The organism is Saccharospirillum sp., from assembly GCF_040881935.1.
Classification (GTDB): domain Bacteria; phylum Pseudomonadota; class Gammaproteobacteria; order Pseudomonadales; family Natronospirillaceae; genus Saccharospirillum.
In genome coordinates, this window is sequence record NZ_JBBECH010000093.1 from 1 (window position 1) to 51559 (window position 51559).

49 protein-coding genes and 2 pseudogenes are annotated in these 51559 nt (G+C 55.9%); 23 read left to right on the plus strand and 28 right to left on the minus strand.

All coding sequences use genetic code 11. From position 1 onward, the window contains the following. Positions 1–11 precede the first annotated feature (11 nt). A pseudogene (locus WEB54_RS17070) lies at positions 12–545 on the minus strand (transposase); the annotation flags it as partial. Positions 546–793: 248 nt separating this feature from the next. On the opposite strand from WEB54_RS17070, the gene WEB54_RS17075 reads away from it, so the two are divergent. The 3 genes from WEB54_RS17075 to WEB54_RS17085 all read left to right on the plus strand — a co-directional run bounded on the left by WEB54_RS17075 (position 794) and on the right by WEB54_RS17085 (position 4155). Beyond that, positions 794–1240 carry a hypothetical protein gene (locus WEB54_RS17075; protein WP_368056795.1) on the plus strand — a complete coding sequence of 149 codons (447 nt, stop codon included), beginning with the start codon at positions 794–796 and terminating at the stop codon, positions 1238–1240. Continuing rightward, positions 1221–1751: a hypothetical protein gene (locus WEB54_RS17080; protein ID WP_368056796.1), complete on the plus strand. Its 531-nt coding sequence runs from the start codon at positions 1221–1223 to the stop codon at positions 1749–1751. The genes WEB54_RS17075 and WEB54_RS17080 overlap by 20 nt, the downstream gene beginning before the upstream one ends. A gap of 1000 nt (positions 1752–2751) precedes the next feature. Further along, the gene (locus WEB54_RS17085) at positions 2752–4155 is read left to right on the plus strand and encodes an NAD(P)-binding protein (protein ID WP_368056797.1); all 1404 of its coding nucleotides are present in this window, start codon (positions 2752–2754) and stop codon (positions 4153–4155) included. 16 nt (positions 4156–4171) lie between these two features. On the opposite strand, the pseudogene WEB54_RS17090 reads toward WEB54_RS17085, so the two are convergent. Further along, positions 4172–4390: pseudogene (locus WEB54_RS17090) on the minus strand (integrase core domain-containing protein); the annotation flags it as partial. 218 nt (positions 4391–4608) lie between these two features. Beyond that, positions 4609–5598, minus strand: a complete 990-nt coding sequence (locus tag WEB54_RS17095) for a transposase (RefSeq protein ID WP_368056798.1) — start codon at positions 5596–5598, stop codon at positions 4609–4611. 159 nt (positions 5599–5757) lie between these two features. Between WEB54_RS17095 and WEB54_RS17100 the strand changes: the two genes are divergently transcribed. Both WEB54_RS17100 and WEB54_RS17105 read left to right on the plus strand, forming a co-directional pair. Then, positions 5758–6204: a hypothetical protein gene (locus WEB54_RS17100; protein WP_368056799.1), complete on the plus strand. Its 447-nt coding sequence runs from the start codon at positions 5758–5760 to the stop codon at positions 6202–6204. Further along, a complete protein-coding gene (locus WEB54_RS17105; protein WP_368056800.1) occupies positions 6185–6715 on the plus strand; it encodes a hypothetical protein in 531 nt (176 codons plus the stop codon). Before WEB54_RS17100 ends, WEB54_RS17105 begins: the two co-directional genes overlap by 20 nt. Before the next feature lie 442 nt (positions 6716–7157). On the opposite strand, the gene WEB54_RS17110 is transcribed toward WEB54_RS17105, so the two are convergent. After that, on the minus strand, positions 7158–7769 hold the full coding sequence (locus WEB54_RS17110; protein ID WP_368056801.1) for a hypothetical protein: 612 nt from the start codon (positions 7767–7769) through the stop codon (positions 7158–7160). 422 nt (positions 7770–8191) lie between these two features. Here WEB54_RS17110 and WEB54_RS17115 point away from each other — a divergent pair, with 422 nt between their 5' ends. Further along, complete coding sequence (locus tag WEB54_RS17115; protein ID WP_368055335.1) at positions 8192–8332, plus strand: hypothetical protein; 141 nt, start codon at positions 8192–8194, stop codon at positions 8330–8332. On the opposite strand, the gene map is transcribed toward WEB54_RS17115, so the two are convergent. Together map and WEB54_RS17125 are read right to left on the minus strand one after the other, a co-directional pair. Beyond that, positions 8329–9111, minus strand: coding sequence for a type I methionyl aminopeptidase (gene map, locus WEB54_RS17120; RefSeq protein ID WP_368056802.1), 783 nt, complete (start codon positions 9109–9111; stop codon positions 8329–8331). The genes WEB54_RS17115 and map overlap by 4 nt on opposite strands. Further along, positions 9104–9310 carry a ParD-like family protein gene (locus tag WEB54_RS17125; RefSeq protein WP_368055331.1) on the minus strand — a complete coding sequence of 69 codons (207 nt, stop codon included), beginning with the start codon at positions 9308–9310 and terminating at the stop codon, positions 9104–9106. Before WEB54_RS17125 ends, map begins: the two co-directional genes overlap by 8 nt. 142 nt (positions 9311–9452) lie before the next feature. Here WEB54_RS17125 and WEB54_RS17130 point away from each other — a divergent pair, with 142 nt between their 5' ends. Then, entirely contained in the window at positions 9453–9884 is a 432-nt protein-coding gene (locus WEB54_RS17130; protein ID WP_368056819.1) for a GH116 family glycosyl-hydrolase, read from the plus strand. Between the two features lie 173 nt (positions 9885–10057). Here the strand turns inward: WEB54_RS17130 and WEB54_RS17135 are convergent, their stop codons facing one another. Then, positions 10058–10543: a hypothetical protein gene (locus WEB54_RS17135; protein ID WP_368056803.1), complete on the minus strand. Its 486-nt coding sequence runs from the start codon at positions 10541–10543 to the stop codon at positions 10058–10060. A 1053-nt stretch (positions 10544–11596) separates the two neighbouring features. Continuing rightward, a complete protein-coding gene (locus WEB54_RS17140; RefSeq protein WP_368053278.1) occupies positions 11597–11812 on the minus strand; it encodes a hypothetical protein in 216 nt (71 codons plus the stop codon). Positions 11813–11929: 117 nt separating this feature from the next. On the opposite strand from WEB54_RS17140, the gene WEB54_RS17145 reads away from it, so the two are divergent. Genes WEB54_RS17145 through WEB54_RS17160 form a run of 4 tightly spaced genes read left to right on the plus strand, consistent with a single transcriptional unit; the run spans position 11930 to position 15657 of the window. Beyond that, entirely contained in the window at positions 11930–12826 is an 897-nt protein-coding gene (locus WEB54_RS17145; RefSeq protein ID WP_368053276.1) for a Fe(3+) dicitrate ABC transporter substrate-binding protein, read from the plus strand. Between the two features lie 35 nt (positions 12827–12861). Continuing rightward, positions 12862–13854: a FecCD family ABC transporter permease gene (locus tag WEB54_RS17150; RefSeq protein ID WP_368053274.1), complete on the plus strand. Its 993-nt coding sequence runs from the start codon at positions 12862–12864 to the stop codon at positions 13852–13854. Beyond that, complete coding sequence (locus WEB54_RS17155; protein ID WP_368053272.1) at positions 13851–14828, plus strand: FecCD family ABC transporter permease; 978 nt, start codon at positions 13851–13853, stop codon at positions 14826–14828. Before WEB54_RS17150 ends, WEB54_RS17155 begins: the two co-directional genes overlap by 4 nt. A 4-nt stretch (positions 14829–14832) precedes the next feature. Next, positions 14833–15657, plus strand: a complete 825-nt coding sequence (locus WEB54_RS17160) for an ATP-binding cassette domain-containing protein (RefSeq protein WP_368053270.1) — start codon at positions 14833–14835, stop codon at positions 15655–15657. Positions 15658–15807: 150 nt separating this feature from the next. Here the strand turns inward: WEB54_RS17160 and oadA are convergent, their stop codons facing one another. Then, positions 15808–17607 carry a sodium-extruding oxaloacetate decarboxylase subunit alpha gene (gene oadA / locus WEB54_RS17165; protein WP_368053268.1) on the minus strand — a complete coding sequence of 600 codons (1800 nt, stop codon included), beginning with the start codon at positions 17605–17607 and terminating at the stop codon, positions 15808–15810. 26 nt (positions 17608–17633) lie between these two features. Then, positions 17634–19049, minus strand: coding sequence for an acetyl-CoA carboxylase biotin carboxylase subunit (locus tag WEB54_RS17170; protein WP_368053266.1), 1416 nt, complete (start codon positions 19047–19049; stop codon positions 17634–17636). Between the two features lie 125 nt (positions 19050–19174). On the opposite strand from WEB54_RS17170, the gene WEB54_RS17175 reads away from it, so the two are divergent. The 3 genes from WEB54_RS17175 to ilvD all read left to right on the plus strand — a co-directional run bounded on the left by WEB54_RS17175 (position 19175) and on the right by ilvD (position 22604). Continuing rightward, on the plus strand, positions 19175–20137 hold the full coding sequence (locus WEB54_RS17175) for a LysR family transcriptional regulator (RefSeq protein WP_368056804.1): 963 nt from the start codon (positions 19175–19177) through the stop codon (positions 20135–20137). Positions 20138–20302: 165 nt separating this feature from the next. Next, positions 20303–20794 carry an NYN domain-containing protein gene (locus tag WEB54_RS17180; RefSeq protein ID WP_368056805.1) on the plus strand — a complete coding sequence of 164 codons (492 nt, stop codon included), beginning with the start codon at positions 20303–20305 and terminating at the stop codon, positions 20792–20794. A 133-nt stretch (positions 20795–20927) separates the two neighbouring features. Continuing rightward, the gene (gene ilvD, locus WEB54_RS17185) at positions 20928–22604 is read left to right on the plus strand and encodes a dihydroxy-acid dehydratase (RefSeq protein ID WP_368056806.1); all 1677 of its coding nucleotides are present in this window, start codon (positions 20928–20930) and stop codon (positions 22602–22604) included. Positions 22605–22631: 27 nt separating this feature from the next. Here ilvD and WEB54_RS17190 read toward each other — a convergent pair whose 3' ends face one another. The 15 genes from WEB54_RS17190 to WEB54_RS17260 all read right to left on the minus strand — a co-directional run bounded on the left by WEB54_RS17190 (position 22632) and on the right by WEB54_RS17260 (position 38570). After that, positions 22632–24419 (minus strand): diguanylate cyclase, encoded by a 1788-nt coding sequence (locus WEB54_RS17190; RefSeq protein WP_368056807.1) that lies wholly within the window; start codon positions 24417–24419, stop codon positions 22632–22634. Positions 24420–24621: 202 nt separating this feature from the next. After that, positions 24622–25428, minus strand: coding sequence for a formate dehydrogenase accessory sulfurtransferase FdhD (gene fdhD / locus WEB54_RS17195; protein ID WP_368056808.1), 807 nt, complete (start codon positions 25426–25428; stop codon positions 24622–24624). A 262-nt stretch (positions 25429–25690) separates the two neighbouring features. Beyond that, positions 25691–26101 carry a RidA family protein gene (locus tag WEB54_RS17200; RefSeq protein WP_368056809.1) on the minus strand — a complete coding sequence of 137 codons (411 nt, stop codon included), beginning with the start codon at positions 26099–26101 and terminating at the stop codon, positions 25691–25693. Next, complete coding sequence (locus WEB54_RS17205) at positions 26101–26292, minus strand: hypothetical protein (RefSeq protein ID WP_368053792.1); 192 nt, start codon at positions 26290–26292, stop codon at positions 26101–26103. Before WEB54_RS17205 ends, WEB54_RS17200 begins: the two co-directional genes overlap by 1 nt. Positions 26293–26294: 2 nt before the next feature. After that, the gene (locus WEB54_RS17210) at positions 26295–26975 is read right to left on the minus strand and encodes an ABC transporter ATP-binding protein (protein ID WP_368056810.1); all 681 of its coding nucleotides are present in this window, start codon (positions 26973–26975) and stop codon (positions 26295–26297) included. Then, positions 26968–27720: an ABC transporter ATP-binding protein gene (locus tag WEB54_RS17215; RefSeq protein ID WP_368053796.1), complete on the minus strand. Its 753-nt coding sequence runs from the start codon at positions 27718–27720 to the stop codon at positions 26968–26970. The genes WEB54_RS17210 and WEB54_RS17215 overlap by 8 nt, the downstream gene beginning before the upstream one ends. Continuing rightward, a complete protein-coding gene (locus WEB54_RS17220) occupies positions 27713–28750 on the minus strand; it encodes a branched-chain amino acid ABC transporter permease (protein WP_368053798.1) in 1038 nt (345 codons plus the stop codon). Before WEB54_RS17220 ends, WEB54_RS17215 begins: the two co-directional genes overlap by 8 nt. 11 nt (positions 28751–28761) lie before the next feature. After that, on the minus strand, positions 28762–29682 hold the full coding sequence (locus WEB54_RS17225) for a branched-chain amino acid ABC transporter permease (RefSeq protein ID WP_368053800.1): 921 nt from the start codon (positions 29680–29682) through the stop codon (positions 28762–28764). Between the two features lie 49 nt (positions 29683–29731). Then, positions 29732–30874 carry an ABC transporter substrate-binding protein gene (locus WEB54_RS17230; protein ID WP_368053802.1) on the minus strand — a complete coding sequence of 381 codons (1143 nt, stop codon included), beginning with the start codon at positions 30872–30874 and terminating at the stop codon, positions 29732–29734. Positions 30875–31228: 354 nt separating this feature from the next. After that, complete coding sequence (locus WEB54_RS17235; RefSeq protein WP_368056811.1) at positions 31229–32851, minus strand: benzoate-CoA ligase family protein; 1623 nt, start codon at positions 32849–32851, stop codon at positions 31229–31231. A 220-nt stretch (positions 32852–33071) separates the two neighbouring features. Beyond that, entirely contained in the window at positions 33072–34211 is a 1140-nt protein-coding gene (locus tag WEB54_RS17240) for an acyl-CoA dehydrogenase family protein (RefSeq protein ID WP_368056812.1), read from the minus strand. Further along, entirely contained in the window at positions 34211–35020 is an 810-nt protein-coding gene (locus WEB54_RS17245) for an enoyl-CoA hydratase family protein (RefSeq protein WP_368056813.1), read from the minus strand. Before WEB54_RS17245 ends, WEB54_RS17240 begins: the two co-directional genes overlap by 1 nt. Next, positions 35017–35529 (minus strand): MarR family winged helix-turn-helix transcriptional regulator, encoded by a 513-nt coding sequence (locus WEB54_RS17250; RefSeq protein WP_368053416.1) that lies wholly within the window; start codon positions 35527–35529, stop codon positions 35017–35019. Before WEB54_RS17250 ends, WEB54_RS17245 begins: the two co-directional genes overlap by 4 nt. Continuing rightward, a complete protein-coding gene (locus WEB54_RS17255) occupies positions 35529–36290 on the minus strand; it encodes an SDR family NAD(P)-dependent oxidoreductase (protein WP_368053418.1) in 762 nt (253 codons plus the stop codon). The genes WEB54_RS17250 and WEB54_RS17255 overlap by 1 nt, the downstream gene beginning before the upstream one ends. A gap of 3 nt (positions 36291–36293) precedes the next feature. Then, on the minus strand, positions 36294–38570 hold the full coding sequence (locus WEB54_RS17260; protein ID WP_368053420.1) for a bifunctional salicylyl-CoA 5-hydroxylase/oxidoreductase: 2277 nt from the start codon (positions 38568–38570) through the stop codon (positions 36294–36296). A gap of 395 nt (positions 38571–38965) precedes the next feature. Between WEB54_RS17260 and WEB54_RS17265 the strand changes: the two genes are divergently transcribed. Beyond that, positions 38966–39823 carry an alpha/beta hydrolase gene (locus WEB54_RS17265; RefSeq protein WP_368053422.1) on the plus strand — a complete coding sequence of 286 codons (858 nt, stop codon included), beginning with the start codon at positions 38966–38968 and terminating at the stop codon, positions 39821–39823. A gap of 132 nt (positions 39824–39955) precedes the next feature. After that, a complete protein-coding gene (locus WEB54_RS17270) occupies positions 39956–40741 on the plus strand; it encodes a transporter substrate-binding domain-containing protein (protein ID WP_368056814.1) in 786 nt (261 codons plus the stop codon). Between the two features lie 136 nt (positions 40742–40877). Here WEB54_RS17270 and WEB54_RS17275 read toward each other — a convergent pair whose 3' ends face one another. Continuing rightward, a complete protein-coding gene (locus WEB54_RS17275; RefSeq protein ID WP_368056815.1) occupies positions 40878–41957 on the minus strand; it encodes a PQQ-dependent sugar dehydrogenase in 1080 nt (359 codons plus the stop codon). 338 nt (positions 41958–42295) lie between these two features. Between WEB54_RS17275 and WEB54_RS17280 the strand changes: the two genes are divergently transcribed. The 3 genes from WEB54_RS17280 to WEB54_RS17290 are packed head-to-tail and all read left to right on the plus strand — an operon-like array spanning position 42296 to position 44465. Next, on the plus strand, positions 42296–43669 hold the full coding sequence (locus WEB54_RS17280) for a hypothetical protein (RefSeq protein ID WP_368056816.1): 1374 nt from the start codon (positions 42296–42298) through the stop codon (positions 43667–43669). 52 nt (positions 43670–43721) lie between these two features. Continuing rightward, a complete protein-coding gene (locus WEB54_RS17285) occupies positions 43722–44153 on the plus strand; it encodes a type II toxin-antitoxin system RatA family toxin (RefSeq protein ID WP_368056012.1) in 432 nt (143 codons plus the stop codon). A gap of 9 nt (positions 44154–44162) precedes the next feature. Next, a complete protein-coding gene (locus WEB54_RS17290; protein WP_368056010.1) occupies positions 44163–44465 on the plus strand; it encodes an RnfH family protein in 303 nt (100 codons plus the stop codon). Between the two features lie 57 nt (positions 44466–44522). On the opposite strand, the gene WEB54_RS17295 is transcribed toward WEB54_RS17290, so the two are convergent. Then, positions 44523–44843 (minus strand): outer membrane protein assembly factor BamE, encoded by a 321-nt coding sequence (locus WEB54_RS17295; protein WP_368056008.1) that lies wholly within the window; start codon positions 44841–44843, stop codon positions 44523–44525. 170 nt (positions 44844–45013) lie between these two features. Here WEB54_RS17295 and fur point away from each other — a divergent pair, with 170 nt between their 5' ends. Continuing rightward, positions 45014–45424, plus strand: a complete 411-nt coding sequence (fur, locus tag WEB54_RS17300) for a ferric iron uptake transcriptional regulator (protein WP_368056006.1) — start codon at positions 45014–45016, stop codon at positions 45422–45424. Positions 45425–45465: 41 nt separating this feature from the next. Here fur and recN read toward each other — a convergent pair whose 3' ends face one another. Then, complete coding sequence (gene recN / locus WEB54_RS17305; RefSeq protein ID WP_368056817.1) at positions 45466–47142, minus strand: DNA repair protein RecN; 1677 nt, start codon at positions 47140–47142, stop codon at positions 45466–45468. A gap of 317 nt (positions 47143–47459) precedes the next feature. On the opposite strand from recN, the gene grpE reads away from it, so the two are divergent. The 3 genes from grpE (at position 47460) to dnaJ (ending at position 51478) form a co-directional block, all read left to right on the plus strand. Continuing rightward, positions 47460–48071 (plus strand): nucleotide exchange factor GrpE, encoded by a 612-nt coding sequence (grpE, locus tag WEB54_RS17310; protein WP_368056002.1) that lies wholly within the window; start codon positions 47460–47462, stop codon positions 48069–48071. Positions 48072–48262: 191 nt separating this feature from the next. Further along, complete coding sequence (gene dnaK / locus WEB54_RS17315) at positions 48263–50179, plus strand: molecular chaperone DnaK (protein WP_368056818.1); 1917 nt, start codon at positions 48263–48265, stop codon at positions 50177–50179. Positions 50180–50353: 174 nt separating this feature from the next. Beyond that, positions 50354–51478: a molecular chaperone DnaJ gene (dnaJ, locus tag WEB54_RS17320; protein ID WP_368055999.1), complete on the plus strand. Its 1125-nt coding sequence runs from the start codon at positions 50354–50356 to the stop codon at positions 51476–51478. The last annotated feature ends 81 nt before the right edge of the window (positions 51479–51559 follow it).

Here is a 51559-nt window from a genome sequence, read left to right on the forward strand (position 1 = left end):
GAAAATCGACATTAACTTGTTAAAGAGCTGTCTAAAACAGGTTGACAGGTTCCGAACTTTTCCTTCCACACCCTTGGTGTTAGCTCAGCCACATCACTGGCCGGATGCTCACTGATTCTCTGCAAGACATCCGTCAGATAAGTGTACGGATGGATATCATGCAGTTTGCAGGTGGTGATCAGGCTTTGGATGATGCCAACGTGTTCGGCACCCAACTCAGTCCAGCAGAAGAGCCATGTTTTGCGACCCATTGGGATGGGTCTGAGTGCTCGCTCCAGATGGTTGGTGTCCATCGGCACCTCCGGATCTTCCAGAAAGACACGCAGGGCGTGTTCCCGACTGATCACATAGCCCAAGGCCTTGGTGAACGGGTCCTTGGGCAGCAGGTCCGATCGGCGCAACTGGTCTTCGCACCATTCAAAGAAGGCATCGACCACCGGCTTGCTGTGCTCCAGTCGAACCTGGTGTTTCTTGTCACCGGCGAGATCACGCGCTTTGATCTCGGTTTCGATCTGATAGAGTCGACCGATCCAGTCCAGCGCCTCGGCCAAGTGCAAACAGGACATCCACGTTAGTCGCCTATTGAGGCGTTGGTTTTAATAGCTTATATCTATTGATTGATGTCATTCGGATGGTCGGCCTTCAATACAGTCACCTTAGTGGACACGGCAACTGCTGGGGTAACGCACCAATGGAAAGATTGTTCCGAAGGTTGAAAATTGAATGAAAATCTTCAGGTGGGTGTCCCAACTAGGTACTGCAGATGGGGTATGGGTATGTGAGTGGGAATCCGTTGAAGTGGACGGATATACTAGGGTTGGTGACTTTTAAGCCAGGACCCAGTGGCGCAGACGTCACTGGGTTGCAAGAAGAAATTACTAAGTTGTACCCAACTATAGACAGCACGTATGAAGATTTGGGTCATGACGAGCCAGTCATTACATCCGGTACTGATAGCCATGAGGATAAACCTGGTTCTTTGCATAACGATGGCCTGGCAATCGACATCCGTGGCAATGACAAAGACGAATCGGATAATAAAAAATTGGCTGATGAGCTTCAATCTAGGCTGGATACGCAGTATGGTGACGGGGACTACGATGTTATTTTTGAGGATAAGCCTGAAGAATATGATATGTTAGATCACATCCATATTGAGTATGATCCAGATGTTCCTCCAACAATGAGAGAAGATATGAACAACGTTAAAGGAGATGCTTATGGTTATTGTCCGGCATAGCCTTGGCGTATTGTTCACATTATTTTCTGCCTCTGGTTTTGCTTTTGATCAATACCTGCTTAAAAGTATTGAGCAATTTGATGAGTTTAGTCATGTTGCCGTTGAGAGGGGGTCCATATTCAGCTGTCCAAGCCGCACTGAGGAATGCTTAATACAGCAGTTGAATGAAAATGTACCGCTGGATAATGTGGACCTTTTTTTAAAGGTGTCTCCAGGTTTGATTAAGCCTCGTTTTTCCACTGAAATTGATGGTGTCAGACTGGACCCAGATGATGAGCTGATTCTATTGGATTATTTAATGGAAGGTCGTAGCAGAATTCTCTTTGAGGGAAAGTATTATCGTTGGAAGGTGCCAAGGAGCTTTGAAAAATGTGCTGAACCTGACAATGACCTTCGGTATTGTTGGGCGGAACTTATTCGTCCCGCCAGTATTGAAAGGTGGATGTACGTTGAACAAAATCACTACGGAGCCTATTGGGTGCCATGGGAATACATTGAAGTATTAGACTAACGCTTGGAGGCGGCTAATTTGTGCCTATCCAAAAACACGGCTATATAGGACACCCAGAGCGCCGGGCTAAGCCGGTAAAAGATTGGAGGTGAAAGTCCTCTGCCTGGTAAGGGCTAGCAACCCGCCAGGACCTCGAGTCATGGGCCACTGCTCGTAAGGGTAGGGGTTAAGCGTTGACAGAGGAATGTGCAGGCTCAGTATTGAGCTCCGAGATCACATCCCGAGAATGCCGACCTTGTTGGGTGAAGAGGAAGGCAACATGGTTGTGTTGCGATAAAGCGAGTGACGCAGCCGATTCTCCGGAGTCGTTAGACCTGATACATGTACGGATGTCTTTTACGCGGAACCCGGGAGGTCCTGCGTTGGGTGATTGGTCTCCAGTCACCGGGTCGGGGAAGCCTAAGAAGCGTAGCCCGAACCTCTTGCAATGCAGGAAGTCGGATGGTGACTCTTGAGACACCCACATTAGTCGGCTATCAGTGTTTGGTTTTTGATAGCTTTGATTAATGAAGGTAGAGCCATCTATCGTTCGGGTGAGTGTTCATGTAAAAAGTGGTGAGCAAAGCTTCTTGAGTGATGTCGAGACCGCGCATTGAGCTGAGTAGTTTCTGACGGGTTTAGCTGCGAATATAATATCAAAGTCAGAAATCACGCGGAATTAGTTCAACAGCCTGTTAAAGGTCAGTAGAGTAAACTCTAATATTTTTCCGGATAGTTCACGTTGTGTTTATTTAACTGAAGAATTGAAATAGTCATATCATAGGCTATTGAGTAATCTGGACATCCAAACCAAGAGGCTATCAAATACTTAATTTCTATAGGTTTAACTAATATTGTGATGGGTATCCAGATAAGTCATTACTCGAAGTCAATATGACAACAAGTCGGCATTAATGAGTGAGACTTGAGCTAAACTGAATGAGTAACGTGGCCGCAAACTAAACAGTGAAGCCATCGAGCAGTGAAGCGATGAAAAAGGTTGCGTCGTTCTTGGGAGTTCATGATGAACGAAGAACTTGAAACGGACTATCTCATCGTGGGTGCTGGGGCTGCGGGTATGGCTTTCGCGGACTCGCTGCTCACCCATTCCGACGCGACTGTCACCATCGTTGATCGACGCCACGCACCTGGCGGGCACTGGGTCGATGCCTATCCCTACGTCCGCCTGCACCAGCCTTCGTCCCTTTATGGGGTCAGTTCGGTACCCCTTGGTCAAAATACTATCGATGGTACGGGTACGAACGCCGGCTTCTACGAACTCGCCGGTGCAGACGAAATCCGGGCCTATTACACGCACGTGATGCAGCGCCACTTTCTCCCTGGTGGCCGTGTCCGCTACTTTCCAAACTGTGACTATCTGGGTGATGGCCACTTTGTCTCACGGCTTGGGCAGAAATCCTGGATGGTGAACGTCCGGCGCAAGGTGGTCGACACCACCTATACTGAAGGCGCCGTTCCCGGTGCCAGTGCGCCGCCGTTTGAGGTGGCCGATGGAGTTCGCTGCATGCCCGCAGGCGGAATTGCCAGTATCACGGACCGTCCGGAACGTTTCGTTATCATCGGTGCGGGCAAGACTGCGCTGGATGCCTGTGTCTGGCTGCTGGAACAGGGCGTTCCGGCCGAGGCGATCCAGTGGATCAGACCGCGAGAAGCATGGTGGTTGAACCGCCGCTACCATCAGCCGAATGAACTGCTGCCGGATTTTTATCAGGGCATGGCCATTCAGTTTGAAGCCATGGCACAGGCAACCTCGATTGAGGATCTGGTGTCGAGGCTGGAAGCTGACGAATTCTTTCTTCGCATTGACCCCGACATTGTTCCAACCATGTTCCGGGGTGCGGTGATCAGCGAAGGAGAACTGGAGCTTCTGCGTCAGATCAAGGACGTTATCCGTCTTGGACATGTGCAGCGAATAGAGCGAGATTATATCATCCTTGAAGAGGGTAGCGTGCCCACAGGCGAGGGGACGATACACGTCCACTGTGCATCGAAAGGGCTGTCGCGCCCGTCTCTTCGTCCGATTTTCGAGCCCGGCCTGGTGACCGTTCAACCATTCCTCTGGGGGTTCGCGTGCTACCAGTTCGCCATGCTGGGCGTGGTCGAGGCAACCCTGGACAGCGACGAAAAGAAAAATCGACTGTGCCCGCCGATCACATACTGGGATGTAAATACAGACTATCTGTCGGCATTCTTGAGTGGCCTTGCAAACGAACATGCCCGAGCGGCCTACCCCGAGCTGGCAAAGTGGGCCAAGAATACAAGGCTGAATCCGCTATGCGGAATCAAGCAATACCGCGATGTGCCGAGCGTGGTTGATGCCCATGAACGCATCAATCGCTCCGGGATGGCGGCGGTGGACAATCTGGTGAAGCTAGTCCGGACAAAAGCCACCAACCCAAGCTAATATGGACATGTAGTGGTCAACTAATACCGGACAGTATTTTAAGTTTTTCTTCGGCTACTACGGGAGACATGCCACCATTGAACGAATGAGGCCTTTGCCAGTTGTAGTAGTCCATCAGATAGTAGGCAATGTCTTTCTTTGCTTCAGGTAAATTACGGTAGCCCATCGCAGGCACCCATTCAGTTTTCAAGCTGCGGAACAACCTTTCCATTGGTGCGTTATCCCAGCAGTTACCAATAACTAAGACACCCAGCGTTACAGTTTGTAAGTGTGGTGGATGTCCATACAAGCTCGTGAACTGAAAACAGACGGACATACCAAATGAAAGTCAGGCTTTGCTAGTCAACAGAAGTAAGATAATCCGGAAATAGTGAAGCACTGGGCGTGAAAACACGTTTTCCAGGCACAGAAAACCATCAGACTGACCTGTGAATCGTTTTTTGTAGAGGAAAGTCAGGTTAGCAGTGTTGCTGATGCCAACCCGGGAGTTCGCTGATAACCAAATCGCTGACAGTGGGCTCTGATGGATTGGACGGTACCTACCAAGCCCTTGAACTGGCTTTCAAAATATTGAGTGCTGTAGACCCAGTGCTCAGCGTCAATGCCGAGGCGTTCGAGAATAGGCGGGGTGTTGTTGTTAATGTTCCCGCGCTTGTCATTTCTGATGTGTCTGCCAGTCCAGTCGACCAGTTCCAGATAATCCTGCAGCCGAAAAGGAAGCCCGGCGGGCATGTCCTGGCGGGGGTACCCTGCAAAAGGAAACAGACTTTTTGGTTGTTTTGGTTCTGATGAGGCCTGATCTTCCTTAGCGGATAATATTCGTTCACTTATGGACGTAAAGTCGGAAGTCTCTGGCGTTTCGGCCATCTGTGCGCGGATGGGGTTTAAATCCACATAGGCCATGCAGGCTGCCAGGGCTTTTTCATCAAGCAATGCTTGGGATTTAAAGCGACCCTCCCAGAAGCGGCCAGTGCATATGTCCTCTGCGTTGGCCTGGCGTGCGATGTCTTCATTCAATGCGCGCATGAACCAACTGATCGACATTAAGCGTTCGCGCCATTCTGTTACCAGCTCTGACACGACCTTGAGCTGTTCGTCATACAGGTCTTTACCCGCCAAATACTCATGGCTGAGGAGATTGCCGGCATACAGGGCGTGCCAGCGTTGAATCACTTCGGTATCCGACCAGGCGTTGGCTTTCTCGGCGTTGATGTGCAGCACGATGTGGTAATGGTTGGACATGACGGCATAGGCGCAGATATCGAGTGCATACACCTTGGCCAACGTCAGCATACGTTGCTCAATCCAGCCACGGCGGTGTTCGTAGTCATTACCGGAATGCTCATCACGGCCACACAGAAAGGCGCGACGCACGCACCGGGAAGTGCAGTGGTAGTAAGGCGTCGCCTCCGGGGCGATCTGGCTTTTCCTTGAACGTGGCATAGTGTCCAACCCTGGCGGCCCGTTTTAGTAATGCTGTATAAAGTACTGTATATAATTTTTGGGGTCAAGTCTTCATGTGGGTGTCCGGGTTAAGCTGCCGATCAACTGCTCAGGGACCCGGGTCAGCAGATGGGGTATGGGTATGTGAGTGGGAGTCCGTTGAAGTGGACGGATATACTAGGGTTGGTGACTTTTAAGCCAGGACCCAGTGGCGCAGACGTCACTGGGTTGCAAGAAGAAATTACTAAGTTGTACCCAACTATAGACAGCACGTATGAAGATTTGGGTCATGACGAGCCAGTCATTACATCCGGTACTGATAGCCATGAGGATAAACCTGGTTCTTTGCATAACGATGGCCTGGCAATCGACATCCGTGGCAATGACAAAGACGAATCGGATAATGAAAAATTGGCTGATGAGCTTCAATCTAGGCTGGATGCGCAGTATGGTGATGGTGATTATGAGGTGGTTTTTGAAGACTACCATGGGCCAGACGATGCAAGAGATCATATCCATTTGGAGTACGATCCAGATGTTCCTCCAACAGTTAGAGAAGATATGAATAACGTTAAAGGAGATGCTTATGGTTATTGTCCGGCATAGTCTAATGGCAGTGGCTGTAGTGTTGGCCTCTCCATTATTTGCTTTTGATCAATATTTGCTGAAGAGCTACGAGCAATTTGATGAGACTGTGTATGGTGTTGTACAAGGTGGATCTATTTACAGCTGTCCTGATAGATCCGAGCGATGCTTTCTAAGAGAGCTTAATGAGAGTGTGACTCCAGATAGGAGTGAGTTCTTCCAGAAAGTCTCCTCTGGCTTTCTTCAGCCACGGTATTCCACCGAAATAGATGGTGTTCGGTTAGATCCTGATGATGAACTCATTTTGCTGGACTACCTACGCGAAGGTCGGAGTAGAGTACTCTTTCAGGGTGAGTATTACCGCTGGAAGGTGCCCAGGGATTTCGACAAATGCACTGGGGACGACACTGATCCACGATACTGTTGGGCGGAGCTTGTCCGGCCAGCCAGCGAGGAGCGCTGGATGTACGTTGAACAAGGTTACTACGGCGCGTACTGGGTGCCCATCGAGTATGTTGAACGGTTGGAGTAGGGCGAAATAAACTGGACAGCCACAACAGGGCTAAACAGGACACCCAAGGTAGTGAACTGAATACAGACTACAGACATGCCAAATGAAAGTCAGGCTTTGCTAGTCAACAGAAGTAAGATAATCCGGAAATAGTGAAGCACTGGGCGTGAAAACACGTTTTCCAGGCACAGAAAACCATCAGACTGACCTGTGAATCGTTTTTTGTAGAGGAAAGTCAGGTTAGCAGTGTTGCTGATGCCAACCCGGGAGTTCGCTGATAGCCAAATCGCTGACAGTGGGCTCTGATGGATTGAACGGTACCTACCAAGCCTTTGAACTGGCTTTCAAAATGTTGAGTGCTGTAGACCCAATGCTCAGCGTCAATGCCGAGGCATTCGAGAATGGGCGGGGTGACTAAACATGACACCCAAGGTAGTTACTCAGCTTTAAAGGCCTAAATCTCTCACGGCGTGAAGTTTTTAAAGGCGTTCACTTCTACTTCCCCTTCGCTGTATCCCAGCCTCAATGTATATGAGCTGTTGTTGAGCGTCATTTGCAAAGTATCCCAATTCTGCAGAATGTTTTTATCGCCACCGCGGGAGGCATTAGAAAATTGTTCGATGGGCTGACAGTTGGCGTCGATAATCGTATCTATCCTGAACAGGTCATCAGTCGGAAAAACATTGAAAACCATGGCGCCCAGGCGATTTCTGTTTTCATTGAACAGCAGTGCGATAGGGGTGGTCTTGGTTTGCGTCGAGGACAGAACATTTCTGTCGCTGGCGCCTACTTCCAGTGTGGTCTGTCGGTCGGCAGGTAGTTCACTGAGGTATCGGTCAAAGCAACTACTGATGGAAGTGGATGTGGATGCTTCCGTGGAAGTGGCGGGTAGCCGGAGGTCCGGGAGATCGGTTCTGGCATAGGCCAGGATACAGGCGACGCCCAGAACTATCAGCGGTAAACCCGCACCGACAGACGAGACTTCCAGAGACCCTATGGCGATTTTGCCGCCTGGTTTGTTGGGGTAACGCAATAACACGATGCCACCAAACACCAGCAACCCAATGCCAGCCATCAGCAAGATAACCATTAGGCACCTCCAGGATTGTGCTTGGGGTTATGGGGTAGGTGAGAGAGACTGTAGACTATTTACGGTGGAGTGTCTGGCTACGGCTAGCCCTGGCCACTTAACCCGTTAATCCGTGAAGATAGTGATGTTTCAGTTTGTGGGCCGTGCTCTGGCGGCGTTCCTCACCCGGCCAGACCCGAATCACCAACCTGTTGCTACGAGTGGGCAAGACGTGCTGTTACCCGCGCTGCGCAGAGGTGATGTATTGCTGGTTGAGGGCTGCTCCCGGCCCACTAATCGCTCCCGCAACAACTCTGCCAGTGCCTCAACCGCCAGTTTACCCATGGCAGTGACGCTGGCCATGAAGCATCTGGCAGCGACACTGGCATTTGCCATCGCCGCCTGTAACGCTCGTTTGAATAGGTATCATGTTTGGCGAGCAAGTGGGCCCTGCTGGCTTGCTGGGTGTGGGCGTGGCGAGTCTGGGCGTCGCACTTGCCATGCTGGGTGTTCGCAATTGGCGACCAGGACAGGTACTGTTTGGGTTCGACCCGTTGTGGGCGCGCTAAGCACCGACCACGGCTTCCTCTTCTCGCAAGGTGAGCACCTCAAAGCCGTCTGCGGTAACCGCAATGGTATGCTCCCATTGAGCGGACAGCTTCTTGTCACTGGTCACCACGGTCCAGCCGTCGTGCTTCTGTTTGATTTTGGCTTTTCCCTGATTGATCATCGGTTCGATCGTGAAGGTCATGCCTTCCTGTAGCACCAGCCCTTTGCCAGCCTGGCCATAGTGCAGCACCGAGGGTGCCTCATACATGTCGCGCCCAATGCCATGGCCGCAAAATTCCCGCACGACGGTGTATCCGTTTTTCGTGGCGTGGCGAAGAATGGCATGACCGATATCCCCCAGGGTGGCGCCCGGTTTTACCACCTTTATGCCTTCCCACATAGCTTCGTAGGTTTTGTCGACCAAACGTTTGGCGAGCGGAGTCACGTTACCGATCAGGTACATTTTGCTGGAGTCGGCAATGAAGCCGCCTTGCTCCAGCGTAATGTCGATGTTGACGATATCCCCATCCTTGAGGGTCTGGGTCTCTGATGGAACGCCATGACACACCACGTGATTGACCGAGCTGTTCAAAGCATACTTAAAACCATATTGGCCTTTACTGGCCGGGCGAGCCTTTAATTGATCAATAATGTAACGCTCGGCCAGGTTATTGACGTCCATGGTGGACATGCCCGCTACTATTTGATCATCAAGGTAGTGAAAGACAGAAGCAAGCATTCGGCCTGACTGGCGCATGACCTGCAATTCAGCGGTGGATTTCAGTTTGATCTCAGACACTGGCGATCTTCCTGACCTCAACGTCAGCGACTTTCATTTGCTCGGCCATGATCTGGTTGAACGACAACCCCGGGTTGGCCTCGGCCAACATGCCGATCTTTATCCAGTACTCAGCCTGAGCGTTGATCGACCGCACCATAAAAGAACTGGCTTTGCGGATATCTTGGTGAAGCTCATCGTTGATCTTGACGATTCCCATGGTAAGTCCTGAATATACGGTATGTATACGAACCATATATTCAGCGGTATCTGGTTGCAAGAGATGTTTTGCCAGTGAAGGGGGCACCGCATTTCGCGCCAAACCCAGAAGCCACGACGACGGTGTGCGCAACGGACCCTTCATGGGCGGGCTTGGTAACCCGATGTTTAGTCGCAACATCGATGGCGAATTTGATCGCTGGCAGTTGGAGCCCGGTGTTCATGTGCAGCAAGCACTGAAACCGGCTTTTCTGGCAGTGCGATGGGTAGAGAGTGGGCAGGCGTTTTCGAAAAAACTGAAAATCGGCAAAGAAGCGTCAGCACTGGGAGAGCAAGATCGGTATTACCGGGCGCTGTTTCCGCTTGTGTTCGAGTACTGGCTATCGGAGCAGTTGCCGGCAACGATCAGGGTGTCGATGCTGTCTCCACAGCTTGCTGGCGACAGTGCCACCAGCGCGCTGCCGGTGACGCTCATGCGGGTCGATCTGACGGACTGGAAAGTCAATGTGGCTATCGGTCGCCCTGTTCTGGCTAAACCTTATGGGCTGGTCGATGATGCCGCTGACATCGGTTGAACGTACCGGCCAGCACTGGCCCAACCAGACACACGCGGGCCAGATCAACCATCTTGTGCACAGCAGCCGTAATCGTTGCCAGACGTGTCGAAGAGATTGAGAGAGACGATGCACTAGCTTTGAATGTTGGGATAGTAGCAAGGTAAGATGCCCTTGCCTTGCTACTGGCGAGATTACAGCTTAAGCGTCAGTTTTACACCAATCGTTAGCGTGTCATATTCCAATCCATCCAGTGAAGTCTCTTCAGTGCTGGTTGCCATAAAGACAGCGCCACCTTCAAGGTGATCTGTTATTTCACCCCCGATTCCTATCATCGAAGCGCCCCCGATGCCTACCAGCTCAGTATCTTCAGTCGTAAAGTCACCGAGGCCGAGTCCGCCTTCAAGGTACAAGCCACCCGCCTGTTCGAAGTAGTAGGTACCGCCAATACCAGTAAGGCCTGCAACAGCAGTGGTGCCACTGTCATCCGAAAAGAATGAGGCTTCTCTTTGATAATAAAGCGCAAAATTCGGGTTGATGTGGCCACCGATTTTGAAAGAAGTGAGTATGCCCACGATACCCACTTTCAGAGGCTGAGTCTCCAGCGTAAGATGCTTCAAAAGAGTTTGTATTGATCCCGAGACCGCCAGCCAGGAAAAAGCCTTTACGCTCGTCTGCATTTGCTACTGATGTTCCCAAGGCCACTGTTAGCGCGACTGTTCCCATTAATACTTTTTTCATTATATCTATCGCCATCATTTTTTTGTTTTACTAAATTAACACATGCGCTGAGCAACTAACAACACACCCAAGGTAGTGAATCAAATACAGATTACGGACTTTCCAATAAAAATTCAGACCGCGCTAGTCAATAAAAGGTAGGTAATCTGGAGCTATTGAAGCACTGGGCGTAAAGCATGTTTTTCAGGCACAGAAAATCCCCAGGCTGACCTGTGAACCGACTTTTTTGAAAAGGAAAGTCAGGTTAGCAATGTTGCTGACGACAACCCAGGTGTTCGCAGATATCCAAATCGCTGACATTGGGCTCTGATGAATTGTACGGTACCAACCAAGCCCTTGAACTGGTTTTCAAAATACTGAGTGTTGTAGTACCTAGTGCACAGATCTATGTGATGAGTAGAGGTCAGTTGTGACTTTAGATTGTAAGAAATGCAGAAAGCAAGTAGATGCTAAGTCTCAGCTAAAGGCCGCGATGAATGGGAGCTATTCGTGTTCAGGCTGCGGGCAAAAGTATGCTACTACACAGTTTGCTCGATTCATGTCTGCTTGGGCTTTAGGTGTTCTTCTCGTCGGTTTGCTTGCTTTTGCAAAATTGTCTGTAGTGATCGCGTTCCCTGTAGTAGCTGCACTGTTTGTTGCGCAGGCATGGTTACAAATTCGTAGAGTGATTAAAGCAGGGTAGAGACAAGAATCAGGACATCCATAAAAACAGAAACCGGGTGCTGAAATAATGGTCATGAATAAAGTTGATTCAGAAGTGATCCCCTGCACTAACTGCTGTTGGACCCGGATCAGCCGATGGGGTATGTGAGAGGGAATCCGTTGGTTTGGGTGGATTGGCTAGGCTTGACTAATGACGAGCTAGTCGAAATAGCGGGGAACAAACTTAATCGCTTACCATTAGATGGAGATGTTGAGATTACCGAGCGCCAACGGCCGATGGGCGGTTCAGTTCGGAAGGCAAATATAGAACAAGCGCAGATGGTCGCGACTCAGGCGACCGGCGTGCGCCAGCCGCTGACAATGATCGGCATGCCCGTCAACGCGATGCCCGCTACCACCCAGTCGTAGGCACTCAGTTTTACCTGGTCGACCAGCCGGAGCCAGGTCAGGGCGGTCATGACGTAAACGCCGCCGTAGGCCGCGTAAATACGCCCGCTGGCCGCCGGGTGCAGCGTCAGCAGCCAGACCCAGAGTTCATGCGGGATGCTATAAACAGCCTGCTAACCAGCTCACTATTTTTATTAATGCAAATGAAAGTGATTTGCATAACGATGTGTATTCCAATAGCATCCGACCCTCATTGCCTTTAGAGGAGTCGCGTCGTGCTTCGTTTGATTACCGTATTGTCTGTCATTGTGTTTTCCTGGTCCGCCCAAGCCGAGATTCGGGTGCAAGACGAGTTGGGGGAGTTGGTTCTGGATTCGGTGCCACAAAGGGTGGTAGCCCTGGAGTTTTCGTTTGTGGACGCCCTGGCCGCACTTGGGGTGTCTCCGGTTGGTGTTGCCGATGACGGCGATGCGAGCCGGCTGATCGGGCCGATTCGGGATCAGTTGGACGAGTGGACCTCTCTGGGTGTTCGTTCGCAGCCCAGCCTGGAAGTCATTGCCGCACTGAAACCAGACCTGATCATTGCAGACGTGGAGCGCCACGCCGCCGTCTATGAAGACCTGAAACGGATTGCCCCCACGCTGATCCTAAAAAGCCGGGGCGAGACCTATGAAGACAATTTGGATGCCGTGCTGAAAGTAGCCGAGGCCTTTGGCCAGCAGGATTTGATGGAGCAGCGCATTGCCGAGCACCACCGGATCATGGACGGGTATGCCGCCCAGTTAGACAGTGATGCCACCGTTATGTTCGCCGTATCCAGTGTTAAGGGCGTGTACATGCACGGACCGCAGGCCTATGCCGGCGGCGTTGTCCACCGATTGGGACTGCGCAGTCCATTGCCGCAGGATACCGAACAACCCTACATTCAGGCCACACTTGAGCGACTGGTTCAGACTAACCCGGACTATTTGCTGGTAGGCGAATATGGTGATCAAACCGCCGTTGACGAGTTCAAGCAAAACCCGCTCTGGTCGGTTATGGCATCGGTCAGGCAGGACACCTACGTGGAAACCGATCCGCGCTTGTGGTCGCTGAACCGGGGCATGATCTCGGCCGAAATCATGGCGGCTGAACTGGTCAAGTTGCTGAGTACGTCCACCGCCTCCCGATGACCATAGCACTGTCTGCCCCGCGCTGGCGGCCTCCCGTGTGGTGGCCGTTATGCGTCATGCTGCCAGGCCTGGCACTGGCGTTCGCGCTGTCGCTGTCGAGCTTTTCCCTGTTTGGGCTGGGCTGGATGGATATGTGGCGCGTTCTGATCGACTACGACCCGACTAGCATCAAGCACCAGGTATTGGTCTCGCTCCGGTTACCGCGAGCGCTGGTCGCGATCTTTGTCGGCGCGTCGCTGGCCGTGGCTGGCCTGGTGATGCAGGGAATGACGCGTAACGAACTCGCTTCGCCGTCGGTGTTCGGTGTCAGCGCCGGGGCGACCCTGACCTTTGCCCTGTCAGCCACGGGTCTGTGGCCCGGGTTGTCGGCGCTGCCCATCGTGCTGGTGACCTTTTGTGGTGCTGGCATCGCGGGCGCTCTGGTGTTTATTCTCGGGGGCTTGCACCGTGCACCCATTAATCCGGTGCGGGTGGTGCTCGCTGGCGTGGCGTTGAATTTCCTGTTTCTTTCCCTGACCCGGGCCATTGTGATTTTGGCAGACGAGAACGCCTACGGTGTGTTTCATTGGCTGACCGGAAGTATTGGCAACGCCACCTTCGCGGACGTACGGCTGGTGATACCCTGGACGCTGCTGGGGCTGATAGCCGCATTTTGGTTGAGCCACCCGCTCAACCTGCTGCGCCTGGGCGAGGAGCGAATGCAAAACCTGGGCGGTGGCCTGGGACGAGTGCGCTGGCTGGGCAGTCTGACTGTTATTCTGCTGGTGGCCGCGGGGGTGAGCGTGGCTGGCCCGGTAGGTTTCGTAGGCTTGATGGTGCCGCACATCTGTCGTTTTATCGTCGGACAGGATTATCGTCTACTGGTGCCCATGTGCAGCCTGACCGGTGCCGTTCTGATGTTGTTGGCCGATACCCTGGCGCGTGGCTTGAGATTCCCGGATGACAGCCCGGTGGGTATTTTAACCACCTTGCTGGGCGCGGGCTTTTTCCTGGTTCTGGCACGACGCAACCGGGCGAATGTCGCATGACAAGACTGCTGTGCTCCGCCGCTGGCTTGCTGGCCACCTTGCTGCTGTTTGCCGCCTGGCATCTTGGCGCCGGGGCGGTATCGATAGCGTTGCCAGACTTGTGGCAGACGCTGATACGCGGGCATCCGGACTACGACTTTATCTTCTGGGACTACCGCTTGCCGCGCCTGGTGATTGCCAGCCTGGCCGGAGCCGGATTGGCCTTGTCCGGGCTGCTGGTGCAGGGCGTGGTGCGTAATCCGCTGGCGTCGCCGGATATTCTGGGTGTCACGGGTGGAGCCAGCCTGGCGGTGGTGGTGACAACGCTTGCCTGGACCGGCGCACCGGTCACCCTGGTTCCCTTCGTGGCTCTGGCTGGCGGGCTCGCCAGCGCCGGCTTGTTGCTGTGGCTGGCGCGCTCGCAGTTGCACCAGCCGACTTCACTGGCGCTGATCGGCATCGCGTTGGCGGCCCTGTTTGCCGCTGCCATTGATTTTCTGCTGACCATCAACCCATTGGAAATCAATTCGTCGCTGATCTGGCTAACCGGCTCAGTCTGGGGGCGTAACTGGTCGCACTTGCCGTTGTTGTTGCCCTGGCTAGCCGTGTTATTACCGGCTGCGGTGTATTTGGCCTATCAACTGGATTTGCTCAGCCTTGGTGATGACACCGCCATCAGCCTGGGCACTCGTGTTGGCCGAGTTCGCATCGCGGCGCTGTTGACTGCAGTGGTGCTGGCCAGCGCGGCCGTATCGGTCTGCGGCGCGATCAGCTTTGTTGGCCTGGTCGCACCGCATATGGCCCGTTTTCTGGTCGGTGGCCGACATGTGCGGCTCATTCCTGTCTGTCTGCTACTGGGCGCGATTATGCTGGTCAGCGCCGACCTGTTTGCGCGTATTCTGATGCCACCGATCGAACTGCCCGCCGGCATAGTGACCGCTTTTATTGGCGCCCCTTATTTCATTTTTCTGATTACTCGATACCGACACTGGTGACCCCATGCCAAATGTACCGGCTTTCATTATCCAGAATCTAACCGTTGGCTATAGCGGTCAACCCATTCTGAACCAGTTGGACCTCACGCTCGACAGCGGTCGGGTCACGGCGCTGATAGGCCCCAATGGCTGCGGCAAGTCGACGTTGCTGAAGGCAATGGCCCGTATTCTGACGCCTGCATCAGGCGGCATTCGATTAAGCGATGGCTCTGCCCTGAGTGCCTTGTCTGCCAGGGAGACTGCCCAGCGTATCGCCTTGTTGCCGCAAAGTCCGCTCGTGCCTGAAGGCCTGAAGGTATTCGACCTGGTAGCCTACGGTCGCTCCCCACACCTGAACGCCTTTGGCCATTTGCGTGAGCGGGACCGCGAGGCCATTCAACAGGCCCTGGTACGAACCGATGTGGAATCCCTTAGCGATCTGCCGCTGGCACAATTATCCGGCGGCCAGCGCCAGCGCGTCTGGATGGCCATGATTCTGGCGCAACAGGCTGATATTATCCTGCTCGATGAGCCCACCACCTACCTGGATCTGGCGCATCAGTACGATCTGTTGGATTTGGTCCAGGACCTGGCCGCCGATGGCCGGACCGTGATCACCGTGCTGCACGATTTGAACCAGGCGTGTCGGTACGCGGACGAGTTGGTGGTGCTGAAGCAGGGACGGTTGATGGATCAGGGCGCGCCAAAAAAAGTGATGACGGAGGCAATGCTGAGGGAGGTGTTCAGTCTGGACGCACAGATTCTCGACGATCCGGAAACCGGTACTCCACTGTGTGTGCCACGCGCCAGGGGCAAGTATTATCATCAGGCGTCATGGGCCGTGGCATAACCCGGCTGGCCAGCGCTGCGCCGGCAGCTTATTGATGCATCCACATTAGGTCACTATTGCCACTGTAGTATAAATAGTCCAAAGCCATTGATTTTAAGGTGGGTGTCAATGGAATCCTTTCCGCGGGGCTGACGACGACATTATCAGGCTTCAGCCGATCTCGACCAGCACCTCACCCGGTGTGACCCGGTCGCCTTTGGCCACATACACTGCCTTCACGGTGCCAGCGATACTGGCGTTGATCTCTGTTTCCATCTTCATGGCTTCGGTGATCAGTACGGCCTGGCCCGCTTCAACCGTATCGCCTTCGCTGACCAGCACTTCCACAATGTTACCTGGCATCGCCGCCGTTACATGCCCGGGTTCAGTGGCTTTCTTCCGACCGCTGCCACGGGCATCGGCGACGTATTCGTTCAAAGTTTCGAACACCACCTCTTCTGGCATACCATCAAGCGAGATGTAGAGTTTGCGTTTGCCGCTGCCAAAATCGCCAACCCCGGTGATGGCTACTTCGTACGTCTCGCCGTGAACGTCTACCTTAAATTCGGTGGGTGTCATGCCTGAGGGTTTGTGCGCGCCAGCAGATTCCGGTGGCAGCAAGGGTTCAGGGGACAGGGTGCCCTCGGCACGCTGTTTGAGGAAGTCGCGCCCCATGTCCGGAAACATGGCAAAGGTTAAAACGTCTTCCTTGCACTGCGCGAGCTCGCCAATGTCGCGGGTCAGTTTCTGTATTTCCGGTGTCAGCGCATCGGCCGGGCGAGCGTCGGAGACGCTTTCGTTGCCAATGGCTTTTTTCAACACCTCGGCATTGACCTCTGCCGGTGGCTTTCCGTAACCGCCCAGAAAGTAGCGCTTTACTTCGTTGGTGATGGTTTTATAGCGTTCACCGGCCAGTACGTTGTATACCGCTTGGGTGCCGACGATTTGGGAAGTTGGCGTCACCAGCGGTGGGTAACCCAGGTCTTCGCGTACGCGTGGAATTTCGTCGAACACTTCGCGAATGCGGTCCAGGGCGTTTTGTTCTTTCAACTGATTGGCCAGGTTGGACATCATTCCGCCCGGCACCTGATTGATTTGCACCGAGATGTCTTCGCGGGTGAATTCGCTTTCGAACTGATGGTATTTTTTGCGCACCTCGCGGAAATAATCAGCCACCTCTTGCAAGGCGATCAGATCCAGGCCGGTGTCCCAGGGGGTGTCTTTCAATGCCGCGACCTGGGTTTCCGTGGCCGGGTGGCTGGTGCCGCCCGCAAACGAAGAAATGGCGGTGTCGATGCGGTCAGCACCGGCTTCAATGGCTTTCAATTGGCACTGGGTCGCGAGGCCAGCGGTTGAATGGCTGTGAATAACCAACGGTAAGTCGACTTCAGCTTTGATCGCCTTGACCAGATCGTAGGTCGCATACGGCGTCAGCAAGCCGGCCATGTCTTTAATGGCAATGGAGTCAGCACCCATGTCACGCAGTGCCCGGGCCTGCTCGGTAAACATGGCCAGGGTGTGTACCGGGCTGGTGGTGTAGCAGAGTGTGCCCTGGGCATGTTTGCCAGCTTTCTTCACGGCTTTCATGGCAATGTCCAGGTTACGCAGATCGTTCAGCGCATCGAACACCCGAAACACATCGATGCCGTTGTCGGCCGCCGATTGCACAAAGGCTTCAACCACGTCGTCGGCGTAGTGGCGATATCCAAGCAAATTCTGGCCGCGCAGTAACATTTGCAGTCGGCTCTTGGGCAGGGCGGCCCGCAATTGGCGCAAGCGCTCCCACGGGTCTTCCTTCAGGAAACGAACGCAGGCATCGAAGGTCGCGCCACCCCAGACTTCCAGTGACCAGTAGCCGATGTTATCGAGTTTCTCGCAAATGGGCAGCATGTCTTCCGTGCGCATGCGAGTGGCGATCAGTGATTGGTGGGCGTCGCGCAAGGTGAGGTCGGTTATTTCAATCGGTTTCATTTTTTTCTCCTCTTAACCGGCGTTGGTTACCAGCCGGCGTGGGCGGCAATGGCTGACGCCAGAACCAGTGCGATTTCACTGGGGTGACGTTTGGTGGAATAGTTCAGAAGTTCCGGGTGATCGGGCACAAAGCTGGTGTTGAAATCGCCTTTCTGAAAGTCGGGGTGCGCGAGAATTTGCTGGTAGTAATTGGAGGTGGTGCGAATGCCGTGCAAGCGCATGTCGTCCAGGGCCCGGCGTCCGCGAGCGATGACGTCTTCCCAGGTCAGGGCCCAGACCACCAGCTTGAGGCACATGGAATCGAAGTAGGGCGGGATGTCGTATCCGGTAAAAATAGCGGTGTCGACCCGAACACCCGGTCCGCCCGGCGCATAGTAATGTGTGATGCGACCGAAGCTTGGTAAAAAGTCGTTCTTGGGATCTTCGGCGTTGATGCGAAATTGTATGGCGAAGCCGTGCAGTTGAATGTCTTGCTGGTCGTAGCGCAGCGGCATACCCGAGGCAATGCGCAGTTGTTCCTGAACAATATCGACCCCGGTTACCTGTTCGGTGATGGTATGTTCCACTTGAACCCGGGTGTTCATTTCCATGAAATACACTTCGTTTCCGGTCAGCAGAAACTCGACGGTCCCGGCATTCTCGTACCCCACGGCCTTGGCTGCCCGCACCGCCAGTTCACCAATGTAGTGGCGTTGTTCCGGGGTGATTTGCGGGCTGGGTGCAATCTCGATCAGTTTTTGATTGCGGCGTTGAATCGAGCAGTCGCGCTCGAACAGGTGAATCACGTTACCCTCGGCATCGGCCAGAATCTGCGCTTCGATGTGGCGCGGATTCACAATGCATTTCTCCATGAATACATCGGCCGAGCCAAACGCTTTGGTCGCCTCGGAAATAACCCGAGGGTACTGTTTGGTCAGCTCATCGGCTGTGTCGCACCGCCGTATGCCACGGCCACCGCCACCGGACGTGGCCTTGAGCATGATCGGGTAACCGATCTTCTCGGCCAGTGCCAGCGCTTCTTCCAGATTGGCGAGGTTGCCATCTGAACCGGGCGTGATGGGCACGCCAGCGGCGCGCATGCTGTCGCGCGCCGATGTCTTGTCGCCCATCTTTGCGATGACGGTGGATTTGGGGCCAATGAAGACAATGCCTTTTTGTTCACACAGTTGCGCGAAACGGGCGTTCTCCGACAGGAAGCCGTAGCCCGGATGGATGGCATCGCAGCCCGTTTCCAGGGCCCGATTGACGATGCGCAGCGGATCAAGGTAACCCTCGAGCGGATCATCACCCATCGAATAGGATTCATCGGCACGTTTTACGTGAAGACCGTAGCGGTCCGGCTCGGTATAAATCGCCACCGAGCGGATGCCCAGTTCCGAACAGGCGCGGATGATGCGGACGGCGATTTCACCGCGATTGGCTATGAGAACCTTCTTCAACACAGGTCGTTCTCCCTCAGTGGGTCGATGAACCTACGCTATCGCAAGTTTTTCATAATTTAAAATTGATATAATTTATATTTTCCATAAGCTGGAACTTATGGACTGTTGAAAAGAAAGAGGTGATCGTGAGGCTAAGCGTTCAAAAGCTGATCAGCCGGCTCTCGTTACGGCAATTGGAAGTGTTTTTAGCGGTGTACGAAGAGCAGGGCTACGGCAAGGCCGCCAATGCCCTGGGGTTAACCCAGCCAGCGGTCAGTTCCCAGATCCGCCAACTGGAGAGTGCTCTGGGTCAGAAGCTGTTCGAATACATTGGCCGCAGGCTGTACTGTACAGCAACCGGCGAAGTGGTGGCGGCGAGTGTGCAAACCCTGTTCGCGGATCTGAGCCGTCTGCAAAGTGACATTCATGCGCTGGATGGGCGAATATCCGGTGACCTGAAACTCGCGGCGGTAAATACCGCTCAGTATGTGATGCCGTATCTGCTGAAACCGTTTTTGGACCTGTATCCGGAGGTCAATGTGTCGGTGCAGGTGGTTAACCGGGGCCTGGCTCTCGAACGGCTGTCGGACAGCAGCGATGACCTGATGATCATGGGCATTGTGCCCGGCGACCGGCCGCTGTCGTCAGTGCCGTTCCTCGACAACGAGTTGATTCCCGTGATGCCCGCCAACCACCCACTGTGTGGCCGGGCCGATGTCACGCCTGAAGAGTTTTTGCAGCAGAATTTTCTGGCTCGTGAACGCGGCTCCGGCAGCCGCCTGGCTCTGGAACAACATTGCCATCAACAGCGGCTGCGTATGGTTCCGCAAATGGAAGTTGGTTCAAACGAAGCACTTAAACATGCGGTTATTGCCGGCATCGGTGTTGCTATTCTGCCGCGTCTGAGTGTACTGGCGGAACTGAAGCTGGGCAGTTTGAAGACGTTGCCACTTGAGGGGTTTCCGATTCGCCGATCCTGGTGTCTGGTATACCCGACAGGCAAAAGTCTGTCGCCGGTGACGCGGCGTTTTGTCGAACATATTCAGGCCAATCTTGCTGGCATTGACCAGCAGTTTCGGCATATGGCCAGGGCGGGTACACCCGTTTGAAAGGAGCGAGCTGGCAAGGTTTGTCGGAGCATCCAGACTGGCCATTTTTTGCTCTCGGGTGGCGATGTTCTTGCCAAGCCCAACACTTGGACGCCCTGGAAATAGACGTAGTCCGGGGCGAGAAACAGTACAGTGGTTACTGCCACGATGAAGGAAATTTGCCTGTTGAGTAATATTGCCCTGTTCGTTGACGTACAGAACGTCTACTACACAACCCGTGAGGCCTATGGTCGACGGTTCGATTATAATCGATTCTGGCAGCAAGCCACGGCTGGCCACGATGTTGTGGCAGCGTTCGCTTATGCCATTCATCGTGGTGATGAAAAACAACATCAGTTCCAGAACATTCTTCGGGCGATTGGGTTTACGGTGCGGTTGAAGCCTTATATCCAGCGCCAGGATGGCTCAGCGAAAGGTGATTGGGATGTGGGCATTACCATTGATGTGATGGATGTAGCGCCCACTGTCGACCGGGTTGTGCTGGTCTCCGGCGATGGTGATTTCGATTTACTGGTCGATAAAATCAGGCAAGACCATGGTGTTCATGTCGATGTGTATGGCGTTCCCGATTTAACGGCACGGTCTCTGGTTCAGGCGGCCAGTCGCTTTGTACCCATTAACGATGACCTTTTGCTGCCATCGCCTGCCCGAAGCTGAAGAAGCGTACCGGTAAGGATCCACCAGCTCATCCGACTTTGGCCTTTCCCTGGCATTATCGCTGAATGGCATTGCTGACCTACCCTGATTCTGTCAGTCTGAAAGCGTTAATTAACCGGATCAGGAGGCAACCATGGCCGAAGACAAGCGCCGTCGTTATTCATCTCAGGTGGTCGATGGGTTAGGGAAATCCGCCAGTCGAGCCATGCTACGAGCCGTTGGGTTCACTGACGATGATTTTCAAAAACCCCAGGTGGGCATTGCCTCGACCTGGAGTAACCTCACGCCCTGCAACATGCACATCAACCGCTTGGCGGAAGAGTCGGCGGCGGGTGCCGATGAGGCTGGCGGTAAATCGCTGATCTTCAACACCATTACCGTGTCGGACGGCATTGCCAATGGTACTGAGGGCATGAAGTATTCGCTGGTATCGCGCGAGGTCATTGCCGATTCCATTGAGACGGTTGCCGGGTGCGAAGGCTTCGATGGCCTGGTCGCCATTGGCGGCTGCGATAAAAATATGCCGGGCTGCATGATGGGGCTGGCGCGGTTGAACCGGCCTTCGGTGTTTGTATATGGCGGCACCATTATGCCGGGTGAAAATCACACCGATATTATTTCCGTGTTCGAGGCGGTGGGTGCGCATGCCCAGGGCAAGCTGGATCTGATTGAGGTGAAACAGATCGAAGAGACGGCGATTCCCGGGGCAGGGTCGTGCGGCGGTATGTACACGGCCAATACCATGGCGTCGGCCATTGAGGCGATGGGTATGAGCCTACCGGGCAGTTCGGCGCAGAATGCGGTGTCGGATACCAAGGTGGCGGATTGCCGGGCTGCCGGTGCCGCTGTGCTGAACCTGCTGGAAAAAGACATCAAGCCATCCGACATCATGACCCGGGAAGCCTTCGAGAATGCCATCACCGTCGTCATCGCGCTGGGTGGTTCTACCAATGCGGTGCTGCACCTGTTAGCCATGGCCAGCACCGTAGGCGTGGAGCTATCGCTGGAAGATTTTGCCGAGATCGGTAAACGGGTGCCTGTGTTGGCAGATTTGCGCCCCAGCGGTCATTACATGATGTCGGAACTGGTCGCTATTGGCGGCATTCAGCCGCTGATCAGAATGCTGCTCGATCGTGGGTTGATCCATGGTAATTGCTTAACCGTTACCGGGCAGACGCTGGCCGAGAACCTGGCCGATGTTAAGCCCTATCCCGACGGGCAGGACATCATTCATGCGTTCGATAACCCCATCAAAGCAGACAGCCATCTGCGTATTCTGTACGGCAACCTCGCCCCCACAGGTGCCGTCGCGAAAATCACCGGTAAGGAAGGCACGCACTTTACCGGGCGGGCCCGGGTGTTTCATTCGGAAGAGGAAGCCCAGGAGCGCATTCTCGACGGTTCTGTCGTCGCGGGTGATGTTTTGGTGATTCGTTACGAAGGCCCCAAAGGCGGACCGGGTATGCGGGAAATGCTCAGCCCCACCTCGGCGATTATGGGCAAAGGGCTGGGCAGCGATGTCGCGCTGATTACCGATGGCCGGTTTTCCGGGGGCAGTCATGGTTTTGTGGTTGGCCACATTACACCCGAGGCCGCCGAGGGCGGCCCCATTGCTCTGGTTGAAGACGGAGATACCATCACCATCGATGCCGTCAGCAACCGGATTGAGCTGGATATCTCTGAACAGGAGCTAGAGCGCAGACGACAGGGCTGGCAAGCACCGGGCTTGAAGTACACCCGGGGTGTGCTGGCGAAGTATGCGCGATCGGTGGGTTCTGCCTCGAAGGGTGCGGTTACTGACCTTCCCTGACGACAGTCTGGGCTGAACCACCGTCGTTCAGTTTGCCTCCTGGTAAAACTGTATGCCACTATTGCCTTGCGTTTTGGCTTGGTACATTGCGCTGTCCGCGCGGCGCACTAATTCCTCTGCATCCAGTTCTCCCCGATGCATCGCTATGCCAATACTGGGGGCAAGATCAATCTTAGCCTGGGACAATTCGATGGGCAGATTCATCGATGCCAGGAGCTTGTGTGCAATAAGAAGTGCGTCTGACGTCGGATTTTCCAACTCCTCCGCGACCACCACGAACTCATCGCCAGCCAATCGCGCCACTGTATCGGCTTCTCGAACCGCAAGGCTCAATCGCTTCGCGAATTGCTGCAGAGCCTGATCGCCTACCTGATGCCCGTATGTATCGTTAATCGTCTTGAAATCATCCAAATCCAAAAACAGCACCGCGACCGTTTTACCATGGCGAGCGGCGCGGGCATTTGCTTGCTGCAGAGCGACGATCAGCGCCGCCCGGTTGGGCAATCCTGTCAGCGAATCGTGGTTCGCCTGGTGTTCGAGTGCGCGCTCCATTTCCTTGCGTTGAGTGATGTCATGCAGCGCCACCACCGCACCCAGCTTTTCACCGGTCGCACTTTCGAAAGCACGACCGTTCACCAGAAGGGTGCGTTGAGGTTTGTTCTCTGGCCGGAGCACAATTTCTGCATCTTTTACCCGCTCGCCCCGGAGGGCCCGGTACAATGGAAGCTCGCCAACGTCGAGTAATCGTTCACCCTCGGCATCGTAAATCTGGTATTCCCTGGCCCATTGATCCGGAGGAATATCAACCGGGCCGCCAAGATGCTCTGAGGCGGTGGGGTTGAAAACCGTCAGGGCCGCTGATTGGTCACAGGCGACTACCCCGACCCCGACGTTGTCCAGAACCGCCTTCAGAAGCTCGTGCTCCCGTTCCAATTCCCGAGTCAGTTGTTCGCGTTCGGACAGATCGGCAATCAATAGTGTGATTCCACTCAGTTCGCCCTCGGTGTCCTTCATGGGCGCTGCCGATACGCTAAGATGCATTACTGCAGACTCAGGGAGCGCTAGGCTCAGAGGGACGTTCTGCACACTTTCACCTTGCTTGACCCGATCACCAATTGTGAGCAATTCGGACGATAGCCTTGGCCCGAGTTCCATTAATGGTTGGCCGACAATAGCGTTCCCCGATGTTTCGAACAATTGCTCTGCCGCTGGATTCCACACCTCCACGAGCCGGTCGCTGTTGTAGCTGATGATGGCCAGCGGTGAGGCCTGTATCAGTGACTCCCGCTCCTGATTGGCACGATGGAGTTTAATGGCCAAGGTTGAGAGCGTCTGTCGGGCGAGTTCATCCTCTGCGATATTCGCCAGGTCCTGCAGCAAAGCGGCATCTGTTTCATCGAACTCCCGCGCAACCCGATCAATGATGCACAGCGTCCCTACCAGGCTACCATTGGGTGCCTTCAGAGGAGCACCTGCATAAAAACGAATGTGCGGCTCAGACGTGACCTGCGGGTTATCAAAGAAACGCTCGTCCTGTGTGGTATCGGGCACTACCATGAGACCCGGCGCCAGAATTGCGTGTCCGCAGAAGGAGATGTCCCGGGGGTTATGGGTAACCTCAAAACAGTGCCGGGACTTGAACCACAGACGTTCAGCATCGACAAGAGAGATAAGTGCAGAGGGAGTATTGAACAGACGTGCGGCAATGCGGGTAATGCGATCAAAACGAGCTTCCGGCTCTGTATCAAGAAGATTAAGGTCCCTGAGCGCAGCGAGACGCTCCACTTCGTCTGGTGTAGGACCGGGTGTAATCATGGGTTTCCTCAGGTTGAAAGGACCAGTCTTTTAGTCGTTATGGATCCTGCCAGTCAAGTGGGTGAGCAGGAATAATGAGCTTATGATACACGAGATGATTGACGGACATGCAACTGGAAGAAGGGCTGGGCGACTTAATCGCCCGATTCAACCATAGCCGCATGTTTTAAACTCGATAATTGAATTGGGGGCTTTAAATTCATTATGTAGGGGCCGGGCTGTAAAATCTGGGCTGATTGTCCCGCGCCAGATGGATCAGATTCAAACCATAACGGCGCGCGCGGTCTACCGCCAGGGTGCTGGGTGCGGCGAGGTTGACCAGGGTGGACGCGCCAGCAATAACGGCTTTGTTGACCAGTTCGACGCTGCAACGGCTGCTCATCACCAGGGTGTGGCCCGTTAGTGAGTGTTCACCGCGCAGGGCGTGGCCGATGAGTTTGTCGAGGGCGTTGTGGCGGCCGATGTCTTCGCGGCAGGCGAGCAGGTTGCCTTGCGGGTCGATCAGTGCCGCCGCGTGAATTGCGCCTACCCGGGGACCGAGTGTTTGTGCCTGGGTGAGTTGGTCGCGTAACTGGCTCAGCTGTTCCCTGGGCAGTATCGGTGCGGGTTGCAGTGGCTTTAGTGGAACAAAGGCGCTTTCCAGCGAGGCGCTGCCGCACAGGCCGCACCCGCTGGCGCCGAGCATCTGTCGTTGCCGGTTACGGTATTGCGCCTGGCGGCGTGCACTCAGGGTGGCATCCAGCAAGTAGGCGGGCAGGCCGTCTGGTGTGTGAGTGCTTGTTAACGTCCAGTCCAGCAGGTCGGCTGCGCGACGGATTATTCCCTCACTCAGGCTGAAACCCACCAGAAAATCATCCAGATCTGTCGGGGTCAGCATCATGATGCCGTGGGTTATATCGCCATAGCTGATCGCGATCGGTATTTCTTCGATCAGGTCGGTTTCGGCATCAGTTCCAGCGGGAAGCTGTGTCTGGAAATGACGTTTACCGGAAGCTGGAGGGAGCGACATCTGAGCTTTCCCGGGGGCTGTGGAATAGAAGCCTGAGTGTACCGGATTGTTGGCCGGGTGTGTGCTTGTCTGCGACGTTCGGGGGTGCTTGGTGACCATGGTCCGCGACAGCTACCGGTGGTGCCTCGACGGGGTCGGCGTGAATCCGTCCATGGAGCCTAGGCCGAAACATCCATGTTTCGGACTACCCCGCAGAGGCACCACCGGCATCCGTCGCTCGCAGTGTGCAAGCCCCCGAAAACTGAGTGCTGAGAAGGACGTATTACCCGGGTATCACCGCCGTCGCTTCGATCTCTACTTTGGCTTCATCCTCAATCAAATCCGCTACCTGAACCATGGTCATGGCCGGGAAGTGTTTGCCGAGTACGGCGCGGTAGGCTTCGCCGACTTCGGTAAGGCGGGTCAGGTATTCGGCCTTGTCGGTGACGTACCAGGTCAGGCGCACCAGATGTTCGGGTTGGGCATCGGCTTCACGCAGCACGGTGACGATGTTGCGCAGTGCCTGTTCGATCTGGCCGACGAAGTCATCGGTTTCAAATACCTGGTCGGCATTCCAGCCGATCTGGCCGCCGACAAAGACAGTTCTGCCTTCAGCCAGCATGCCGTTGGCGTAACCGACCGCGCGTTTCCAGTGATTCGGGTGAAGCCGTTGGTGGGTGTTGGATGCAGGCATCAGGTGGATCCTTTTTCAGTCGCGGTTGTGGGGGTTTCCCGGTCACGTTCAAAACGGTGGCGTATTGCCTCGGGCCAGCGACAGGGTTCGCCGCTGTTCATATCGACAGAGACCAGGGTGGATTCATTCGTCAGAAGCAGGGTATTACCGCAGTGGCCGAATCGAACGTTGTGTCGGGTCAGGTAGGCCATGGTTAAACGCCCAGGTATCGGTCTTTAAGGTCATCGGTTAGGGCATCGGGTTCACCGGCCCAGACCGTTTGGCCTTTTTCCAGTATCAGGCAGTGACTGGCCAGTGGCAGCACTTCTTTCAGGGTTTTATCGACCAGTAGAATGGATAGCCCCTCGGCCTTCAGGGTGCGAATGGCACGCCAGATTTCCTGACGGATCACCGGGGCCAGGCCTTCGGTGGCTTCATCGAGCACCAGCAGTTTCGGGTTGGTCATCAGCGCCCGGCCAATGGCCAGCATTTGTTGTTCGCCGCCGGAAAGCGTGTTGGCGCTCTGGTCGCGCCGTTCCGCCAGGCGGGGGAACAGGTTTTCTACTTTGGTTTGATCCCAGTGGCCGGCGCGCGCGGTGGCCAGCAGGTTTTCACGCACAGAGAGGTTGGTGAAGCAGCGCCGGCCTTCGGGCACCAGGCCGAGCCCCATCTGGGCGATGCGAAACCCCTGGGCACGGGTGATGTCTTTGCCTTCGAATTCGATCGACCCGGCCGAGGGCGGGGTGAGTCCGAATACCGAGCGAATGGTGGTGGTTTTGCCCATGCCGTTGCGGCCCATCAGCGCGACCAGTTCGCCAGCGACGATGGTTAAATCAACACCAAACAGCGCCTGGGACGGGCCGTAAAAGGTCTCAATATTAGATACTCTAAGCATGGTCGTCTCCCAGATAGGCTTCGCGAACGTTCGGGTCGTTGCGGATGGTATCGCTGTTGCCGTGAGCGATGACTTCACCGGCCACCAGCACCGAAATGCGATCAGCCAGCCGGAACACCGCGTCCATATCGTGTTCGATCAGCAGAATGGGTACCTGATGCTTAAGCGTTTCGAGCAGAGTGGTCAGCTTGGCGGTGCCCTCGGGGCCGAGGCCTGCCATGGGTTCGTCCAGCAACAGTACCTTAGGCTTCAGCGCCAGCGCACAGGCCACTTCGACCTGGCGGCGCTCACCGTGGGAGAGCTCGGCAACGGGCGTATCGGCACGGTCGGTCAATGCCATTTGCGCCAGTACCGCGTCCGCCGGTTCGCGAAGGCTGGCATCGTTATTGACCGGTTTCCAGAAACGGAAACTGCTGCCCTGCAGGGCTTGCACGGCCATCATGACATTGCGGCGCACGCTCAGGCTTTCGGCCAGTGACGACACCTGAAAACTGCGTCCCAGTCCCAGGCGGGCACGGGCAGCAACCGACAGTGAATCGAGTGATTGACCATCGAGCCAGAGGCTGCCGGAATCCGGTGGCAGGGTACCGGCGATCTGCGCAATGAGGGTCGATTTTCCAGCCCCGTTCGGGCCGATCAGCGCATGAATTTCGCCCGGCATCACGTTGATGGATACCTCTTTGGTGGCGTGCAGGGCGCCAAAACGTTTGTTCAGGTTCTGAATGCTGAGTACGGCTTCATTCATGTCGGGACCTCCCAGCCAGCAGGCCAAAGACGCCGCCGCGCGCGAACAGCACCACAGCCAACAACACCAGGCCAAGGAAGAACTGCCAGTATTCGGTTAAACCGCCGAGCCAGAATTCCATGGCGACAAACAGCATGGCCCCGGCTACCGGGCCATAAAGCCGACCGACACCCCCGAGAATGACAATAACCATGATTTCACCGGAACGATGCCAGTCGAGCATCGAGGTGCCGACAAAACCGTTCAGGTCGGCGAACAGGGCACCGGCCAGCCCGGTGATCATGCCGCTGATCACAAAGGCCACCAGTTTGATCGGTCGGGGTTCAACGCCAGAGGTCGCCAGCCGCACCGGGTTCAGCCGCGCCATGGTCAGCGCCGCGCCAAAGCGCGAGCCGAGCAGGCGATGGCAGAACGACAGGGCCAGCATCAGCAGGCCAAAACACAGGAAAAAGAAGACGAGGCTGTTGTTGGTGTTCAGCCCCCAGAGCTGATTGCGAATGTAGATCGGCAGGCCGTCTTCACCGCCGTAGGTTGGCCAGGAAATGGCGAAGTAGTAGATCATCTGGGCAAAGGCCAGGGTGATCATAATGAAGTAAACGCCCGAGGTGCCGAGCGAGAGACGGCCAATGCCATAGGCCAGCAGGCCGCACAGGGCAATGGCGGTTAACCACAGCGGGATCAGCTGATCGCTGCCGTTGGGCAGAAACGGAATGCCGAGTGCAGGGGTCATATCGAACGCATGAAAAGCACCGATGCCCGCGACATAACCGCCGAGACCGAAGTAGGCGGCGTGGCCAAAACTGACCATGCCACCAAAGCCCAGCGCCAGGTTCAGGCCAACGCCGGCCAGAGCAATAATGACCATGCGCGTAGCCAGGTTAACAAAAAAACTCTCGCCAGCGAGGTAAGCGGCTGAAGCGCCGACGACCAGAATCAATAACAGGCTCAGGCTGATCCAACCTTCCCGGTCGAGCCTAAAACGGGCACTGCGGGCCGGGTCAGTTGCGGTAAGGGAATGCGATTGCGTCATAACCAGCCTGCTCAGTGTTTGACGGCAAAAAGGCCGTTGGGTTTAAAGATGAGGATGATGGCCATCAGGATGTAAATCAGCATCGAGGCGATGGCCGCCCCGACGCCGGACGCTGCTGAGGCTTCCATAAAGAGTTTGAACAAGTCGGGCAACAGTACCCGGCCAAGCGTATCTACCACGCCGACCAACAGGGCACCCACGAGGGCACCCTTGATAGAACCAATGCCGCCGATGACGATCACCACAAACGCCAGAATCAACACGGGCTCACCCATGCCAACCTGAACCGATTGCAGCGCGCCGATGGTCGCACCGGCCAATCCGGCAAGCCCGGCGCCCAATGCAAACACCAGGGTGTACAGCGTGCTGATATCCACACCCAGCGCACCGATCATCTCCCGGTCGTTCTCACCGGCGCGAATGCGCATACCCAGCCGTGTGCGGCTGATCAGCAGATACAAACCCATGGCGATCAAAACACCCATGCCAATGATGGCGAGGCGATACAGCGGGTATTCCACCCCAAAGGGCAACATAACAGACCCCGCCAGGCTGTCTGGCACGTTCAGCCACAGGGGCGATGAACCGTACAGCCAGCGGGTGCCTTCAGAAAAAATAAGGATCAGCGCGAAGGTGGCAAGCACCTGGTCGAGATGATCACGATGGTAGAGCCGTCGTATCACGGCAAATTCGACCACTGCGCCTACGGCCGCAGCCGCCAGCATGCCGGCCAATAAACCGACCCAGAAATTGCCGGTGGTGCCGGTCACCCAGGCCGTTACAAAAGCACCGGTCATGTAAAACGACCCGTGCGCGAGGTTAATGAGCCCCATAACGCCGAACACCAGCGTCAGGCCGCTGGCCATTAGAAACAGCATGGTGCCCAGCTGCAGGCCATTGAGCAGTTGTTCAAAGAGTAACGACAGGGTCACACCGGATTCCTCGTAAGCTGAAACAGGGGGAGCGAACTCCCCCGGTCAATCACATGGAGCATTGATCGACGTAGACGTCTTGCATGTCTTCAACGGCAACACCGACCAGTTGGTTGGTTACGCCGTCGCCATTGGCTACCACTTCACGGACGTAGATGTCCTGAATCGGGTGGTGGTTGGTGCCGAAGCGGAAGTCACCGCGAACGGAGTCGAAATCGGCCGCACGCAGGGCTTCGCGGAAGGCGTCTTTGTCATCCGGATGAGCGACTTCAAGGGCGTCCAGGATCAACCGTGCGGTATCGTACCCCTGGGAGGCATACAGGGTTGGGGTGCGACCGTGTTTTTCCCGGAAAGACGACACAAACGCCTGGTTGGCGGCGTTGTCGAGGTCATAGGCCCACTGGGAGGTGTTGCGCACACCGATGGCCGCTTCGCCAATCGCGCCAATGATGATTTCATCGAACGAGAAGGCCGGGCCGTAAACCGGAATGTCGACACCGGAGCCGGCGTACTGCTTCATAAAGGCGATGCCCATGCCACCCGGCAGGAAGTAGAACACGCTGTCGGCACCGCTGGCGCGGATCTGTGCGATTTCAGCGGCGTAATCGGTTTGCCCCAACTGGGTATAAACTTCATTGGCCAGCTCGCCGGTGTAACGGTTCTTGAAGCCTTCGAGTGCATCGGTACCGGCGGGGTAGTTCGGGGCCAGAATGAAGGCGTTGTTGAAGCCTTCGGTGCTCATGTATTCGCCCATGGCTTCGTGCAGGCTGTTGTTCTGCCAGGCGACGTTGAAGTAATTCTCATGGCACAGGCGCCCGGCCAGGTCAGACGGGCCAGCGTTCACCGACAGATAAAAGGTACCCTGGCGCACCACACTCGGCACAACGGCCATGGCCAGGTTCGACCAGATGATACCGGTCATGATGTCGACTTCTTCGCGCTGTACGAATTCATCGGCCAGGCTCTTGGCGACATCCGGTTTCTGGGCATCGTCCTGAATCAGCACTTCAACATCATCGCGACCGGCCTGTTCAATGGCCAGCATAAAGCCATCGCGTGCATCCACACCCAGGTGAGCACCGCCACCGGACAGGGTCGTGATCATACCAATTTTGACGTCTTCAGCCTGCGTCGGTGCCGCAATGGCGGCAGCCATCATCAGTCCCAGACCTGCATTCATTACCTTCTTCATGGTCACACCTCCTGGTGTTTTTCTCGTTATTGTTTGACTCTACTTCTTATTCTCTGGTTGCTTTGCTCTTGTGCCAGTCGTTCGCATCGGCCGCCGGTTGCTTCGACGAGAGTGCCAATGGTTCGCATCCACCGTCGGATATGACCCCGGCGGGTCGCTGCAAGTACATCCGTGTAAGCTCGTCGGCTCCCATCCATGGGAGCCGACGCCCCGCCGGTGTCATATCCGACGGCGTATGCTTTCTTAGCCGGTTGCTTAGACTAGACTCAAAAAATCAAGCCAAGTTTGCTTGCCAGATCCTTTCCAATGTAAAGGCTTTTCCGGCCCCGCTAAACACTTGTTTTGCTCAGGCTCTCAGGAAGCCTCCTCCTTCAACCGGAACCGCTGAACTTTTCCCGTCGCTGTTTTCGGCAATTGCTCGATGAACTTAATGGAGCGCGGGTATTTGTAGGGAGCGATCTGGCTTTTCACGTAGTCCTGCAGCCGTTTTATGCAGTCTTCGTCGGCGACCAGGCCTTCGGCCAGCACGATATGGGCCTGGACGATCTGACCGCGTTCTGTGTCCGGCACGCCGACGACCGCGCATTCGAGCACGTCCGGGTGGCCGAGCAGGCAGGCTTCGACTTCGGGGCCGGCGATGTTGTAGCCGGAACTGATGATCATGTCGTCGGTGCGCGCGGCGAAGTGGAAGTAGCCGTCTTCGTCCTGGCTGAAGGCATCGCCGGTGAGGTTCCAGCCATCGCGTACGTAGTTCAGTTGGCGGGGGTCGTCCATGTAGCGGCAGCCTGTTGGCCCGCGCACGGCAAGTTTGCCGACGGTGCCTCGGGGTACTTCGTGCATCTCGTCATCGACAATTTTTGCCTCGTAGCCCTGAACCGGAGTGCCGGTGCAGGCGGGTTTGGCGTCGTCGAGCCGGTTGGAGATGAAGATGTGCAGCATTTCGGTGGCGCCGATGCCGTCGAGCATGGGCTTGCCGGTTTTTTGTTGCCACTCGTCGAAGACCGGGGCGGGCAGGGTTTCACCGGCAGATACCGCCGCGCGCAGACTGGACAGGTCAGCGCCTTCGTCCATGGCTTTTAGCATAACGCGATAGGCGGTGGGGGCGGTGAAGGAAATGGTGGCCTTGTAGCGCTGAATGATGTCGATCATGTTCGGCGGCGAGGCGGTTTCCAGCAGGGTGGCGGTGGCGCCAAAGCGCAGCGGGAAAATGGCCAGTCCGCCGAGGCCGAAGGTGAAGGCCAGCGGTGGTGAGCCGACGAAGACGTCGTCTGGTGTGACCTGCAAAACCTCTTTGGCGTAGGTGTCGGCAACGGCCAACAGGTCGCGGTGGTAATGCATGGTGGCTTTGGGCGAGCCGGTGGTGCCGGACGTAAAACCGAGCAGGGCGACGTCGTCGGCGCGGGTGGGGACGGCGTCGAAATGCACGGGTTTTTCCAGGGCGGCGTGGTCGAGTTCGGCATCGTGGTTGGCGGTGCCGTCGAACCCGATGACGTATTTTAAAAATTGGCTGTCGGCGGCGCAGCGTTTTATTTCATCGAGCAATCGAGTGTCGCAAAGGGCGTGGCTTATTTCGGCTTTGTCGACAATTTGGGCCAGTTCACCGGCGCGCAGCATGGGCATGGTGTTGACGGCGACGGCGCCGATTTTGGTGACGGCGAGCCAGCAGGCAACAAACGCGGGGTTGTTGGCCGAGCGAATCAGAACCCGGTTGCCGGGCTGGATGCCGAAGTCGTCCACCAGGGCGTGTGCCAGTCGGTTGGTCCAGTCGGCTAACTCTTTGTAGGTACGGCGGCGGCCGTTGCCGATCAGGGCGGTGCGGTCGCCGAGGCCCTGTTCGACCAGGCGGTCGGTGAGCTCGACACCGGCGTTCAGGATGTCCGGGTAATTCAGACCATCGAGCAGAAACACCGGTTGCTGATCGGCCGGTGGCAGATGATCGCGACAGTAGGTGTCGGTGTGTGCTGACGGTACTGACATGGTTGCCTCTCTTTTATTGTTGTTACTCAAGTTCCGGAGTTCGGGTCTGCTACTTTGCCAGTGGTCCGTGTCAGGCACCGGGTATACCTCTCCGGGGTCGGCGTGAACCCGTCCATGGGGCCTAGACCGCAACATCCATGTTGCGGACTACCCCGGATAGGTACACCCGGTACCTGACACTCGGCTGGGTGCGAACTCGGAATCTTGAGTTATTAGCGTATTAGCCCGAGCCCATAGTACTCCGGGCTATCACAATTTTTTGTACATCCGACGCGCCTTCATAAATTCTCAGGGCGCGTATTTCACGATACAGACTTTCCACTATATGCCCTTTGCGCACGCCGTCGCCGCCGTGCAATTGCACCGCCTTGTCGATGACCGATTGAGCGTGGTCAGTCGCGTAGAGTTTGGCCATGGCGGCTTCGCGGCTGACGCGGGCGGCGCCCTGGTCTTTGGTCCAGGCGGCGCGGTAAACCAATAACGCGGCGGCGTCGATGTCTAGTGCCATGTCGGCGATGTGCCCTTGCACCATTTGCAGGTCGGCGAGTGGGCCGCCGAACAGTTCTCGGTGTTGGCAACGGGTCAGCGTTTCATCGAGGGCGCGGCGAGCGAAGCCGAGGGCGGCGGCACCGACGGTTGAGCGGAATACATCCAGTACCGACATGGCGATTTTGAAGCCCTGACCGGATTCGCCGATGCGATTGGTGGCTGGAATACGGACGTTTTTGAAGCCGATGCGTGCCAGCGGGTGTGGGCTCATGGTGTGCAGGCGTTCTCTAATTTCGAACCCTGGCCGGTCCGCTTCCACGAGGAATACCGAGAGCCCTTTGGCACCGGGCGCCTCACCGGTGCGTGCGAAAACGGTGTACAGATCGGCGATGCCGCCGTTGGAGATCCAGGTCTTTTCGCCGTTGAGAATGTAGTCGTCGCCGTCGCGTATCGCTTCGGTGGTGATGTTTGCAACGTCGGAGCCCGAGGCGGGTTCGGTCAGTGCGAAGGCGGAAATGACTTCGCCAGCACGGGTTTTGTCGAGCCAGTGTTTTTGCTCGTCGGTACCGAATAGGCTGATGGCGCCGGTGCCGAGGCCTTGCATGGCAAAGGCGAAATCGGCTAAACCATGATGGCGGGCGAGGGTTTCGCGAGCGAGGCACAGGGTGCGTACGTCGATGGCGTCGCCAGCTGTAGGTTGCAGAAAACCAGCCTTGCCCAAGGCGTGAACGAGGTTGATGCATTCGGCATCGGTGTCGGTTTCATCGCTGTGTTGGCTCAGGTTGTCGACGCACCAGGCATCGAGTTCTTTGGCCCACTCGCGGTGACGGTCTTCAAAAAACGGCCAGGTTAGAAAGCTGGTATCGCTCATCAGTTGCCTCCAAATTGTGGCTTTTCTTTGGCGACGAAGGCTTTGTAGGCGCGTTCGAAATCACGCGTTTGCATGCAAATCGCCTGGGCCTGGGCTTCGGATTCGATGGCCTGGTCGAGGCTCATCGACCATTCCTGGTTGAGCTGGGTTTTGGTGATACCGTGTGCAAAAGTTGGCCCGTCGCAGAGCTTTTGGGCGTATTTCAGCGCTTCGGTTTGGATGTCTTCAGCACTAATGATTTGGTTGTAGAAGCCCCAGTTGTGGCCTTCTTCGGCGCTCATGCTGCGACCGCTGTAGAGCAGGTCAGCGGCGCGACCCTGGCCAATGATGCGCGGCAGTATGGCGCAGGCGCCCATGTCGCAACCGGCGAGACCAACTTTGGTGAACAGGAAGGCGGTTTTTGAATCGGGCGTGGCAAAGCGGATGTCCGATGCCATGGCGATGATGGCCCCGGCACCGACGCAGATACCCTCGACCGCGGCGATGATGGGTTTGTTACAGTGGATCATTGCTTTCACCAGATCCCCGGTCATGCGGGTGAAGGCGAGCAGATCTTTCATCTCCATGCCGACCAGCGGGGCGATGATGTCGTGAACGTCGCCACCGGAACTGAAGTTGCCGCCGTTGGCGGCAAACACTACGGCGTGAATGTCGTCGGCGTAAGCCAGGTCGCGAAAGGTGTCGCGCAGTTCGGCGTAGCTTTCGAAGGTGAGCGGGTTTTTGCGCTCGGGCCGATTCAGTTGAATGACGGCGACCGGGCCTTCCGTGCGCCAGAAAAAATGTTTTGGGGCGTGGTTGGCCATGTTCATGGGGTGTCTCCCTGGGTATTTGATTCGAGGCTGTCTGGTTCCGGCCCAGCTTCGGTGGGCAGGTGCGCGAACAGTTCATTCATATGGTGCGTCTCCGTGCTCGACAGCGAGCTGAACAGTTCATCGACCCAGTGTTCGTGTGCCTGGGCCATCTGATGAAATTGTTCGGTGCCAGCCTTGGTCAGCAGCACCCGGGTCGCTCTGCGGTCGCCCTCAATGGCGATGCGTTCAACCCAGCCATCTTCGACCAGTCGGCTGATAATGCCGGTGACGTTGCCGTTCGACACTTTCAGTTGCTGCGACAGTTCATTCATTTTCAGCCCGTCCGGGTGACGCGACAGCGCGGCCATAACATCGAAGCGGGGCAGGGTGGTGTTGAACTGCAGGCGCAGCCGTTCACGCAATTCCGATTCGACCCGACGGGTGGTGCGCAACAGCCGCAGCCAGAGTCGTAAATGTTCCTTGCTGGTGAGATGCCGGTTGGGGGTGATGCTGGCTGGTTCACTCATTACAGTTCCCCTCCCGCAATGGCGATGGCCTGGCCGGTGATCGCCTGGGCGGCGGGGCTGGCGAGCCACAAAGCGGTGGCAGACACGTCGGCTGGTTGAACCAGACGGCCCTGAGGGTTGGTAGCAGTCAGTTGTGCCCGGGCTTCTGAATCGCTTAGCCCGGTTTTTGCGCTGATGTTGGCCAGGCTTTCATCGAGCAGGGGGGTTTCGGTGAAGCCCGGGCACAGGGCGTTGACGGTGATGCCCTGTTTGGCGGTCTCCAATGCCAGTGCGCGGACCAGCCCGATTACGCCGTGTTTGGCGGCGCAGTAGGGCGCTACATAGGGGTAGCCTTTTAGCCCGGCCGTCGACGCGACGGCTAATAATCGGCCGCCTTCAGTCAGTTTGGTCAGCCCGGCCTGCAGGGTTAAAAACACACCCGTCAGATTCACATCGAGCATGCGTTGCCAGTCTTCCAGGCTGGTTTTGCGCAGCGGCGCGCTGCTGGCAGCGCCCGCGTTGGCGATGACGATATCGAGCGAATCAATGTCGCTGAACAGGGCTTCAACCGATGCCGCGTCGGTCACGTCGGTGACTCTGTATTCAATACCGGCGTGTTCGGCCGCTACCTGCTGCAGTTTGGATTCCGTGCGCCCGGCAATGATCACCCGGGCGCCCGCGTTGGCGAAGGCCAGCGCCAGGTTGGCACCAATGCCGCTTCCGCCACCGGTTATCAGTACCCGTTTGTCAGCGAAGCTGTTGTCTGTCGAAACCGATTGCATGGGTTAAATCAGTCCTTCATCGCGTTCGGCCAGGCGCAGCAGTTGATCGCGCCCGGCGTAGTAGGGTTTGGGCCAGGCTTGCTGGTCGTTGCCGATTTTGGCGGCGGCGTGCAGCGTCCAGTAGGGGTCGGCCAGGTGCGGTCGTGCCAGGCAAACCAGGTCGGCGCGACCGGCTATTAAAATGGAGTTCACATGGTCCGGGTCGTAGATGTTGCCCACAGCCATGGTCGGGATCTTCAGGTCGTTGCGGATACGGTCGGCAAAGGGCGTCTGGAACATGCGGCCGTAAACGGGCTTGGCCTGAACTGAGGTTTGACCGGCCGATACGTCGATCAGGTCGACGCCGATGGTTTTGAATCGGGCCGCTATTTCAACGGCCTCATCCGGGGTGATGCCTTCGTCGCCAACCCAGTCGTGCGCGGAGATGCGCACCGACAGGGGTTTATCGGCGGGCCAGGCATCGCGTACCGCGGCCACTACTTCAAGCGGGTAACGCATCCGGTTATCGAGGCTGCCGCCGTATTCATCGGTGCGGTGATTGGTCAGCGGGGTAATAAAGCCCGAGAGCAAATAGCCGTGAGCGGCGTGCACTTCGAGCATGTCGAAGCCCGCAGCTTCAGCTGAACGGGCGGCCTGTACAAAGGCATCCCGCATCGCATCCATATCGGCGCGGTCCATGGCTTTGGGTACAGCGTTGTTCGCTGACCAGGGCAGGGCCGAGGCCGCCATAATGGGCCAGTTACCTTCTTTTAACGGGGCGTCCATCGTTTCCCAGCCGAGCTGGGTTGAGCCTTTGGCGCCCGAATGGCCCAACTGCATACAGATCTTGGCGTCGGTTTCCGAGTGTACAAAATCGGTCAATCGTTTCCAGGCGGCAATTTGGTCGGTGTTGTAAATGCCGGGGCATCCGGGGGTGATTCGCCCTTCGGGCGTAACGCAGGTCATTTCGGTGTACACCAAACCCGCACCGCCCTTGGCGCGCTCGGCGTAATGCACGAAGTGCCAGTCGGTCGGGCAGCCATCGACGGCTTTGTATTGCGCCATCGGTGAAACAACAACCCGGTTTTTCAACGTCATGCCGCGTACTTTGTAGGGCGCAAACATGGGTGCCTGGTCGGTGTCGGCTCCGGCCTGTTGCTGGAACCAGCGCTCCGCCGATTGCAGCCAGGCCGGGTCGCGCAGGCGCAGGTTTTCATGACTGATGCGCTGCGAGCGGGTGAGCAGGGCGTAATTGAACTGCACCGGATCCAGATCCAGGTAGCGCTCTACCTGCTCAAACCATTCGGTGGAGTTACGCGCGGCTGATTGCAGGCGTAACACCTGCAGGCGACGCTCGGCTTCATAGCGCTCGAAGGCGGCACTGAGTGTCGGTTCGGATTCAACATAGTCGGCCAGGGCAATGGCCGATTCCAGCGCCAGCTTGGTGCCAGAGCCGATGGAGAAATGCGCTGTAGCCGAGGCATCGCCCATTAGCACGACGTTTTCGTGGCTCCAGCGTTCGCACAATACTCGGGGGAAGTTGATCCAGGCCGAGCCGCGAATGTGACGCGCATTGGTCATCAGTTCATGACCGTCCAGGTGGTCGGCAAAAATACGTTCGCAGACTTCAATCGACTCATCCTGATTCATCGAGCCAAACCCGAAGGCGTCCCAGGTTGCCTCTGAGCATTCGACGATGAAGGTCGCGGTGTCGTCATCGAACTGATAGGCGTGCGCCCAGACCCAGCCGTGTTCGGTTTTTTCAAAGATGAAGGTAAAAGCATCGTTAAATTTCTGATGCGTGCCGAGCCAGACAAATTTGCAGGCACGCACGTCGATATCGGGTTTGAAAATATCCTCGAAATGCTGGCGTACCTTGGAGTTAATGCCATCGGCCGCGACGACCAGGTCGAAGTCACTCACAAAGGCGTCGATGTCTTCAAAAGGTGTCTCAAAGTGCAAGGTGATACCCAGTTCCCGAGCGCGTTCTTGCAGCAAAATCAGCAGCTGCATACGGCCGATACCGCAAAATCCATGGCCGGTAGACGTGGTGCGCACACCGTTGTGAACAACGGCTATGTCATCCCAGTAGGCAAAATACTCGCGAATTCGTTCGGCACTGACGGCGTCGTTCTGCGCCAGGTTGTCGAGGGTTTCGTCAGACAACACCACGCCCCAGCCAAACGTATCGTCGGCCCGGTTGCGCTCAAACACCTGAATATCATGATCGGGGTTACGCAATTTAGCGCTGATGGCAAAATAAAGACCCGCAGGTCCACCACCCAGACAAGCTATTTTCATTCTTATTGACCTTTAGTGGCTAAGCCCATGCCCGACACCGGGTATACCTATCCGGGGTCGGCGTGAACCCGTCCATGGGGCCTAGGCCGCAACATCCTTGTTGCGGACTACCCCGGATAGGTACACCCGGTGCCGGGCATTCAATTTGTTTCCAACGTCAAACGTTGAATAACTAATGGACGTCTGTCTTTGTCTTGCGTCCCTTAATGTCCAACGTCTTTTAATGTGTCGCGTCTTTCTTGTTCTGCGTCTTTCCCTCTAATGTAGTCCTACAAGGAAAGTATTTCAAGCCTAAACGTTTAGGCTTGAAGAATATGTCCAAAAAGGGCTTTAATGGCGTCCAAAAGGCGTTCGGGGGTATCCTGAGGCCGTGTTGACATTAACCCGGAGATACCATGCTGTACCGTCAATTTGAAACTCAGGAGGCCATCGACCTGGCCTACGATCCCTCGAAAACGGCCGATGGCGCAGCGGCGATGGCGCGATACAAGGCCATGAGTGCAGCCACCATGGCTGACTTAACGGCCCATACCGATGTGCGCTACGGCCAGAGTCTGGCAGAAACGCTCGATCTGTTTCCCGCGAAAACCCCAGGCGCACCGCTGCATGTGTTTTTCCATGGCGGCTACTGGCGCTCGCTGAGCAACAAGGAGTTCTCCTTTGCGGCACGCGGGCTAGTGGAAGCCGGGGTCAGTGTAGCGGTGGTGAATTATGCGCTCTGCCCCTCAGTGACAATGGGTGAGCTGGTGCGCCAGTGTCAGGTTTCCCTGCTCTGGCTGGCCGATCATGCCGCCGATTATGGGTACGACCCAGGCCGTATAACGGTGTCCGGACATTCGGCGGGTGGTCATATAGTGGGTATGTTGCTGTCGACCGACTGGCAGGGGCTTTATGGCCGTTCGCCAAGTCTGATCAAAGGCGTCACGGCCATTAGTGGCCTGTTCGATCTGGCGCCCTTTCCCTACTCCTGGCTGCAGCCCAAGCTGCAACTGACCGGCAGGGATGTAATGACGCTGAGCCCGGTGCGTATTGAACCGAGGGTGGCATGCCCCGTTAATTTGGTGGTGGGTGCACTGGAGTCCGACGAATTTCATCGGCAGTCCCGGGCTTACCAGGTACACTTGAGTGAGAGGGATACGCACCGAAAAGTCAGTGTGGAAGCTGTACCCGATTGTGATCATTTCACCGTTATTGACGGCTTGAGTAATGGTTCAGGTCAGGTATTTGACGCAATTATGCGTCACATTGCATGATGACCGGTGTGTCTGCCGTATTTTTTCAGCCATGAGTACATAATCTGCATAAATACGACTTCTTGTCGGGTACAGGGGTTGAAATTACGGTAGGGTATTTGTCCGGTTCTCCCTGAAGAGTGAATACATTCTATGAAATTGAAAATTGTTCTGCCGTTACTGTTTGTCGTTATTGCCGTGGGAGCCGGGTACGGCTATATGCAATTTCAGGGGTCGACCGAGATAGACCTTGAGGTAGTGCGCATTGGCGTCGATGTGCCTTACCCTCCCTATGAGTTTCGGGATGCCAATGGTGAGTTGACCGGGTTTGAGATTGATCTGGGGAACGCCACCTGCCGTCGACTGAACATTCAGTGCGAGTGGGTCGTTACGCCCTGGGATGGCATTATCGATGGCCTGCTGGCCGGTAATTACGACACCATTATGTCGTCGATGTCGATCAATGATGAACGAAAACAGATCGTCGATTTTTCCGATGCTTACTATTCCACTCCATCCGTGCTGTTCACCTATCGCACTAGCGGGATTGATTCAGACAGCAAAGGTGCGCTAGGAAGTCAACGGATCGGCGTAATCGTGAACACCATTCAACACGATTACCTGATCGAGAACTACGGCGATGTGGCCACCATCATGACGTATGAGACCAATGAAGACGTTAATGCGGCATTGCGCAGCGAGGAAGTGGATGCCGTGTTTCATGACTACCCGCATTGGGAAAGCGAGTTCATGATCGGCGGTAACTACCCGATTCTCGGGAAAGCGCGTCAGCTGGGTGAGGGTGTTGGCATGGCCTTTCGCCCGGAAGACGATAACCTGCGCCGGTTGTTTAACCAGGGGCTGGATTCAGTTCAGAGTGACGGCACCTATAACCGCATCCGTAAAGACTATTTGTTCTTTGACGTCTCGGTCGACTGAGTGTCTCGCCGGTAGTCGACTATCTCCTCAAGTTTCGGAGTTCGGTGTGGCTGGGTGGCATTCGTCCGCTGCTTATTGCCTCAGCGAACTCCGAAACTCGCGTTAGGTACGCGTAGTTAACCAGGAGTAAAAGGGATCAGGGTGCAGGGGGTGAAACCCGAAGTATCCGTCCGCTATCAGTACTGAGATAAAGGTAACCACGGTGGTCTTCAGTCACCGCCCGGATACGTTCCCCCAGGTCTTCCAGCAAACGATCCTCGTCGCCGATGGTGCCCTGCGCATCAACTGCAATGTGATTCAAATGTGTCAGCACCAAAGCGCCGGCAAACAAATGACCTTGCCATTCAGGAAAAGCCTCGCCCCGGTAAACCCAAAGGCTACCCGGCGCGATGGACGGCACATACACCTTCACCGGGTCGACATAGCCCGGCAATGATTCCGCCTCACCCACATTGACCGGCCCCCAGTATTCCCGACCATGAGAAACAATGGGCCAGCCATAATTTGCCCCGGGCTCAATAACGTTGATCTCATCACCACCACGCGGACCATGTTCAATTTCCCAGAGAATGTCCCGCTCAGAGTCATACGTTAGCCCCTGAGGGTTACGATGACCCAGACTCCAGATCTCATCCGGAATGTCCGGGTTATCCACAAAGGGGTTGTCGTCCGGTACCTGGCCATCCATGTGAAGCCGCATAATAGACGAAGCATGGTTGCTAAAATCCTGACCGTTATTCCGATCACCCCGGTCGCCCACACCGAAATAAACATAGCCTTCGTCGTCAAAAGTGACCCGGCTGCCGAAATGCTGGCCGGCAGAGGAGGCTGAATCAGTGACCAGCAGATCTTCCCAGTCGGTTAGTCGCTGATTGTCTTCTGACAACACGGCCCGTGCCAGAGTAGTGGCTGCTTCATCGCCGATGCTCTTGCTATAGGTAATGTACAGGGTTCGGTCGGCAGCGAACTCAGGGCTGGTTTGCACATCAAGCAAGCCACCCTGGCCCCGGGTGACAATGTCATCGGGTAGGCCGTTTATTTCGGAACGTTCGTCGGACCCTGTGTCGAGCAACCAGAGCTGGCCGCCACGCTCGGTAATGATCATTTCCGTGTCGGAAATGAAGGCCAGGCCCCAGGGGGTGCCGAAGCCACTGGCGACTTCTTCGACCTGGTAGTCGTGGCCAAGGCTGGAGCCTTCGGACAGGCTTTCTGCCAAGCTGAAGGATGCAAGTAGAAGCAAGCTCGAAAGAAAGAAAAAAGCAGATCGGGTTGTGCTACAAAGTCGATTTGTCTTGTGCATTGTCATTCCCCACATTTCATACCTAGGTTTACGGACCGGATGTCGATGTGAGCACCATGTGGAGTGCAGGCTGCCGGGCACGTGTATCCGGGGTAGTCCGCAGCAGGGATGCTGCGGCCTAGGCTCCATGGAAGGATCTACGCCGACCCCGGATAGACGTGCCCGGCGGTCTGCACGAATCCTGATGCAAATTAACAGCAACCACCTATCTTTACGCAATCTGACTGTAGGCGGTTTCAAGGTATACTGCGCGAATGAATCGATTATTGATCCTGTTGATCCTCTTTGGCAGCCAGATTGGACTGTCCGATTTCCTGTTGTTGCCGGTGTATGCTGCGCGGCATGGGGAAATGACGTTTCTGGCGTTGTATGCCATTTTCAAGCTGGTGATCGTACTGCCGTTACTGCATGCCGAGCTCGTGGCCGGGCGCCTGTACCGTATTACGCCCTTTGAATGGGTGCAAACCGGCCGCCTGGGCCCATTCGCGCCCATTGTGCTCAGTGCTCTGGTGGTGGCGGTAATTTGCGTGGTGGCCCTGACACTTTATAACGCCAGTTGGACCCTCGCCATCACCGGCGACGCCTTGCGCGATAGGTTGAATGAATTTGATAGGTTAGACCGAATTCTGTACTGGTATGAATTGGGCGTCGATCAGGTTCAATTGTCACGCTGGATCGTGTTGCAGGTGGTCATTCTTGCCGTTCTGGCCTGGTTTGCCTGGTATGGAATAGCCTTTGCCTACGCTGTTGCACTGCCACTGTGCCTGATGTTTATTTTAATGCAGATACCTCAGTCTGGCGCCTTGCTGGATGCCTGGGGCTGGGGCGAAGTTACCGCCGAAGGCGTGCAGCAAGCGCTGAAGTACGCCCTGCTGTCATCGGTGGCTGGCTTTCTGGTCTGGTACCTGGTCGGCACCCGCTTACCACAGAGCCTGCCAACCGGGTACTGGGTGCTTTCGGTGCAGCTGTTCGATCTCTGGCTCGGGTTGTCGATTGTCTCGGCCGTCTTTCCCGGCCTTACCATCATTCCCGCCTCCAGTGGCGATGCTGGTCTGGTATTGCAGGGCTTGGTTGAGCAAATTGCCCGCGGTGGCGAAGACGTCGCTCATCTTCGGTTATTCATGCTGGTAGCAGCGGTGGTCGGGATGCTGAGCAGTGTGCCCCTGTTGCTGCTGATCAGTCTGAGTGGCAGTGGCCAAACCCGCCGCGGTGGGCTGCTATTGGCGTTATTGGCCGCGGCCTTACTGGCGCTGGTGCTGATGGTGTCGGTACAGGTCGAGTCGGCACTGACCTGGCGTGGTCAGCCCTTCTCGGAACTGCTCAGTGGTTTCAGTTATTCCCTGGTGGTGCCGCTGGTAGCACTGATGATTTCCTGGGGAGTGGGCTGGCATATACCGCCCAACCAGGTGCTGAAACAGGTTAACCCTAGAACGGGAGGGCGATACCTGGCCTGGCGTGCCTCACTCAAATTTGTGATCCCGGCGGCGCTTGCGTTAACATTTACCCGCGACTCGCTGGGTTTGAGCGGCGCCAGCCTGGTTGAAATCCTCGGGGTAATTGCTCTGGTGGTGGTGTTACTGCAGCTGGCACGCTGGGTCCGTCGACAGGCTATCTACCCTGGAGATTGACCGGACCCGGTTCGATACGACCTCGCCTACACACATTTATTCGCAGGTTTTCATGACCGATATTCACCGTTCCGCCCTGTTGCCGCACTCCGCAGAAACGCTTTATAACCTGATTAATGATGTCGCCTCCTATCCTGAATTTCTGGATGGCGTGGTCGCTGCCGATGTCATCGAAGCCTCCGAGCATCATATGGTCGGGCGCATGGTGGTGCGCAAAGCCGGAATCGAGCGCACGCTGATTACCCGAAACAAACTGGAGCGTCCGCACCGCATTGAACTCAGGCTGGAGCAGGGGCCGCTAAAATCCCTGCACGGCGTCTGGACCATTAAAGCTCTGGGTTCCGAGGGGTGCCGGGTAACGCTGGATCTGACCTTCGAGACCGATGGCCGGCTGGCGGCGTTCGCCTTTGGCCAGATCTTCAAACAGGTGGCCGATCGCATGGTGGATGCGTTCGTTCACCGTGCGCAACAGCTGTATGGTTAAGGGTTCTGTATGGAAATGATAAAGGTCGAAGTGGCTTACGCTATACCGGAAAAACAGCGCATTATTGAAGTGGATGTCCCGGTTGGTACGACCGTGGCTGAAGCCGTACGCCAGAGCGGGATCGAACGGGAATTTCCCGATTTGGTATTGGATGGCGTGCCGGTGGGGGTGTTTGGGCGCAAAATCCCCAAGCCTGAAACCGAGGAATTACACGCCGGTGACCGGGTAGAACTGTACCGACCGCTGTTGATCGACCCCAAGCAGGCCCGCCTGAATCGGGCGGCGAAAGCCAAGCAGGATGCTGAAAGTTAACCGGAATGCGAAATAGGGCGTGGCGGCCGTTGCTCAACGGCTAGCGCCCTGAAAAAATCAGCTGCGGCTAATGCGGGCGACGCTGCGGCCTTCGAATTCAACGGTAACGGTCCGGTACTGGCCTTCCTCGTCCAAAATAGGGTATACCCAACGGTTCTGGGGGTCTTCACCGGTCAGCATCGGGGTACCCAGCAAAAATTGAACCTGCTCTGCCGACATACCAGGCGTGAGCTGCTGCAGTTGCTCTTCCTTAACAAAATTCCCCTGTTTGAGTTCTGGCTGGTAGGGTGTCAGTAGGGTACAGGCGCTCAGTGTCAGACTGACCAGTGCTCCGCCGATCAGCGCGCGAGCAATTACCTTTGTTCTTTTCAGGTTCAAATCGTTATCATCCCACTCAATGGTTCAGTCACAATACATATAAAACGGTCGGCGGCATAAGCGCCTTCGCTGCAATGTCGCCAGCCTTCGCTGCAATGTCGCCAATAGTGCCGATGTGGCCAGCGGCAGCGCCGGGCAGTGTATCACGCAAGATTACAGGAGACGACACAGTGACAACTCAAAATCAGGAACTGAAAAAGGTTGGCCTCAAAGTCACTTTGCCGAGGCTCAAAATCCTGCAAATGTTCGAAGGCAATCCCGACGGGCACATGAGCGCCGAAGAAGTCTACAAGGCCCTACAGGAAAGCGGGGAAGATGTCGGCCTGGCGACGGTATATAGAGTACTAACCCAGTTTGAAGCCGCCGGGCTGGTGGCCAAGCACAATTTCGACGGAACCCATTCGGTCTATGAACTGGCAAGCCCCGAGCACCATGACCATATGGTGAATGTCGACAATGGCGAAGTGATTGAATTTGTTGACGACGTTATTGAGCGCCGACAGCATGAAATCGCAGAGGAGCATGGGTTGGAGCTGGTCGACCACAGTCTGATTCTCTACGTGCGCGCCAAAAAAGGCTAATACGCCTTTTTACCCCGGGTACTTTTTAGGAAAGCATTGCATCAGTGCTGCCGTTGCTGCCGCATCAGCATTTCTTCTGCATGTGCCCGTGTCTGGGCCGTTATATCGATACCTCCGAGCATACGGGCGATTTCGTCGATCCGGCTTTCCTGCTGGATGGGTAATATTCTGGTGCGGGTGATCTGGCCTTGTTGCTCCTTGCTGACCACGCAGTGGTTGTGCCCCTGGGCAGCAACCTGTGGCAGGTGGGTGACGCAAATCACCTGGCCGCGTTCGCCGACACTGCGCAGCATCAAACCAACTATTTCTGCCGTTGCACCGCTGATGCCCACGTCCACTTCGTCGAAGACCAGAGTGGGAATGGTGCTGTGCTCGGCGCAGATGACCTGAATCGCCAGGGAGATTCGCGACAGTTCGCCACCTGAGGCAACTTTGCCCAACGGACGAACGGGTTGCCCCGGGTTCATGCTGACCAGGAATTCGATCTGATCCAGCCCATCGGGCGTGGCTTTGTCGAGCTCGGTAAAGGCGATGTCGAAGCGCGCGCCGGGCATGGCCAACTGGTGCAGCTTTTCCATAACGTCATCGGCCATGCGTGTGGCGGCCGCCTGGCGTTGTTCCGACAGTTGCCGGGCCTGTTGCCGATAGGTCTGCGCCAGAGTGTCGACTTCTTCGGCCAGGTCATCGAGCCCGTCCACGGCTTCGGCCAGGCTTGCCAGCTCGGCTTCCAGTTCTTCGATCAAGCCGGGCAGGGCTTCCGAGCGCACCTGGTGCTTGCGCGCCAGGGTGTGAATGCGGTCCAGTCGTTCTTCAACCTGCTGCACCCGGCCTTCATCCACTTCAAAACTGGCCAGATAGTGGTCGAGGTCGTTAACCGCTTCCTGGCTTTGTATCAGGGCGCTGTCGAGCAGCTCTATGGCGTTGTTCAGTGAGGGGTTGTTGTCTTGCAGGTTGCGTAAATGGTGCAGTGCTTGTTTCAGGCCATCGAGCGCGCTTGCTCCATCGGTTTCAGGTTCCAGAAACTGGCGGGCACTGTAGGCACCGCTGACCAGGGTTTCAGTTTGTCCGTAGCGGCGGAACTCCACTTCCAGGGCTTCCACTTCACCATCTTCCAGCGCCAGTGCGCTGAGTTCCTCGAACTGGTAGTTCAGCAGTTGCTGGCGCGCGCTGTTGTCGTCGGCCTGGGCTTTTAACTGGTTGTAGTGGCGGGCCTTGCCTTGCCAGCGTATCCAGGCGTGGCGTACGGCCTGGGCTTGTTCCGCCAGGCCAGCGTAGTCGTCTAACAGGGTACGATGGGTGTCGATACGCAGCAGCGACTGGTGCGCGTGCTGGCTGTGAATGTCGATCAGCATTTCGCCCAGGGCTTTGAGCTCGGTTAGAGGCACGGGTTGGCCGTTGATGTAGGCCCGCGACCGGCCTTCGGCCGATACGGTACGCCGCAGAATGCATTCCTCGCCCTGATCCAGATCCCGTTCCGCCAGCCATTGCATGGCCGCCGGAATACGCCCGACCTGGAAAGTGGCTGTTACCTCGGCCCGTTTTTCACCGTGCCGTACCACGCTGCTGTCGGCCCGTTCGCCGAGCGCCAGTGACAGGCCGTTGAGCAAAATGGACTTGCCCGCGCCGGTTTCGCCGGATATGGCGGTCATGCCCTGTTTCCATTCCACTTCGATGTTGTCGGCGATGGCGATGTTGCGAATCAGCAGTGTGTGCAGCATGGGTAAGCGACCTGAGTTGCCTGGATACTGTGTTTTTGTACAGTAAAAGGTTGGCAAGCTCAAGTGAATTTTGATGACCAGTGCCGCCGTTAATCACGGTCAATGCGTGGTTGGATGCCGGGAATGGGCTGAATAGGCTCTTTTTTGGCCTGGTGTGGCCATTTTGTCGCCCGGTTGAGCCGAAATAGCCTTGAAATGCCAGGCCACGGCCCAATTAAAGTGCGCCAGCTAGCTACTTCCGGCCAACCACCACCGGGTGGCGGAAGGGCCTCACTTTGAACACGGTTGTTTTTGGATATAGAGAGTTGGATCGAGAGATGGCAAACGAAGAGAAACCCGTAGAAGCACAGGAAACCGATGTAACCCAGGACGAGACGCTGGTCGAAGACGCAGAGGCGGCGCCCGAGCAGGCAGCCGAAGCGGCGACGGAGCAGGATCTGGTTGCAGAGCTGGAGGCGGCCCGCGAGGAAGCCCAGCAAAATAAAGACCGCTACCTGCGTGCCGAGGCCGAAATGGTTAACGTGCGCCGGCGTGTCGAGAAAGACGTCGAAAACGCCCACAAGTTTGGCCAGGAAAAACTGGTTCGGGAAATTCTGGATGTTGCTGACAACCTGGAGCGAACATTGGCGGCCATCGAAACTGAAACGGCCGAAGTAAAGCCGCTCAAAGAAGGCGTTGAGATGACGCTAAAAAGCCTGCTCGATAGCTTCGAGAAGTTCAGCATTACCGTCATCAACCCCGAGGGTGAGCCGTTTGATCCGCAGCAGCATCAGGCGATGAGCATGGTCGAAAACCCGGACCTGGAACCCAATACCGTGATGGCCGTTATGCAAAAAGGGTATGCCCTGCACGGCCGTCTGGTACGCCCGGCCATGGTTATGGTCAGCAAGGGTGGGCCCGTCAACAACAACGTTGACGAAACCGCTTGATTATCCCTGTTCACACCTCGTTTTAGTATAAAAAGCGGGTGTAAACAGTCTTTTTGGCATAAATAGGCGGTTAATAATACCCCTGTTAAGCGTGGGGTCTTGAATTCAGCAAAGCGGCTCTCATATAGCCAGTCAAGACATTAACCGAACTGTTATTTGAACCGTTCAGCAAATTATGGAGTGTCAGTATCATGGGTAAAATCATTGGCATCGACCTGGGGACCACCAACTCGTGTGTAGCGATTTTGGAAGGCGACAAGCCCAAGGTTATTGAAAACGCCGAGGGTGATCGCACCACACCTTCCATCGTCGCCTTTACCGACGACGATGAAACACTGGTTGGTCAGCCGGCAAAACGTCAGGCCGTCACTAATCCGCACAACACCCTCTATGCGGTGAAGCGTTTGATTGGCCGTCGTTTTGAAGACGACGTTGTGCAAAAAGACATCGGTATGGTGCCGTACAAAATTGTGAAGGCCGACAACGGCGACGCCTGGGTTGAAGTGAAGGGCGACAAAAAAGCACCGCCGCAGATTTCAGCCGAAGTGCTGAAGAAGATGAAGAAAACCGCCGAAGAATACCTGGGCGAGAAAGTAACCGAAGCGGTTATCACCGTACCGGCCTACTTTAACGATGCCCAGCGTCAGGCCACCAAAGACGCGGGCCGCATCGCTGGCTTGGAAGTTAAGCGGATCATCAACGAGCCGACTGCAGCTGCCCTGGCCTATGGCATGGATAAAAAGCGCGGCGACAGCGTCGTGGCTGTTTATGACCTGGGTGGCGGTACCTTCGATATTTCCATCATCGAGATTGCCGAAGTTGACGGTGAGCACCAGTTTGAAGTGCTGGCCACCAACGGCGACACCTTCCTCGGTGGTGAAGATTTCGACCTGAAACTGATCAACTACCTGGCTGATTCGTTCAAGAAAGATTCCGGTATCGATCTGAAGGGCGACGCCCTGGCGATGCAGCGGCTGAAAGAAGCGGCTGAGAAAGCGAAGATCGAGCTGTCATCCAGCCAGCAGACTGATGTGAACCTGCCGTACATCACGGCCGATGCATCTGGTCCCAAGCACCTGAACGTTAAGGTAACCCGGGCCAAGCTGGAATCACTGGTGGAAGAGCTGGTAGAGCGTTCGCTGGAGCCAGTGCGCATGGCGCTGAAAGACGCTGACCATGAAATTGGTGATATCGACGACATTATTCTGGTCGGTGGCCAGACCCGTATGCCGCTGGTGCAGAAGAAAGTGGCTGACTTTTTCGGTAAAGAGCCACGTAAAGACGTCAACCCCGACGAAGCGGTAGCTATTGGCGCGGCGATTCAGGGTGCGGTACTGTCTGGCGATGTAAAAGACGTGCTGCTGCTCGACGTTACCCCGCTGACGCTGGGTATTGAAACCATGGGCGGTGTCATGACGCCGCTGATCGAGAAGAACACCACGATTCCGACCAAGAAGAGCCAGGTGTTCTCAACCGCTGACGACAACCAGGCCGCCGTGACCATTCACGTTGTCCAGGGTGAGCGTAAAATTGCGGCGCAGAATAAGTCTCTGGGTCGTTTTGACCTGGCCGATATTCCGCCCGCGCCGCGTGGTTTGCCGCAAATTGAAGTCAGTTTCGACCTCGACGCCAACGGTATTTTGAACGTGTCTGCGAAAGACAAGGGTACCGGTAAAGAGCAGTCGATCGTCATCAAGGCCAACTCGGGCCTGAGCGACGATGAGATTGATCAGATGGTTCAAGACGCCGAAGCGCATGCCGACGAAGACCGCAAGTTCGAAGAACTGGCGCAGGTTCGCAACACGGCGGATGCTCTGGTTCACTCGACTCAGAGGACGCTGAAAGAACACGGCGACAAGGCCACTGATGACGAGAAACAAGCCATCGAAACGGCCATCGCCGATGTTGAAGAAGCGTTGAAAGGCGACGACGCCGACGCCATCAACACCAAGGTTGAGGCGTTGACCCAGGCATCTTCTGCGCTGGCGCAGAAGATCTACGCCGACCAGAGTGGTGAGGCCGGTGCGGAGCAGGCTGACGCGACCGCCGACAGCACCTCTGACGATGCCGTCGACGCTGAGTTCGAAGAAGTAAAAGACAACAAGTAAGCCAACGACTTACTTGAACCAAAAAGGTGACACGCCGCAAGGCGTGTTGCCTTGTCTGGTTTTTAGCTATTGGCTTTTTGGGTGCGTGTGACCTCAGTCGCCTGCGATCAGAATAAAACCAACAGCTAAACATCATCAGCCAACCGTCCATTATAAAAGGTTAACTGTACTCCCATGTCCAAACGAGACTATTACGACGTACTCGGTGTAGAACGCGGTGCGGACGAAAAAGACATTAAGAAAGCTTATCGCCGCATGGCCATGAAGTACCACCCGGACCGTAACCCGGAAGATAAGGACGCTGAATCCAAGTTCAAAGAGTTGTCCGAGGCCTACGAAGTGCTGGCGGACGCTCAGAAACGGTCGGCCTACGATCAGTTTGGTCATGCTGGCGTCGACGGCCAGAGTGGCTTTGGCGGCGGCCAGGGTGGCGGCCACGGTAGCTTTAGTGACATCTTTGGTGATGTGTTCGGTGACATTTTCGGGGGCGGCGGCGGACGTGGCCGCTCCAGCGTTCAGCGCGGTTCAGACCTGAAATACAATCTGGAAATGTCACTGGAAGATGCCGTTCGTGGTACCGAGAAAACCATCAGGGTGCCGACGCTGGAAGCCTGTGAGGTGTGCGACGGCAGCGGCGCCAAGAAGGGCACCAAGCCGACCACCTGTACCACCTGTGGCGGCATCGGCCAGGTGCGGATGCAGCAGGGTTTTTTTGCGGTACAGCAGACCTGCCCAACCTGTTCCGGCACCGGCCACATGATCAACGATCCCTGCAACAGCTGTTATGGCCGGGGTGTTAAGGAAGAAACCAAAACACTGAACGTGAAGATTCCTGCGGGCGTCGATACCGGTGATCGTATTCGTCTGTCTGGCAAGGGTGAAGCCGGCCGCAACGGCGGCCCTGCAGGCGACCTCTATGTTGAGGTGCACGTTAAGCGGCATGCCATTTTTGAACGCGACGGTGCCAACCTGCATTGCGAAGTGCCGATCAGCTTTGCTGAGGCGGCCCTGGGCGGTGAATTGGAAGTGCCGACCCTGGAAGGCCGGGTTAAACTCAAAATTCCCGCTGAAACCCAGACAGGCCGTTTGTTCCGCCTGCGGGGCAAGGGCGTAACCCCGGTCCGCGGTGGCGGTATCGGTGATCTGCTGTGTCGTGTTGTCGTGGAAACCCCGGTAAACCTGACTCACAAGCAGAAAGAGCTGTTGCATGAGCTGCAGGATGGCATGGGCAGCGACAAGCATTCACCCCGCTCCAACGGCTGGTTCGACGGCGTGAAAAAGTTCTTTGAAGAGCTTTGAGTTGGGTGCGTTGCCGTGAGTTCGTGCTGGCCACCGGGTAGGCTTGTCCGGGGTCGGCGTGAACCCGTCCATGGGGCCTAG

Coding starts and splice junctions, on each gene's coding strand:
- WEB54_RS17080 (WP_368056796.1), top strand. CDS start 1,221: ATGGTTATTGTCCGGCATAGCCTTGGCGTATTGTTCACATTATTTTCT.
- WEB54_RS17085 (WP_368056797.1), top strand. CDS start 2,752: ATGATGAACGAAGAACTTGAAACGGACTATCTCATCGTGGGTGCTGGG.
- WEB54_RS17095 (WP_368056798.1), bottom strand. CDS start 5,598: ATGCCACGTTCAAGGAAAAGCCAGATCGCCCCGGAGGCGACGCCTTAC.
- WEB54_RS17105 (WP_368056800.1), top strand. CDS start 6,185: ATGGTTATTGTCCGGCATAGTCTAATGGCAGTGGCTGTAGTGTTGGCC.
- WEB54_RS17110 (WP_368056801.1), bottom strand. CDS start 7,769: ATGGCTGGCATTGGGTTGCTGGTGTTTGGTGGCATCGTGTTATTGCGT.
- WEB54_RS17115 (WP_368055335.1), top strand. CDS start 8,192: ATGTTTGGCGAGCAAGTGGGCCCTGCTGGCTTGCTGGGTGTGGGCGTG.
- WEB54_RS17125 (WP_368055331.1), bottom strand. CDS start 9,310: ATGGGAATCGTCAAGATCAACGATGAGCTTCACCAAGATATCCGCAAA.
- WEB54_RS17130 (WP_368056819.1), top strand. CDS start 9,453: ATGGGCGGGCTTGGTAACCCGATGTTTAGTCGCAACATCGATGGCGAA.
- WEB54_RS17135 (WP_368056803.1), bottom strand. CDS start 10,543: ATGCAGACGAGCGTAAAGGCTTTTTCCTGGCTGGCGGTCTCGGGATCA.
- WEB54_RS17155 (WP_368053272.1), top strand. CDS start 13,851: ATGACAAGACTGCTGTGCTCCGCCGCTGGCTTGCTGGCCACCTTGCTG.
- WEB54_RS17160 (WP_368053270.1), top strand. CDS start 14,833: ATGCCAAATGTACCGGCTTTCATTATCCAGAATCTAACCGTTGGCTAT.
- oadA (WP_368053268.1), bottom strand. CDS start 17,607: ATGAAACCGATTGAAATAACCGACCTCACCTTGCGCGACGCCCACCAA.
- ilvD (WP_368056806.1), top strand. CDS start 20,928: ATGGCCGAAGACAAGCGCCGTCGTTATTCATCTCAGGTGGTCGATGGG.
- WEB54_RS17190 (WP_368056807.1), bottom strand. CDS start 24,419: ATGATTACACCCGGTCCTACACCAGACGAAGTGGAGCGTCTCGCTGCG.
- fdhD (WP_368056808.1), bottom strand. CDS start 25,428: ATGTCGCTCCCTCCAGCTTCCGGTAAACGTCATTTCCAGACACAGCTT.
- WEB54_RS17200 (WP_368056809.1), bottom strand. CDS start 26,101: ATGCCTGCATCCAACACCCACCAACGGCTTCACCCGAATCACTGGAAA.
- WEB54_RS17205 (WP_368053792.1), bottom strand. CDS start 26,292: ATGGCCTACCTGACCCGACACAACGTTCGATTCGGCCACTGCGGTAAT.
- WEB54_RS17210 (WP_368056810.1), bottom strand. CDS start 26,975: ATGCTTAGAGTATCTAATATTGAGACCTTTTACGGCCCGTCCCAGGCG.
- WEB54_RS17215 (WP_368053796.1), bottom strand. CDS start 27,720: ATGAATGAAGCCGTACTCAGCATTCAGAACCTGAACAAACGTTTTGGC.
- WEB54_RS17220 (WP_368053798.1), bottom strand. CDS start 28,750: ATGACGCAATCGCATTCCCTTACCGCAACTGACCCGGCCCGCAGTGCC.
- WEB54_RS17230 (WP_368053802.1), bottom strand. CDS start 30,874: ATGAAGAAGGTAATGAATGCAGGTCTGGGACTGATGATGGCTGCCGCC.
- WEB54_RS17235 (WP_368056811.1), bottom strand. CDS start 32,851: ATGTCAGTACCGTCAGCACACACCGACACCTACTGTCGCGATCATCTG.
- WEB54_RS17240 (WP_368056812.1), bottom strand. CDS start 34,211: ATGAGCGATACCAGCTTTCTAACCTGGCCGTTTTTTGAAGACCGTCAC.
- WEB54_RS17245 (WP_368056813.1), bottom strand. CDS start 35,020: ATGAACATGGCCAACCACGCCCCAAAACATTTTTTCTGGCGCACGGAA.
- WEB54_RS17250 (WP_368053416.1), bottom strand. CDS start 35,529: ATGAGTGAACCAGCCAGCATCACCCCCAACCGGCATCTCACCAGCAAG.
- WEB54_RS17255 (WP_368053418.1), bottom strand. CDS start 36,290: ATGCAATCGGTTTCGACAGACAACAGCTTCGCTGACAAACGGGTACTG.
- WEB54_RS17260 (WP_368053420.1), bottom strand. CDS start 38,570: ATGAAAATAGCTTGTCTGGGTGGTGGACCTGCGGGTCTTTATTTTGCC.
- WEB54_RS17265 (WP_368053422.1), top strand. CDS start 38,966: ATGCTGTACCGTCAATTTGAAACTCAGGAGGCCATCGACCTGGCCTAC.
- WEB54_RS17270 (WP_368056814.1), top strand. CDS start 39,956: ATGAAATTGAAAATTGTTCTGCCGTTACTGTTTGTCGTTATTGCCGTG.
- WEB54_RS17280 (WP_368056816.1), top strand. CDS start 42,296: ATGAATCGATTATTGATCCTGTTGATCCTCTTTGGCAGCCAGATTGGA.
- WEB54_RS17285 (WP_368056012.1), top strand. CDS start 43,722: ATGACCGATATTCACCGTTCCGCCCTGTTGCCGCACTCCGCAGAAACG.
- WEB54_RS17290 (WP_368056010.1), top strand. CDS start 44,163: ATGGAAATGATAAAGGTCGAAGTGGCTTACGCTATACCGGAAAAACAG.
- recN (WP_368056817.1), bottom strand. CDS start 47,142: ATGCTGCACACACTGCTGATTCGCAACATCGCCATCGCCGACAACATC.
- grpE (WP_368056002.1), top strand. CDS start 47,460: ATGGCAAACGAAGAGAAACCCGTAGAAGCACAGGAAACCGATGTAACC.
- dnaK (WP_368056818.1), top strand. CDS start 48,263: ATGGGTAAAATCATTGGCATCGACCTGGGGACCACCAACTCGTGTGTA.
- dnaJ (WP_368055999.1), top strand. CDS start 50,354: ATGTCCAAACGAGACTATTACGACGTACTCGGTGTAGAACGCGGTGCG.